This is a genomic window from Pseudescherichia sp. (assembly GCF_032052675.1).
In the GTDB taxonomy this organism is placed as follows: domain Bacteria; phylum Pseudomonadota; class Gammaproteobacteria; order Enterobacterales; family Enterobacteriaceae; genus Pseudescherichia.
Window position 1 is genome coordinate 1 of record NZ_DAMBWA010000014.1, and the last position, 53,346, is coordinate 53,346.

At 55.4% G+C, this 53,346-nt stretch carries 65 protein-coding genes, 3 pseudogenes and 1 other annotated feature (1 of these 69 only partly in view); of the genes and pseudogenes, 52 read left to right on the forward strand and 16 right to left on the reverse strand.

Annotation, left to right across the window (positions count from 1 at the left end; genetic code table 11):
* Positions 1-286: 286 nt before the first annotated feature.
* The 3 genes from clpB to rluD all read right to left on the reverse strand — a co-directional run bounded on the left by clpB (position 287) and on the right by rluD (position 4,700).
* The gene (gene clpB / locus RTX96_RS16755; protein ID WP_312269723.1) at positions 287-2,860 is read right to left on the reverse strand and encodes an ATP-dependent chaperone ClpB; all 2,574 of its coding nucleotides are present in this window, start codon (positions 2,858-2,860) and stop codon (positions 287-289) included.
* A gap of 131 nt (positions 2,861-2,991) precedes the next feature.
* Positions 2,992-3,723: a purine nucleoside phosphorylase YfiH gene (gene yfiH / locus RTX96_RS16760; RefSeq protein WP_103821815.1), complete on the reverse strand. Its 732-nt coding sequence runs from the start codon at positions 3,721-3,723 to the stop codon at positions 2,992-2,994.
* Positions 3,720-4,700, reverse strand: coding sequence for a 23S rRNA pseudouridine(1911/1915/1917) synthase RluD (rluD, locus tag RTX96_RS16765; protein WP_103821814.1), 981 nt, complete (start codon positions 4,698-4,700; stop codon positions 3,720-3,722). The genes yfiH and rluD overlap by 4 nt, the downstream gene beginning before the upstream one ends.
* A gap of 133 nt (positions 4,701-4,833) precedes the next feature.
* Here rluD and bamD point away from each other — a divergent pair, with 133 nt between their 5' ends.
* The 4 genes from bamD to pheA all read left to right on the forward strand — a co-directional run bounded on the left by bamD (position 4,834) and on the right by pheA (position 7,606).
* The gene (bamD, locus tag RTX96_RS16770) at positions 4,834-5,571 is read left to right on the forward strand and encodes an outer membrane protein assembly factor BamD (protein ID WP_103821813.1); all 738 of its coding nucleotides are present in this window, start codon (positions 4,834-4,836) and stop codon (positions 5,569-5,571) included.
* Positions 5,572-5,838: 267 nt separating this feature from the next.
* Entirely contained in the window at positions 5,839-6,174 is a 336-nt protein-coding gene (raiA, locus tag RTX96_RS16775; protein WP_312671606.1) for a ribosome-associated translation inhibitor RaiA, read from the forward strand.
* Positions 6,175-6,279: 105 nt separating this feature from the next.
* Positions 6,280-6,405, forward strand: a sequence feature (Phe leader region).
* Positions 6,281-6,328 (forward strand): pheA operon leader peptide PheL, encoded by a 48-nt coding sequence (gene pheL, locus RTX96_RS16780; RefSeq protein ID WP_181016674.1) that lies wholly within the window; start codon positions 6,281-6,283, stop codon positions 6,326-6,328. Its footprint overlaps the feature before it by 48 nt.
* 40 nt (positions 6,406-6,445) lie before the next feature.
* Entirely contained in the window at positions 6,446-7,606 is a 1,161-nt protein-coding gene (gene pheA / locus RTX96_RS16785) for a bifunctional chorismate mutase/prephenate dehydratase (RefSeq protein ID WP_103821811.1), read from the forward strand.
* Here the strand turns inward: pheA and RTX96_RS16790 are convergent.
* From RTX96_RS16790 to aroF, 3 genes are all read right to left on the reverse strand, one after another.
* On the reverse strand, positions 7,603-8,475 hold the full coding sequence (locus tag RTX96_RS16790) for an SMP-30/gluconolactonase/LRE family protein (protein WP_312671607.1): 873 nt from the start codon (positions 8,473-8,475) through the stop codon (positions 7,603-7,605). The genes pheA and RTX96_RS16790 overlap by 4 nt on opposite strands.
* 68 nt (positions 8,476-8,543) lie before the next feature.
* Complete coding sequence (gene tyrA, locus RTX96_RS16795) at positions 8,544-9,665, reverse strand: bifunctional chorismate mutase/prephenate dehydrogenase (RefSeq protein WP_042387500.1); 1,122 nt, start codon at positions 9,663-9,665, stop codon at positions 8,544-8,546.
* 9 nt (positions 9,666-9,674) lie between these two features.
* The gene (aroF, locus tag RTX96_RS16800) at positions 9,675-10,745 is read right to left on the reverse strand and encodes a 3-deoxy-7-phosphoheptulonate synthase AroF (RefSeq protein ID WP_103821809.1); all 1,071 of its coding nucleotides are present in this window, start codon (positions 10,743-10,745) and stop codon (positions 9,675-9,677) included.
* Between the two features lie 231 nt (positions 10,746-10,976).
* On the opposite strand from aroF, the gene RTX96_RS16805 reads away from it, so the two are divergent.
* Entirely contained in the window at positions 10,977-11,351 is a 375-nt protein-coding gene (locus tag RTX96_RS16805) for a DUF2799 domain-containing protein (protein ID WP_103821808.1), read from the forward strand.
* A 150-nt stretch (positions 11,352-11,501) separates the two neighbouring features.
* The gene (gene dgcN / locus RTX96_RS16810) at positions 11,502-12,710 is read left to right on the forward strand and encodes a diguanylate cyclase DgcN (RefSeq protein ID WP_312671608.1); all 1,209 of its coding nucleotides are present in this window, start codon (positions 11,502-11,504) and stop codon (positions 12,708-12,710) included.
* Here dgcN and RTX96_RS16815 read toward each other — a convergent pair.
* The 5 genes from RTX96_RS16815 to RTX96_RS16835 form a co-directional block, all read right to left on the reverse strand.
* Positions 12,696-14,090, reverse strand: a complete 1,395-nt coding sequence (locus RTX96_RS16815) for a PepSY-associated TM helix domain-containing protein (protein ID WP_312671609.1) — start codon at positions 14,088-14,090, stop codon at positions 12,696-12,698. The genes dgcN and RTX96_RS16815 overlap by 15 nt on opposite strands.
* 40 nt (positions 14,091-14,130) lie before the next feature.
* A complete protein-coding gene (locus RTX96_RS16820; RefSeq protein ID WP_312671610.1) occupies positions 14,131-14,595 on the reverse strand; it encodes a DUF2946 domain-containing protein in 465 nt (154 codons plus the stop codon).
* Between the two features lie 246 nt (positions 14,596-14,841).
* The gene (locus RTX96_RS16825) at positions 14,842-15,882 is read right to left on the reverse strand and encodes a site-specific integrase (RefSeq protein ID WP_312671611.1); all 1,041 of its coding nucleotides are present in this window, start codon (positions 15,880-15,882) and stop codon (positions 14,842-14,844) included.
* A gap of 33 nt (positions 15,883-15,915) precedes the next feature.
* The gene (locus RTX96_RS16830) at positions 15,916-16,314 is read right to left on the reverse strand and encodes a hypothetical protein (RefSeq protein ID WP_312671612.1); all 399 of its coding nucleotides are present in this window, start codon (positions 16,312-16,314) and stop codon (positions 15,916-15,918) included.
* 11 nt (positions 16,315-16,325) lie between these two features.
* A complete protein-coding gene (locus RTX96_RS16835) occupies positions 16,326-17,138 on the reverse strand; it encodes a helix-turn-helix domain-containing protein (protein ID WP_312671613.1) in 813 nt (270 codons plus the stop codon).
* A gap of 164 nt (positions 17,139-17,302) precedes the next feature.
* Between RTX96_RS16835 and RTX96_RS16840 the strand changes: the two genes are divergently transcribed.
* The 11 genes and pseudogenes from RTX96_RS16840 to RTX96_RS16890 all read left to right on the forward strand — a co-directional run bounded on the left by RTX96_RS16840 (position 17,303) and on the right by RTX96_RS16890 (position 23,787).
* Complete coding sequence (locus tag RTX96_RS16840; protein ID WP_312671614.1) at positions 17,303-17,527, forward strand: hypothetical protein; 225 nt, start codon at positions 17,303-17,305, stop codon at positions 17,525-17,527.
* Between the two features lie 36 nt (positions 17,528-17,563).
* Complete coding sequence (locus RTX96_RS16845) at positions 17,564-18,073, forward strand: phage regulatory CII family protein (protein WP_312671615.1); 510 nt, start codon at positions 17,564-17,566, stop codon at positions 18,071-18,073.
* Between the two features lie 7 nt (positions 18,074-18,080).
* Positions 18,081-18,278 (forward strand): phage filamentation protein Fil family protein, encoded by a 198-nt coding sequence (locus RTX96_RS16850; protein WP_312671616.1) that lies wholly within the window; start codon positions 18,081-18,083, stop codon positions 18,276-18,278.
* The gene (locus tag RTX96_RS16855) at positions 18,275-18,646 is read left to right on the forward strand and encodes a hypothetical protein (RefSeq protein ID WP_312671617.1); all 372 of its coding nucleotides are present in this window, start codon (positions 18,275-18,277) and stop codon (positions 18,644-18,646) included. Before RTX96_RS16850 ends, RTX96_RS16855 begins: the two co-directional genes overlap by 4 nt.
* Positions 18,647-18,716: 70 nt before the next feature.
* Positions 18,717-18,944, forward strand: coding sequence for a DUF2732 domain-containing protein (locus RTX96_RS16860; protein WP_103177047.1), 228 nt, complete (start codon positions 18,717-18,719; stop codon positions 18,942-18,944).
* Positions 18,944-19,168, forward strand: a complete 225-nt coding sequence (locus tag RTX96_RS16865) for a TraR/DksA family transcriptional regulator (RefSeq protein ID WP_312671618.1) — start codon at positions 18,944-18,946, stop codon at positions 19,166-19,168. Before RTX96_RS16860 ends, RTX96_RS16865 begins: the two co-directional genes overlap by 1 nt.
* Entirely contained in the window at positions 19,165-20,019 is an 855-nt protein-coding gene (locus RTX96_RS16870; protein WP_312671619.1) for a DNA adenine methylase, read from the forward strand. The genes RTX96_RS16865 and RTX96_RS16870 overlap by 4 nt, the downstream gene beginning before the upstream one ends.
* A pseudogene (locus RTX96_RS16875) lies at positions 20,016-20,854 on the forward strand (hypothetical protein). The gene RTX96_RS16870 and the pseudogene RTX96_RS16875 overlap by 4 nt, the downstream one beginning before the upstream one ends.
* Entirely contained in the window at positions 20,851-23,058 is a 2,208-nt protein-coding gene (locus tag RTX96_RS16880) for a replication endonuclease (protein WP_312671620.1), read from the forward strand. The pseudogene RTX96_RS16875 and the gene RTX96_RS16880 overlap by 4 nt, the downstream one beginning before the upstream one ends.
* A 150-nt stretch (positions 23,059-23,208) precedes the next feature.
* Entirely contained in the window at positions 23,209-23,388 is a 180-nt protein-coding gene (locus RTX96_RS16885) for a hypothetical protein (RefSeq protein ID WP_088475197.1), read from the forward strand.
* Positions 23,389-23,463: 75 nt separating this feature from the next.
* Positions 23,464-23,787 carry a hypothetical protein gene (locus RTX96_RS16890; RefSeq protein WP_312414061.1) on the forward strand — a complete coding sequence of 108 codons (324 nt, stop codon included), beginning with the start codon at positions 23,464-23,466 and terminating at the stop codon, positions 23,785-23,787.
* A gap of 426 nt (positions 23,788-24,213) precedes the next feature.
* Here RTX96_RS16890 and RTX96_RS16895 read toward each other — a convergent pair whose 3' ends face one another.
* Together RTX96_RS16895 and RTX96_RS16900 are read right to left on the reverse strand one after the other, a co-directional pair.
* Positions 24,214-25,281, reverse strand: coding sequence for a phage portal protein (locus RTX96_RS16895; protein WP_312671621.1), 1,068 nt, complete (start codon positions 25,279-25,281; stop codon positions 24,214-24,216).
* A complete protein-coding gene (locus tag RTX96_RS16900) occupies positions 25,281-27,047 on the reverse strand; it encodes a terminase ATPase subunit family protein (RefSeq protein WP_312671622.1) in 1,767 nt (588 codons plus the stop codon). The genes RTX96_RS16895 and RTX96_RS16900 overlap by 1 nt, the downstream gene beginning before the upstream one ends.
* A gap of 145 nt (positions 27,048-27,192) precedes the next feature.
* Between RTX96_RS16900 and RTX96_RS16905 the strand changes: the two genes are divergently transcribed.
* The 26 genes and pseudogenes from RTX96_RS16905 to RTX96_RS17030 all read left to right on the forward strand — a co-directional run bounded on the left by RTX96_RS16905 (position 27,193) and on the right by RTX96_RS17030 (position 44,990).
* Positions 27,193-28,047: a GPO family capsid scaffolding protein gene (locus RTX96_RS16905; RefSeq protein ID WP_312671623.1), complete on the forward strand. Its 855-nt coding sequence runs from the start codon at positions 27,193-27,195 to the stop codon at positions 28,045-28,047.
* 16 nt (positions 28,048-28,063) lie between these two features.
* Positions 28,064-29,245 carry a phage major capsid protein, P2 family gene (locus RTX96_RS16910; protein WP_312671624.1) on the forward strand — a complete coding sequence of 394 codons (1,182 nt, stop codon included), beginning with the start codon at positions 28,064-28,066 and terminating at the stop codon, positions 29,243-29,245.
* A gap of 2 nt (positions 29,246-29,247) precedes the next feature.
* The gene (gene gpM, locus RTX96_RS16915; protein ID WP_312671625.1) at positions 29,248-29,904 is read left to right on the forward strand and encodes a phage terminase small subunit; all 657 of its coding nucleotides are present in this window, start codon (positions 29,248-29,250) and stop codon (positions 29,902-29,904) included.
* A 100-nt stretch (positions 29,905-30,004) separates the two neighbouring features.
* Positions 30,005-30,472 (forward strand): head completion/stabilization protein, encoded by a 468-nt coding sequence (locus RTX96_RS16920; RefSeq protein ID WP_312671647.1) that lies wholly within the window; start codon positions 30,005-30,007, stop codon positions 30,470-30,472.
* Entirely contained in the window at positions 30,472-30,675 is a 204-nt protein-coding gene (locus tag RTX96_RS16925) for a tail protein X (RefSeq protein ID WP_088475203.1), read from the forward strand. The genes RTX96_RS16920 and RTX96_RS16925 overlap by 1 nt, the downstream gene beginning before the upstream one ends.
* Before the next feature lie 2 nt (positions 30,676-30,677).
* Complete coding sequence (locus tag RTX96_RS16930) at positions 30,678-30,893, forward strand: HP1 family phage holin (protein ID WP_088475204.1); 216 nt, start codon at positions 30,678-30,680, stop codon at positions 30,891-30,893.
* Positions 30,874-31,389 carry a lysozyme gene (locus RTX96_RS16935; RefSeq protein WP_312671626.1) on the forward strand — a complete coding sequence of 172 codons (516 nt, stop codon included), beginning with the start codon at positions 30,874-30,876 and terminating at the stop codon, positions 31,387-31,389. Before RTX96_RS16930 ends, RTX96_RS16935 begins: the two co-directional genes overlap by 20 nt.
* Positions 31,386-31,835 (forward strand): hypothetical protein, encoded by a 450-nt coding sequence (locus RTX96_RS16940; protein WP_312671627.1) that lies wholly within the window; start codon positions 31,386-31,388, stop codon positions 31,833-31,835. The genes RTX96_RS16935 and RTX96_RS16940 overlap by 4 nt, the downstream gene beginning before the upstream one ends.
* Positions 31,820-32,248: an Rz-like lysis system protein LysB gene (lysB, locus tag RTX96_RS16945; protein WP_312671628.1), complete on the forward strand. Its 429-nt coding sequence runs from the start codon at positions 31,820-31,822 to the stop codon at positions 32,246-32,248. Before RTX96_RS16940 ends, lysB begins: the two co-directional genes overlap by 16 nt.
* Positions 32,139-32,378 (forward strand): Rz1-like lysis system protein LysC, encoded by a 240-nt coding sequence (gene lysC / locus RTX96_RS16950; RefSeq protein ID WP_312671629.1) that lies wholly within the window; start codon positions 32,139-32,141, stop codon positions 32,376-32,378. Before lysB ends, lysC begins: the two co-directional genes overlap by 110 nt.
* Positions 32,341-32,778 carry a phage tail protein gene (locus RTX96_RS16955; protein ID WP_312671630.1) on the forward strand — a complete coding sequence of 146 codons (438 nt, stop codon included), beginning with the start codon at positions 32,341-32,343 and terminating at the stop codon, positions 32,776-32,778. The genes lysC and RTX96_RS16955 overlap by 38 nt, the downstream gene beginning before the upstream one ends.
* Positions 32,771-33,217, forward strand: coding sequence for a phage virion morphogenesis protein (locus RTX96_RS16960; RefSeq protein ID WP_312671631.1), 447 nt, complete (start codon positions 32,771-32,773; stop codon positions 33,215-33,217). Before RTX96_RS16955 ends, RTX96_RS16960 begins: the two co-directional genes overlap by 8 nt.
* 72 nt (positions 33,218-33,289) lie before the next feature.
* A complete protein-coding gene (locus RTX96_RS16965) occupies positions 33,290-33,877 on the forward strand; it encodes a phage baseplate assembly protein V (RefSeq protein WP_312671632.1) in 588 nt (195 codons plus the stop codon).
* Positions 33,874-34,224: a GPW/gp25 family protein gene (locus RTX96_RS16970; RefSeq protein ID WP_312400624.1), complete on the forward strand. Its 351-nt coding sequence runs from the start codon at positions 33,874-33,876 to the stop codon at positions 34,222-34,224. The genes RTX96_RS16965 and RTX96_RS16970 overlap by 4 nt, the downstream gene beginning before the upstream one ends.
* The gene (locus RTX96_RS16975) at positions 34,221-35,129 is read left to right on the forward strand and encodes a baseplate assembly protein (protein ID WP_312671633.1); all 909 of its coding nucleotides are present in this window, start codon (positions 34,221-34,223) and stop codon (positions 35,127-35,129) included. Before RTX96_RS16970 ends, RTX96_RS16975 begins: the two co-directional genes overlap by 4 nt.
* Positions 35,122-35,727, forward strand: coding sequence for a phage tail protein I (locus RTX96_RS16980; protein WP_312671634.1), 606 nt, complete (start codon positions 35,122-35,124; stop codon positions 35,725-35,727). Before RTX96_RS16975 ends, RTX96_RS16980 begins: the two co-directional genes overlap by 8 nt.
* Positions 35,724-37,130: a phage tail protein gene (locus RTX96_RS16985; RefSeq protein ID WP_312671635.1), complete on the forward strand. Its 1,407-nt coding sequence runs from the start codon at positions 35,724-35,726 to the stop codon at positions 37,128-37,130. The genes RTX96_RS16980 and RTX96_RS16985 overlap by 4 nt, the downstream gene beginning before the upstream one ends.
* Positions 37,117-37,302 (forward strand): hypothetical protein, encoded by a 186-nt coding sequence (locus tag RTX96_RS16990; RefSeq protein WP_312671636.1) that lies wholly within the window; start codon positions 37,117-37,119, stop codon positions 37,300-37,302. The genes RTX96_RS16985 and RTX96_RS16990 overlap by 14 nt, the downstream gene beginning before the upstream one ends.
* A 312-nt stretch (positions 37,303-37,614) precedes the next feature.
* Complete coding sequence (locus RTX96_RS16995) at positions 37,615-38,790, forward strand: phage tail sheath protein (RefSeq protein WP_312671637.1); 1,176 nt, start codon at positions 37,615-37,617, stop codon at positions 38,788-38,790.
* 9 nt (positions 38,791-38,799) lie between these two features.
* Entirely contained in the window at positions 38,800-39,315 is a 516-nt protein-coding gene (locus tag RTX96_RS17000) for a phage major tail tube protein (RefSeq protein ID WP_312671638.1), read from the forward strand.
* A gap of 55 nt (positions 39,316-39,370) precedes the next feature.
* A complete protein-coding gene (locus RTX96_RS17005) occupies positions 39,371-39,709 on the forward strand; it encodes a phage tail assembly protein (RefSeq protein WP_103821774.1) in 339 nt (112 codons plus the stop codon).
* A 14-nt stretch (positions 39,710-39,723) separates the two neighbouring features.
* Positions 39,724-39,843 (forward strand): GpE family phage tail protein, encoded by a 120-nt coding sequence (locus RTX96_RS17010; protein WP_103821773.1) that lies wholly within the window; start codon positions 39,724-39,726, stop codon positions 39,841-39,843.
* A pseudogene (locus RTX96_RS17015) lies at positions 39,836-42,847 on the forward strand (phage tail tape measure protein); the annotation flags it as partial. The gene RTX96_RS17010 and the pseudogene RTX96_RS17015, both read left to right, overlap by 8 nt.
* A 287-nt stretch (positions 42,848-43,134) precedes the next feature.
* Entirely contained in the window at positions 43,135-43,599 is a 465-nt protein-coding gene (locus tag RTX96_RS17020) for a phage tail protein (RefSeq protein WP_088475222.1), read from the forward strand.
* Positions 43,596-44,699, forward strand: a complete 1,104-nt coding sequence (locus tag RTX96_RS17025; protein ID WP_312671640.1) for a phage late control D family protein — start codon at positions 43,596-43,598, stop codon at positions 44,697-44,699. The genes RTX96_RS17020 and RTX96_RS17025 overlap by 4 nt, the downstream gene beginning before the upstream one ends.
* A 72-nt stretch (positions 44,700-44,771) precedes the next feature.
* A complete protein-coding gene (locus RTX96_RS17030; protein WP_088475224.1) occupies positions 44,772-44,990 on the forward strand; it encodes an ogr/Delta-like zinc finger family protein in 219 nt (72 codons plus the stop codon).
* Between the two features lie 268 nt (positions 44,991-45,258).
* On the opposite strand, the gene RTX96_RS17035 is transcribed toward RTX96_RS17030, so the two are convergent.
* The 3 genes from RTX96_RS17035 to RTX96_RS17045 are packed head-to-tail and all read right to left on the reverse strand — an operon-like array spanning position 45,259 to position 47,555.
* Positions 45,259-46,299 carry a site-specific integrase gene (locus tag RTX96_RS17035; protein ID WP_312671611.1) on the reverse strand — a complete coding sequence of 347 codons (1,041 nt, stop codon included), beginning with the start codon at positions 46,297-46,299 and terminating at the stop codon, positions 45,259-45,261.
* 33 nt (positions 46,300-46,332) lie between these two features.
* Entirely contained in the window at positions 46,333-46,731 is a 399-nt protein-coding gene (locus tag RTX96_RS17040) for a hypothetical protein (protein WP_312671612.1), read from the reverse strand.
* Positions 46,732-46,742: 11 nt separating this feature from the next.
* Positions 46,743-47,555: a helix-turn-helix domain-containing protein gene (locus RTX96_RS17045; protein WP_312671613.1), complete on the reverse strand. Its 813-nt coding sequence runs from the start codon at positions 47,553-47,555 to the stop codon at positions 46,743-46,745.
* Positions 47,556-47,719: 164 nt separating this feature from the next.
* On the opposite strand from RTX96_RS17045, the gene RTX96_RS17050 reads away from it, so the two are divergent.
* From RTX96_RS17050 to RTX96_RS17090, 9 genes and pseudogenes are all read left to right on the forward strand, one after another.
* On the forward strand, positions 47,720-47,944 hold the full coding sequence (locus RTX96_RS17050) for a hypothetical protein (protein WP_312671614.1): 225 nt from the start codon (positions 47,720-47,722) through the stop codon (positions 47,942-47,944).
* Between the two features lie 36 nt (positions 47,945-47,980).
* Positions 47,981-48,490, forward strand: coding sequence for a phage regulatory CII family protein (locus tag RTX96_RS17055; RefSeq protein ID WP_312671615.1), 510 nt, complete (start codon positions 47,981-47,983; stop codon positions 48,488-48,490).
* Positions 48,491-48,497: 7 nt separating this feature from the next.
* On the forward strand, positions 48,498-48,695 hold the full coding sequence (locus RTX96_RS17060; RefSeq protein ID WP_312671616.1) for a phage filamentation protein Fil family protein: 198 nt from the start codon (positions 48,498-48,500) through the stop codon (positions 48,693-48,695).
* Positions 48,692-49,063 carry a hypothetical protein gene (locus RTX96_RS17065; RefSeq protein WP_312671617.1) on the forward strand — a complete coding sequence of 124 codons (372 nt, stop codon included), beginning with the start codon at positions 48,692-48,694 and terminating at the stop codon, positions 49,061-49,063. The genes RTX96_RS17060 and RTX96_RS17065 overlap by 4 nt, the downstream gene beginning before the upstream one ends.
* A gap of 70 nt (positions 49,064-49,133) precedes the next feature.
* Positions 49,134-49,361 carry a DUF2732 domain-containing protein gene (locus RTX96_RS17070; protein WP_103177047.1) on the forward strand — a complete coding sequence of 76 codons (228 nt, stop codon included), beginning with the start codon at positions 49,134-49,136 and terminating at the stop codon, positions 49,359-49,361.
* Positions 49,361-49,585, forward strand: coding sequence for a TraR/DksA family transcriptional regulator (locus tag RTX96_RS17075; RefSeq protein WP_312671618.1), 225 nt, complete (start codon positions 49,361-49,363; stop codon positions 49,583-49,585). Before RTX96_RS17070 ends, RTX96_RS17075 begins: the two co-directional genes overlap by 1 nt.
* Complete coding sequence (locus RTX96_RS17080) at positions 49,582-50,436, forward strand: DNA adenine methylase (protein ID WP_312671619.1); 855 nt, start codon at positions 49,582-49,584, stop codon at positions 50,434-50,436. The genes RTX96_RS17075 and RTX96_RS17080 overlap by 4 nt, the downstream gene beginning before the upstream one ends.
* Positions 50,433-51,271: pseudogene (locus RTX96_RS17085) on the forward strand (hypothetical protein). The gene RTX96_RS17080 and the pseudogene RTX96_RS17085 overlap by 4 nt, the downstream one beginning before the upstream one ends.
* Positions 51,268-53,346, forward strand: the 5' portion of a protein-coding gene (locus RTX96_RS17090) for a replication endonuclease (protein WP_312671620.1). Its footprint extends 129 nt past the window's final position; the window shows 2,079 of its 2,208 coding nt (coding positions 1-2,079); it begins with the start codon at positions 51,268-51,270; its stop codon lies beyond the right edge, outside the window. The pseudogene RTX96_RS17085 and the gene RTX96_RS17090 overlap by 4 nt, the downstream one beginning before the upstream one ends.

Below are 53,346 nucleotides of genomic sequence, written 5' to 3' on the forward strand. Positions count from 1 at the left end.
GCGTATATTACGCTTTCCTCATTCAGAGTCAAGCGTTTATTTTCGCTTTTCTCTGGCAGAACTTCCGGAGAAGTTCCGCTGACCCGGCGGCTTGCTTGCCGTTGTTCCGTGTCAGTGGTGGCGCATTATAGGGAGTTATTTCAGACTGACAAGTATAAAATTAAAAAAAGTTATCGATAGCCTAAATTTTAGGCGAAACGGTGATTCAAAGCACAATTCTGCCTGGTTTATAAACAAAAACGAGCCCCGCAGGGCTCGTTTTATGCTTTTTACTCTCGACAATGCGTTACTGCACGGCGGCAATGCGGTCGTCTTTCACCACCAGCTGTACCGTTTTTCCTGGAATCAGCTCGCCGGAGAGGATCTGCTGCGCCAGCGGGTTCTCGATCTGTTGCTGGATAGCGCGTTTTAGCGGACGCGCCCCGTATACCGGATCGTAACCGTTCGCACTCAGCAGCTTCAGTGCCTCATCAGACATCTGCACCTCATACCCGCGCTCTTCCAGACGCTTATAAAGGCGCTGCAGCTGGATCTGGGCAATTGAGGCGATATGTTTCTCACCCAGCGGATGGAATACGACCACCTCATCGATACGGTTGATGAACTCCGGACGGAAGCTATGGCTTACTACACCCATCACCATCTCTTTCATATGGCCGTAGTCCAGCTCACCGAAGCGCTCCTGAATCAGATCGGAACCCAGGTTCGAGGTCATAATCACCACGGTATTACGGAAGTCCACCGTGCGCCCCTGCCCGTCCGTCAGGCGTCCGTCATCCAGCACCTGTAAAAGAATGTTGAATACGTCCGGGTGCGCTTTCTCTACCTCATCCAGCAGAATGACAGAATAGGGACGACGACGTACCGCCTCGGTCAGATAGCCACCCTCTTCATAGCCGACGTATCCCGGAGGCGCACCCACCAGCCGTGACACCGAGTGTTTCTCCATAAACTCGGACATATCGATACGCACCATCGCATCGTCGCTGTCGAACATAAAGTTAGCCAGCGTTTTGCACAGCTCGGTCTTCCCTACCCCGGTTGGCCCAAGGAACAGGAAGGAGCCAATCGGACGGTTTGGATCGGAGAGACCTGCCCGGCTGCGGCGAATGGCGTTCGATACCGCTTCGACGGCCTCGTCCTGGCCAATCACGCGGCTATGCAGCTGCTGCTCCATACGCAGCAGTTTTTCGCGCTCGCCTTCCATCATGCGGGCCACCGGAATACCGGTCCAGCGCGCCAGGACTTCAGCAATCTCGGTATCGGTAACTTTGTTACGCAGCAGGCGCATGGTTTTGCCTTCCGACTGCGTTGCCTGCTCAAGCTGTTTCTCCAGCTCGGGGATCTTCCCGTACTGCAGCTCGGACATGCGGGCCAGGTCGCCAACGCGGCGGGCCTGCTCAATGGCAATCTTCGCCTGCTCCAGCTCGGCTTTAATAGTCTGCGTTCCCGAGAGCGAGGCTTTCTCCGCCTTCCACTCCTCTTCCAGCGCAGAGTACTGGCGCTCTTTATCAGCCAGTTCGCCGTTGAGCATATCCAGACGCTTGATGCTGGCGTCATCGGACTCTTTCATCAGCGCCTGCTGCTCCAGCTTGAGCTGGATAATGCGCCGGTCCAGACGGTCCAGCTCTTCCGGCTTGGAGTCGATCTGCATACGGATGCTGGATGCGGCCTCATCGATCAGGTCGATGGCTTTATCCGGCAGCTGGCGGTCGGCAATGTAGCGGTGGGACAGCGTCGCCGCCGCCACGATGGCCGGGTCGGTGATCTGCACATGGTGATGCAGCTCATAGCGCTCTTTCAGCCCGCGCAGGATAGCGATGGTATCTTCAACCGACGGCTCGGCAACGAACACTTTCTGGAAGCGTCGCTCCAGCGCGGCATCTTTCTCAATATACTGACGATACTCGTCCAGCGTGGTTGCGCCGACGCAGTGCAGTTCGCCGCGGGCAAGCGCCGGCTTCAGCATGTTCCCGGCATCCATTGCGCCATCGGCCTTGCCTGCGCCTACCATCGTGTGCAGCTCGTCGATAAACAGGATGACGTTGCCCTCCTGCTTCGCCAGATCGTTAAGCACACCTTTTAAGCGCTCTTCGAACTCACCGCGATATTTCGCCCCGGCCACCAGCGCGCCCATATCCAGCGCCAGCACCCGGCGGCCTTTCAGCCCTTCCGGCACTTCGCCGTTAACAATCCGCTGTGCCAGTCCTTCCACAATGGCAGTTTTACCTACGCCCGGCTCCCCAATCAGCACCGGGTTATTTTTGGTACGACGTTGCAGAACCTGAATAGTACGGCGGATCTCTTCGTCGCGGCCAATGACCGGATCGAGCTTGCCCTGCTCGGCACGCTCGGTAAGATCGACGGTAAATTTCTTCAAGGCCTGACGCTGGTCTTCGGCCCCCTGATCGTTCACGCCTTCTCCTCCGCGCATCTGTTCAATTGCCTGGGTCACGTTGTTGGTATTCGCTCCCGCTGCTTTCAGCAGATCGGCGAGCGTGCCGCGCGACTCCAGCGCCGCCAGAACAAACAGCTCTGACGAAATAAAGTTATCGTTACGTTTCTGCGCCAGCTTGTCGCAGAGGTTAAGCACCCGCACCAGATCCTGGGACGGCTGAACGTCGCCGCCGGTACCCTCTACCTGCGGCAGGCGGCTGAGCGCCTGGTCAATGGCGGTGCGGAGCTGGCCCGCGTTGACACCGGCAGAGGTGAGTAACGGACGTACCGATCCCCCCTCCTGTGTCAGCAAGGCGCTCATAAGATGAAGTGGTTCGATATATTGATGGTCTTGCCCCAGCGCGAGTGACTGAGCGTCGGCAAGAGCAAGCTGGAATTTATTAGTAAGACGATCCAGACGCATAACTCCTCCCATAATACAGGTCAAATTTGCTACTGGAGATTAAATGAGGTCATCCCTCAATTATTCAAGGTTAATGATCTAAATTATGTACAAAGAATGTTACACGCACTGGATCGTCTTGATTCTTTAGGTTATATCAGCCAAATGAAACTTGCCAGACGCCCGGTGGTTTTGTCGCGGCGATAAGAGAAGAATTCACTTTGCTCGCTGAAGGTGCACCGGTCGCCACCGTAGACGGCATCTACGCCGACGCGGGCCAGCCGCTGACGGGCAAGCTGATAGATATTGGCAAAATATTTTTCGCCTGCCGCACGAAATGCCGCTGAAGCGTTCGAATCTTCAGCAATAAACGCGTCACGTACTTCCGGGCCAACTTCAAAGGCGTCAGGACCAATGGCCGGCCCAAGCCAGGCGATGATGTTTTCTGGCTTATCCGCAAAGCAGGCTACCGTCTCCTCCAGCACGCCCGCGCACAGACCGCGCCAGCCCGCATGCGCGGCGGCGACTTCGGTTCCCGCACGGTTACAGAACAGCACCGGCAGACAGTCGGCGGTCATCACGGCGCACACCGTGCCGGGGGTATTACTGTATGAGGCATCTGCCCGCTTAGAGGCATACGGTTCGCCGGAGAGCGGTAGCACCGTTTTGCCGTGCACCTGCTCGAGCCAGACGGGCTTTGAGGGCAAACCGCCTGCGGCAAACAGCCGACGACGGTTCTCTTCGACATGCTCAGGGTTGTCGCCGCAGTGTGCGCCCAGGTTCAGGGAGTCCCAGGGGGCGAGGCTCACGCCGCCGTTGCGGGTCGAACTACAGGCCGCGACGCCTTCAGGCAGCGGCCACTGCGGAACAATCAGCGATGTCATAGCCAGTCAACGTCCTCTTTATGGGTTTCGAAATCGGCGCGCATGGCGTCGATCAGATCGATCATATCCTGTGGGATTGGCGCATGCCACTCCATCTCGATACCGGTAATCGGGTGATAGAGACGCAGCATAGTGGCGTGCAGCGCCTGGCGATCGAACTGACGCAGGGCAGTAATAAATTCATCAGACGCCCCCTTCGGCGGACGCGGACGGCCACCGTAGAGCTGATCGCCCACCAGCGGATGGGTAATGTGCGCCATGTGAACACGGATCTGGTGCGTACGGCCTGTCTCAAGGCGCAGGCGCAGACGCGTGTGCACACGGAAGTGCTCCATAATGCGGTAGTGGGTCACCGCAGGCTTACCCATCGGATGCACCGACATATGGGTACGCTTGGTGGGGTGGCGGCTGATCGGCTCTTCCACCGTACCGCCCGCTGTCATATGGCCAATGGCAACGGCCTCATACTCACGGGTGATTTCGCGCAGCTGCAGGGACTCTACCAAACGGGTCTGAGCCGGAACGGTTTTGGCGACCACCATCAGGCCGGTAGTGTCTTTATCCAGACGGTGCACAATACCCGCGCGCGGCACGTCAGCGATCGGCGGATAGTAGTGCAGCAGCGCATTCAGCACGGTGCCGTCAGGGTTACCTGCGCCCGGATGCACCACGAAGTCGCGCGGCTTGTTGATCACGAGAATATCGTCATCTTCATAGACGATGTTGAGCGGGATAGCCTGCGGCTCAAAGCGCGCCTCTTCTTCGATCTCGGCATTGATGGCGACGCGCTCGCCCCCCAATACTTTCTCTTTGGGTTTGTCGCAGATTTTGCCGTTGACCTGCACGCGCTGGTCAAGGATCCACTCTTTTATGCGCGAACGTGAATAATCCGGGAACATTTCGGCCAATGCCTGATCTAAGCGTTGACCGAGTTGATTTTCGGACACCGTTGCGGTGAGTTGTACTAGTTGTGCCATAGACAGCTTCTTCGTTAACCTTGGGTTTTTACGGCTTCGCCGTTTAATATAGTGTGCTATTGTAGCTGGTCTTAATCGGGAGCAGGAACAGAGAATCCTCCCGCATAAACATTTTGAGGAAAGTCAAAACGTCATGACGCGCATGAAATATCTGGTGGCAGCCGCCACGTTGAGCCTGGCTTTGGTGGGTTGCTCCGGTTCAAAGGAAGAGGTGCCTGATAATCCGCCTAATGAGATCTACGCGACTGCCCAGCAAAAGTTGCAGGACGGTAACTGGAAACAGGCAATAACGCAACTGGAAGCGCTGGATAACCGTTATCCGTTTGGACCCTACTCCCAGCAGGTTCAGCTGGATCTGATCTACGCCTATTACAAGAATGCCGATCTGCCGCTGGCCCAGGCCGCGATCGATCGCTTTATCCGTCTGAACCCGACTCACCCGAACATCGATTATGTAATGTATATGCGCGGCCTGACCGACATGGCGCTGGACGACAGTGCATTACAGGGTTTCTTCGGCGTCGATCGTAGCGACCGCGATCCTCAGCACGCCCGCGATGCGTTTAATGACTTCTCCAAGCTGGTACGCGGCTATCCGAACAGCCAGTACGTCACCGATGCGACCAAGCGCCTGGTCTTCCTGAAAGATCGTCTGGCGAAGTATGAGTACTCCGTGGCGGAGTACTACACCGAACGCGGCGCGTGGGTGGCAGTGGTGAACCGTGTAGAAGGCATGCTGCGCGACTACCCTGATACGCAGGCGACGCGTAACGCCCTGCCGCTGATGGAAAACGCCTATCGCCAGATGCAGATGAACGCTCAGGCGGAGAAAGTCGCGAAGATCATCGCCGCCAACAGCAGCAGTACCTGATTGCTCAGAAACACCAACGGCAGCTCTCGGGCTGCCGTTTTTTTATGCGGTTTCGGCTGCCTCTAAAGAAGTAGAGCCGCTACGCAACCTATCAACTATGACTCCCCTTCCCCTATCCAGCAAGTTAAATCTCACCTCTTCCTGTCCTGCCTCACAAAATGTCGTCATTGACAAAAAGTGACAAAAATACGTGATCTTAATCACACTTTTTGACCTTAAGAACGGTATGCTGAGATCACCTGGACGGAAAGACAAGAGGTAACATCTATGACAGTGAACATTACCAGTAAACAAATGGAAATTACTCCGGCAATTCGCCAGCATGTCGCAGACCGTCTCGCCAAGCTAGAAAAATGGCAAACTCATCTGATTAACCCCCATATCATCCTCTCGAAGGAGCCACAGGGTTTCGTTGCTGATGCAACCATTAATACCCCTTACGGACAGCTGGTCGCCAGCGGCCGACACGATGATATGTACACCGCTATCAACGATTTGATTAACAAGCTGGAACGGCAGCTCAATAAAGTGCAGCACAAAGGTGAAGCCCGGCGTGCCACCACCTCGGTGAAAGACGCCAGCTTCGTTGAAGATGAAGAGTAGTCCTTTACATTGAGTGTCTCATCCACGCGCCTTCGGGCGCGTTTTTTATTGACAGGGTGAAAACAGTACGGTTACTTTAACTTGCAGACACGCACAGGAATCTCCCATGAAACAGACGCCGTTTTTCTTCGCACGCTTTTTTACCTTCCCCTGAACGGGAGGCGTTTCGTCGTATGAGAATGAGTGCGAAGACGAACAGCAAGGCCTCCCAAACCGGGGGGCCTTTTTTTATGGCTGATACACACATAACGATAATGACTAAGGCAACACTATGACACCGGAAAACCCGCTGCTGGATCTGCGTAAAAAGATAAGCGCCCTGGATGAGCAACTGCTGGCGCTGCTGGCCGAGCGACGCCAGCTTGCCGTTGAGGTGGGCCGGGCTAAGCTGACCTCCCACCGTCCAGTGCGCGATATCGATCGCGAGCGCGATCTGCTGGAGCACCTGATCCAGCTGGGCAAAACGCACCATCTTGATGCGCACTACATTACCCGCCTGTTCCAGCTGATTATTGAAGATTCCGTCCTGACCCAGCAGGCCCTGCTTCAGCAGCATCTTAATAAAACCAACCCGCACTCGGCGCGGATCGCCTTTCTCGGCCCCAAAGGCTCCTATTCGCACCTGGCCGCACGTCAGTACGCGGCGCGCCACTTCGAACAGTTTATTGAGAGCGGCTGCGCCAAGTTCCACGATATTTTTCAACAGGTAGAGACCGGTCAGGCCGACTATGCCGTCGTGCCGCTGGAGAACACCAGCTCCGGGGCGATCAACGACGTCTACGATCTCCTTCAGCACACCAGCCTGGCGATCGTCGGTGAAATGACCGTGCCCATCGATCACTGCGTGCTGGTCTCGGGCACCACCGATCTGAGCAAAATTGAAACGGTCTACAGCCACCCGCAACCCTTCCAGCAGTGCAGCCAGTTTTTGAACCGCTATCCGCAGTGGAAAATTGAGTATACCGAGAGCACCTCGGCGGCGATGGAGAAAGTGGCCCAGGCGAAGTCGCCTCATGTGGCGGCGCTGGGCAGCGAAGCGGGCGGCGCGCTGTACGGCCTGCAGGTACTGGAGCGCAACCTGGCAAACCAGACGCAAAACATCACCCGTTTTATTGTCCTGGCGCGTAAACCGATTAACGTTTCCGATCAGGTGCCGGCCAAAACGACGCTGCTGATGGCCACGGGCCAACAGGCCGGGGCGCTGGTTGAGGCGCTGCTGGTGCTGCGTAACCACAACCTGATTATGACCAAGCTGGAGTCACGGCCCATTCACGGCAACCCGTGGGAAGAGATGTTCTATCTGGATATCCAGGCTAACCTGGAATCTGCATCCATGCAGAAAGCCCTGCGTGAGCTAGGCGAGATCACCCGCTCGCTAAAAGTGCTGGGCTGCTATCCTGGCGAGAACGTTGTCCCGGTCGATCCGGCTTAACGCTCAATAAAGGGGGATCTCTTCACGCCTGCCAAGCTCACCGGCAGGGTGAAGATGGCCCCGGAGAGTGGGTACTTCGCCAGTTCGTCCTGCTTCATATTCTCCCGGGTGGTGGTGATAAACAGCGTCTTCATATCCTCACCGCCAAAGCAGACCATCGTTGGACAGCGCACCGGCAGTCGATACTCTTCCAGTTGCTCACCTTCAGGAGAGAAACGTGCGATGCGCCAGCCGTCGTACAGCGCGCTCCAGTAGCAGCCCTCAACGTCCGTCGCCGCGCCATCCGGCTGCCCCTCTGCTTTTTTAAAGGTGCGAAACACCTCGCGCTTGCCGGGCTCGCCCTGCTCATCCAGCGGCGTGCGGTAGATCACCTCCTGCGGCGTATCGGAGGTATACATCCACTTCCCATCCGGGCTAAACGCTAATCCGTTGGCCCCAAGAATATCGCACTGGATCACCTTCGGGGTCAGATCGTTATCGACCCGCACCAGCAGCGCGCCGTTGTAATCCTGCGGCGCCCAGAAAGTGCCAGCGTAAAAACGACCAGCATGATCGGTCCCACCGTCGTTGAAACGCGCCAGCTCCGGGTTAGAGGGGTTATCACACACTTTATGCGTCAGCAGGCCACGCTTGTCCGCCAGCCAGATGGCACTCCGCATCGCAACGATGAAACCGCCCTTCTCGCGCAGGGCAAAGCAGCCCACCTCTTCCGGAAACCGCAGGACGGTATGCTCAGCGGACGCCAGATGATAGCGATGGATCTCCCCCTCCAGAATATCGGCCCAGTACAGCGCCTGTTCCGATTCGCTCCAGACAGGACATTCCGGCAGTTGGCCGGTGTAATCAAACAGCAGTTGCGGCTCAGCCATAGAGACTCCCATACAGTAAAAAGGCCAGCGGGTAACCCACTGGCCTTAAAGTATATACAGCTTTTAACCTATTGACGGTTGTCGTTTGCCTGACGCAGCAGCACCCGACTTTCGCTCTGGAAGCGCTGGGCGTAGTCGCCAAACCAGTGCTCAACCTTGCGGAAGCTATCAATAAAGGCCTGCTTGTTGCCCTGCTCCAGCAGCTCAATCGCTTCGCCAAAGCGCTGGTAGTAACGTTTGATCAGCGCCAGATTGCTCTCCGACGCCATAATGATGTCGGCATAGAGCTGTGGATCCTGGGCAAACAGCCGCCCAACCATCGCCAGCTCCAGACGGTAGATGGGCGAGGAGAGCGCCAGCAGCTGCTCCAGCTGTACGTTCTCTTCCGCCAGATGCAGCCCGTAGGCAAAGGTCGCGAAGTGGCGCAGGGCCTGAATAAACGCCATGTTCTGGTCGTGCTCGACGGCGCTGATACGGTGCAGACGGGCGCCCCAGACCTGAATCTGCTCCAGCAGCCACTGGTAGGCTTCCGGCTTGCGTCCATCGCAGTAGACCACCACCTGCTTCGCCAGGCTGCCGCTGTCCGGGCCGAACATCGGATGCAGTCCTAATACGGGCCCCTTGTGCACGCTGAGCATGGCCTGCAGCGGCCCGCTTTTCACCGAGGCCAGATCGACAAGAATGCAATCCTCCGGCAGCGGCGGCAGCGAAGCAATCACCTGCTCGGTGACATGGATAGGCACGCTGACGATCACCATTCCGGCGTCAGCGACGATATTGCCCGCCTGCGCCCAGTCATCCTTCTCCAGGATACGCACCTGGTAGCCGGAGAGGGTTAGCATCTTCTCAAACAGTCGTCCCATCTGACCGCCGCCGCCTACAATCACTACCGGACGCAGGGTCGGACAGAGGGTTTTGAATCCTTTATCATTTTCGCTGGAGTAGGACTCGCGCATCACACGCCTGAGCACATCCTCAATCAGATCCGGCGGCACGCCAAGCGACTCGGCCTCCTGACGGCGGGAAGCCAGCATGGCGGCCTCACGCTCGGGCACGTAAATCGGTAGGCCATATTTACTCTTAACCTCGCCGACCTCGGCCACCAGATCCAGACGCTTCGCCAGCAGAGCCAGCAGCGCCTTATCTACTTCATCAATTTGATCGCGCAGGGCGGTCAATTCAGCAACCATAACAACCTCTTAAGCCAGACGTGCTGCCAGATGCCCACGCAGATGTTGATTAATCTCACGCAGCAGCGCGTCGGTCGTCTCCCAGCTGATGCAGGCATCGGTCACGGAGACGCCATGTTTCATATCGCCACGCGGCTGCTCCGATGACTGATTACCTTCATGAATATTACTTTCGATCATCAGGCCAATGATCGACCGGTTACCATCTTTAATTTGCGCCACGACGGATTCAGCGACCGCAGGCTGGCGGCGGTAATCTTTATTGGAGTTACCGTGGCTGCAGTCTACCATCAGAGCCGGCTTCAGGCCCGCCTGGGTCATCTCTTTCTCACACTGGGCCACGTCTGCCGGGCTGTAGTTCGGCGCTTTGCCGCCACGCAGGATCACGTGTCCGTCCGGGTTGCCCTGGGTTTGCAACAGGCACACCTGACCGGCCTGGTTGATGCCGACAAAACGGTGCGGCATCGCCGCCGCGCGCATGGCGTTGATCGCCGTCGCCAGGCTGCCGTCGGTACCGTTCTTAAAGCCAACCGGCATCGAGAGGCCGGAGGCCATTTCACGGTGAGTCTGGGACTCGGTAGTGCGTGCCCCGATAGCCGACCAACTAAAGAGATCGCCCAGGTATTGCGGGCTGTTGGGATCCAGCGCTTCGGTCGCCAACGGCAGGCCCATGCTGACCAGCTCCACCAGCAGGCTACGGGCAATTTTCAGCCCGGTTTCAACATCAAACGAACCATCCATATGCGGATCGTTAATCAACCCTTTCCAGCCGACGGTGGTGCGGGGTTTTTCAAAATAGACGCGCATGACCAGGTAGAGGCTATCGCTGACCTCCTCGGCAAGGGCTTTAAAGCGGTGAGCGTACTCAATGGCCGCCTGCGGATCGTGAATAGAGCAAGGCCCGCATACCACCAGCAGACGCGGATCGCGCCCGGCAATAATGTCGGAGATGGTCTGGCGCGATTGCGAGATCTGCGCCTCCTGCTCTGCCGTCAGTGGAAATTCCGCCTTCAGGCGTTCCGGAGTGATTAAAATCTGCTCGTCGGCGATATGGACATTATTCAGCGCGTCTTTTTGCATGATGGCGATCCTGGTCATTTGTGGCGATAGTTCGTTGCGATAGTGTTCTCAGCAGAGAGTAACCTAACACTATCATAAACGGTAAAGATTTCAATCCATATTCCGTACATTATTGTTTACAATAACCCCTAAAACGCAATTTATTTGCGCTTTAAATGTAAATAAAAATGTACATAACGCAACCTAACGGCAACCAGGCTACGCTTAAATAAAAGAAAAAGGAGCACGACGATGAAACCTGGAATGTACGCACTTTTAGCCATTCTGCTGTCTGGCTGTTCGGTTGAACCTTACACACACGCTCCCACCTGGACCGGTACCGACTGGTACAGCGCTGGTAAAGACGACGCTCTCTCTGGCGCGGTAGTCAAAGAGAACAGCGTTCTGGCTGCGTTACATAACGATGCCGACGTTAATCGAAGCCGTTATCTGGAAGGCTACAAGGCAGGTCTGAAAAGGATCTGCCACGACGATTTTCTCTATGCCTGGGGCCGCGCAGGTAAAATCTACCCTGCCGGCTGCGATACCCAGGAGAGTGCCAAACAGCTGCGTAGTGCCTGGCAAGCGGGAATGAACGAAGGAACCCGCGACGCCATCCTCAATTAATTGCTGGAATATTATTCAATCTGTGAATAAGTCGCGATCAGCCCTGGGCTACCCAGGGTAATATAACCACGATCGTACCAGGGTCTATGCAGGTAAACGCTGTTTTTTCTGCTACGTGTAATTACCAGCCGTCGTTGCGGGGAAATAATGATGAATACGGATCTTTCACGCCCAACCTTTAAGCGAACCCTACGCCGAATCAATATTATTAACGTGATTATTACGATGACGCTGGTCTGGTTTCTCATCTCCGTCACGTCGGTACTGACGTTAAAGCAGTATGCCCTACGCAACTTAGAGCTGACGGGCGCGACCATGAGCCGCAATCTGGAATTTGCCCTCGCCCGCCATGATGCCGCCGCCGCAGCCGATACGCTCTCTACGCTCGGTCAGCGGGGTCTCTACAGCGCAGCAGAGGTGTGGGATGCGAAACAGCATGTTGTGGCTGGCTGGTCCTCGATGCCGGAGAATAGCTATGACAAAGCCAGCGATCTGATCCGCCAGGCGTTGCTTCCCCAAGCGGTTACACAGCCGATCATGCACAACGGTAAGCAGATTGGCGAGCTGCATCTGACTGCCCAGGCCGGCCTGATTGGCCACTTTATCCTGCTCTCCCTCGGCGTACTGACCGGCTCTATCCTGTTTGCCTCCGCCGTGGCGCTCGCTATCAGCCGCTACCTGCATAACGGCGTGTTCAACGCCCTGCAAAATATCACCGACGTGGTGCATGACGTCCGGACCTACCGCAACTTCTCCCGCCGTGTCGCCGACGAGCGTATTGAAGAGTTCCATCGCTTTGGTCAGGACTTTAACAGCCTGCTGGATGAGATGGAGGAGTGGCAGCTGAGTTTACAGGCGCGCAATGCTCTGCTTTTACGTACCGCACTGCACGATCCACTGACCGGGCTGGCTAACCGTGCTGCGTTTCGCAATGCCATTACCACCCTGATGAAGGATGAAATCGCCCAGAGCCGCTCGGCGCTGCTGTTTCTGGACGGGGACAATTTTAAATACATCAACGATACGTGGGGACACGCCGTCGGCGATGGCGTCCTGATTGAGGTGGCGAAAAGGTTAACCGCCTTTGGCGGTAAGCAGCATATGGCCTACCGCCTCGGCGGGGATGAGTTTGCCATGATCCTGACCGGGGTGCACACCGAGCATGAGGTTAAGCGTCTCTCAAACACGCTGGCCCAGCAGTTCTATCACCCTTTCGATCTGCATAACGGCTCTACCACCATGATGACACTCAGCATTGGCTATGCGCTGGCATGGGAACACGCCAGCGCCGAGAGCCTGCTGGAGCTGGCGGATAAGAACATGTACAAGGTCAAGCAGCGCCACTCAAAGACGCCCTGACTCCTGATCTGGCTGCAGCCGTGCTGCGCTGGCCCGTCGCCAGCGCAGAATATCGATAGCGATAAACAGCAGCAGGCTCATACCCAGCACCGGCAGCGCCAGACCAATCAGCACGGCGATGACCAGGGTGAGTAGCCGGCCTCCCCTGCCCAGCGCTAGCCAGCTCTGCGCCAGAGTCTGTACGGGGCTGATCCCCCCCTGCACCGGACGGCGGATCCACCATAGCCGGTAGCCCACCACGATGCTGACGCACAGCGCGCCGCCAAACAGGATCAGCGCCAGCTGGTTGGGTAGACCAAACAGCACGCCCATATGGAAATCGACGCCCCAGCGGGTTAGCTTTGCCATCAGTGGGAAATCTGCAAAGCGCGTCTGGTCGATCGTCGTCATAGTATGGCCATCAATCGCCACGGCATCGACCTGCGTCGGCCAGGCCCGGTCTATTTCTGTTACCGTCCATGCCTGGTCCGCACTGCGCGGCGGGCGGATCTCAAGACGAGACGCATTGATGCCAGCCTGACGGGCAACCTGCACTACTTCATCATACTGGACGCTGTCGGTGTCGCCCTCCTCCATTGGCATCGTCATCCCCTCATGGTGCTCGTGATGGGCATGATGCTCCGCATGAGGATCGGCAGGCTGGGCAGGCCCGTGCAGCTGAGTATTCACCTGTGGCGTCATCCAGCCCAGCGCCGCACGCATTTTATCGACGTTACCGCCCGCCCACTGGGACCAGGTCAGGCCGGTCGCGGAGAAGAGCAGCATGCCCGCCAGCAGCACCCAGCCCAGGCTCACATGCAGGCGACGGCTGTTTTGCACCCGGTTGTTGATCCGCCGTTTCGGCCGGGTAAACCACCATAGCGCAATCCCGCCGAGGGCAGCGATCCACATCCACGATGCCGCCAGCTCGCTATAGAGCCGCCCGGCATCGCCGAGCAGCAGAGAGCGATGCAGGTAATCGATGGTCTGACGCAGAGGCAGAATGCCGCTGGTGCCGTAGACGGTCATATCGCCTTTTACCGCCAGGGTCACGGGATCGATAAAGATAGCCCGGTTCTCGGAGACGCCGAGTTGCGGATCGGCAAACATCACCCGCGTCGTCTCCCCGTCGATAAGACCAGGGCGGACAGCGTGCAGACGCAGCGTTCCGCCGGTCACCTTCTCGGCCACCGCCACCTGCTCGGCCAGCGGCTGTCGCTCGCCGGTAACGGATCCGTAGAGTGCATCGTGATAGAGCGCACTCTCCAGCTGCGGGGTTGCGACATAGAGCGTCCCGCTGAGAGCAGCGATAAAGATAAACGGGCCCACAAAGAGGCCGATGTAGAAATGAAGACGTCGCAGCAGGTTTACCCATGCCGCGCGCGAAGTGCAGGTCGTCATACTTTTCCTTTCTAAGGCAAAAAGTTATTGATTGAGTTTTTTAAAGGGAAAAAGCAGACAGGCGCGGCGGCGCGCGGGTATCGGGGCAGAGCCAGGGAGAGAAGTGCCAGTGGCGCACGGTGGGCCGTGGCGGTGTGATGCGTACACGGAACAGAAAGCCACAGAGCAGAACGATAAGCGCAAGGATCACGCCTGGCACATGGGCCAGCAGCACGCAGTAGCCGCACGCCTCGGCATGGTCGACCGGCATGCTTTGCGACGCGGGCTGATGCGCGGGCATGACATGTTCAGGCATTGCGTGATGTTCAGGCATTACTTGATGTTCAGGCATAGCATGCTGCTCTGGCATCATCGACATCTCGTGATGCATGCCAGGCATCGCGCTCATGGGATCTTTTTGCAGCGCGACGGAGATCTGCGGCGCAACCACGATCAGCAGGATCGCAAACAGCGCGGTCAATGCCGCTGCGCGTTTCCATGTTGAGTGATGCATCAGGTTAGCCACTAGCCCTCCGGTCGAGAGCGAACATTGTAATGGATTTAGCACGCCGGGGTTAACAGATCGCGCGCACAGGCATAAAAAAAGGGGCCAGCCCACAGGCCAGCCCCTTTTTATCAGGATGTCGCGAAAGCGAATCTTAGTTAAGACGCTTTTAATAGACCTTATTGATACCAAAGGAAAAATTAAATAAAACAGTAAGTTAAATGTATCCTAAGTGCAGCGAAGGGCAATCGCAAACATCCCGGATGGTCATAAGGTGGACATCATGGCCTTAGGTTCTGCAATAGGGTTGAGTACGGCCGCTTCTTCCAGATGGTCTGGAGCAAAATGCGCATATCTCATTGTTTCCCGAATGTTTGAATGTCCTAATATCTTTTGTAAAACAAGAATGTTTCCGCCGTTCATCATAAAGTGAGCGGCAAAGGTATGCCGCAAGACATGGGTCTTTTGCCCCTCGGTCAGAACTATATCCGTCAGCGCGAGCATCTTCTTGAACTCTTGATAGCAAGGCTTGAACATGGGTCCCTGCCGTGAAGATAGTTCGTCATAAAGCCATTTCGGTATGGGAACGGTTCGATTCTTCTTGCCTTTGGTTTTTGTGAAGGTCAACTTGTAAGGTGAAAGTTGCCAGCGTGAGAGCCGTTCAGCTTCACTCCATCGCGCCCCGGTCGCTAAGCATACTTTCACAATAGTAGTCAGGTTGTCCTTTCCGTACTGCTCGCAGGCCTTGAACAACTGGACAATCTGCGGAGGCGTTAGCCAGGACATTTCTTTTTCTGCTTCTGCGAAAACCCTTATCCCTTCCAACGGATTGGGAAGAGTCCATTCTCCCAGCCGTTTCAGCTCGTTAAAAACAGCCATCAAATATTGCTGCTCTCGGTTGACTGTAATGGGCTTTACTATCCAATCCGCCGGGTCCTTATGGAAACCGTTGTCAATCTCGCCCCTAAGTCGGCGATCACGATAATGCGCCCAATCTTTAGCAGTCAGCTGGGCGGCTATTGGATTGCCCAGGCCGTTACATACAATTTGCAGTTTAGCCAGTCGCGTCTTGCTTGCTACCAATGCCTGTCCATGCAGGTTATGCCAAAGCTCTATAATCTCACTTAAGCGCCTGCGATCTTCTTTTTCACCCATCCAGGGCTTATTCTGAGCTTCATCACGATAATATTGTTCATACGAAACAGCCTCGCCTTTTGTGGCGAATTTTTTTCTAATGCGGCGGCTGTCTTTTCCATCAACACGGAAATCGGCAAGCCATTCTCCAGAAGGAAGTTTCTTTGCTGTCATATCGCGGCATCTCTAAAAATAATCAAAAAAACATCAGGGGTATTTTTTCATCCGTTCCTTGAAAAATTCATTTGCATTAGTTCCTTCCGAGTACCCGTATTCATCACAAGACTTTGCATCAATATCAAATGTATACCCTTGCATTTGCCAATGATTAAGAATCCTGATACTTTTCAGCGTATCATCCGGCCATTTAGAATCCTCACTAAACCGGGAAGAGCAAACGCTTTCAGCCGCAGTTAGGGCCATAAGGTCGCCTAAATCCTCATCCTGGTAAATGACGGTTAAAATCTGATTATCCAACTTTATTGTTTCTATCCTTAGACCTGACAAAGCATCAAGAATAGGCTGTGGGATTTGCCTAGAAAAAGATGAAAATGAAGTAATTAATAAAAAACTTAAAGAGAAAGCCTTCGCTATGTTAATAAGCATAAGTATTCCTTTTAAACATTTTTTTCAATTGAAAATATAACCTGTCCAATGCAAACAACGTCATCGGCATTGCATGCGAAGCTTGCGCCTGAGTTAATTAATTTAACTTGTATTTTATTAGAGGGAATGCGGATAACATCATATACATCATGAATACCATCAATACTAAGCATCCAACGTCCATTAGAGACATCGCGCTTATTTTCATCAATGAGCCAATCGAATGTTTGGCCTTTGATGTAGGCAGGCTTACTTGTTTGCTTAGGTATGAAATCCTTGTCTACTGCCCGCACACCATTTTCTTCTAACTTCCCGGACGACAAAGTGAAGCACGGGATGGCAACAGTAGAATTGGCAGTTTCAACTACCTCAAATTTATTGCCTTTACCAGTCGCCAACCAGCTTAACGAAACGCCAGTATCTAATGCGCACGCAACCACTACGTCGCCGGGAAAATGATTGCGACGAACCCAGGTGCTCATGGTCCCTGAAGAAAGCCCCAGCAACTCACCTAGCTGCTTTTGCATTGTGAAGCCATATGCAAGCATCAGCCTTTGCAGCAGAGCCTGTCCGCCACTCTTTAAGATCTCGTTATAGATGGACTGCTCGCCTGTGAACTTTGCAATTCCAGCCCCCTCATTACTCGCATTTGCAAGCTCACCACTCAGAAGCCAGTCAACATCTTTACCTGTCGAATTGGCGCATTCGTACACATATCTAAAAGGAATGCTATCTCTGGAGAGCCAGTTACTCATTGTTGAGATTGGTATTTTCGTAAGATTTGAGAGCTCAGTGTTACTGGTTACGCCATAGGCCAGCTTCATTCGGTTAAGTATTTCCTTCGGGGTTCCCTTCTCATGTCCCATTTATTTTCACCCTTCCTGCTCTTTTGGGGTTGACCTTACCCACATGAGCAATTAATCTTGCCCATGAATCAACAAATGCACGCCAATGCATCAAAACAACAACTAACCGGAGATAATCACCCATGACTCCACAAATTGCAATCCCGTCAGGCCCCGATCTGATGACGTACGAAGAGTTTGCAGTACAGTACGGCTATTGCGTCCGCACCGTAAAACAAATGGTTGAAGACGGCGATCTTATCCTCATGCCTCGCAAAAAGCCTGGCGGTGCAGCTCGTATCAATATGGTCGCGTTTCGCGCTCGTCTATTGGCTCAGGGGTTGAACTGCAAATACGTTGCTGCATGAGCAACTTGATTATGCAAGTTGAAAAGGACTTATTGCATGTTAGATTTTCGCGTTTCGTCACATACACATTTTGATGATGCTTGCAGAAAGTTCGCTGCAACACACAACGTTAAAGAGCTAGCTGTAAAGGCGGGCATCAAGCCGCACACGCTTTATAACAAACTTAACCCTGAGCAACCGCACCAGTTAACGCCACGTGAAATATGGGCGCTGACTGATCTGACTGAGGACTCAACTCTTGTTGATGGGTTTTTGGCTCAGATTCATTGTCTGCCTTGTGTACCGGTGAACGAGCTGGCACCCGAGAAAATGCAAATTTATGTCATGCGTGCGATGGGTGAACTCGGCGAACTGGCAACCGGTGCCATATCAACGGAACGGCTGACGCCAGCCCGTAAGCACGGAATGATCGAGTGCGTTAATTCTGGCATCAGAATGCTGACGTTAACGGCCATCGCACTGCAAGCACGCGTCCAGGGCAACCCGGCCGTAGCCAGCGCTGTAGATACTGTCAGCGGTATCGGCGCAACCTTCGGGCTGATGTGAGGTGAGCATGAAACATGAACCCTCGTTCGCATCGCTGCTTGTTCGTCAAAGTCCGTCCATGAGCTACGGCCACGGCTGGATCATGGTAAGCGATCGTAAGCGCTGGAATCCCAGCCGCGACCAGTCGGCATTATTAAGTGAACTGCACACTGTGCGCCCCGCGTCGTTTAAGCGTCGGGTTAAAGCTTTTTTGAGGTTGATATGATTAACAACATGTCCGCACCAATCAACGCGGGTGCGATGCCATTTAATAATGCTGGTTGTGCTGATGAGCAGCCGGTGAAGATGTCCGGCGAGGAGTGTTTCGCCCGGTTTCATCAAAAACTAAAAGCAACGCAGAACGGCGCGCTGCGTAATTTCAACAAGCTGAATGATGATTTCAAATTCGTTGTCATGACGCTTGCGAACCGCAACGAGCCAGGCGCATTTAAAAGCGATGAGGTCGGCAGGCCGTTTGAATATTTCGACCAGTCCCGCCGGTTGTTACTGATTAAAGCGATGAATGATATAGCTCGCTGGGGCGAAATTTTACCCCGTCGTTTCTCGCCGCATGAGAGCGTACTACCTGAGTAATTAACCCCAAGCGAAATTAATGGCGTAAACCCGCCGGGCATTCTTTTGCCCAAATTCTGGAGAAATGAATATGCGAAATACCGAAACCCGCAAGTTTAAAGCTGACAACGATGCGCTGACCGTATTGCTGACAGCCGCAAAAAACGAGGAGCGTAAAGACCGCGCCCTCGCCGTTTCAATCCGTCTTGAGTCGCTGGCTATCCACATCACCCAGCAGGGGCTGAACGGCAAAGAAGCCGCCGAGCTGTTGCGCCGTGAAGCGGCCCGCTTTGAAAACGAATCTCAGGAGCTGCACTAATGGCCGACTCAATGGATCTCGCACAGCAGCGCGAACAGGAAAACCGTGAGCGCCACACCCACAAAGCACGTAGCCGTCCGGCTGCGCCTTCTGCGTTTTTCTGCCAGGCGTGCGGCGTCGATATTCCTGCTGCTCGCCGGGCGGTTATTCCGGGCGTGCAGTGCTGCGTCACCTGTCAGGAAATCGCCGAGCTGAAAGGCAAGCACTACAAGGGGGCTGTATGAGCACAATCCTGAAATGGGCGGGCAATAAAACCGCCGTTATGCCGCACTTGAAAAAGTACCTGCCTGCTGGCCCGCGACTGGTTGAACCGTTCGCGGGTTCCTGCGCTGTGATGATGGAAACTGATTATCCCAGCTATCTCGTTGCGGATATCAACCCTGACCTGATTAACATGTATCAGCAGATTAAGGATGATGTGCTCGGCTTTATTCATCTCATTGAGCGCCTGTATGCGGAGCTCAATACCGAAAGCGGCTATTACAAATGCCGTCAGTATTTTAATACTGGTGCACTTAGCCCTATGGATAAAGCGGCATATTTTCTTTATCTGAATCGCCATTGTTACCGTGGGCTGTGTCGTTATAACCGTGCCGGGCATTTCAATGTGCCATACGGTAATTACAAAGAGCCGTACCTCCCGATTTCTGAAATCCGCGCCTTTGCTGAAAAGGCCCAGCGCGCAACGTTCATTTGTGCCGGTTACGAAGACACCCTGGCGCAGTTGCTGCCCGGCGATGTGGTTTACTGCGATCCGCCGTATGACGGTACATTTGCCGGTTACCACACCGCAGGTTTTAGCGAGGATGACCAGTATCGGCTGGCCTCAATTCTGGATCGCCGGTCATCAGAAGGTCATTCGGTTGTTGCCTCCAACAGCGACACGCTTCTGATCGGCTCGCTGTACCGTAATTTCACCCTTCATAAAATTACAGCCGCCCGCAGCATGGGCGTGGCCGCCGGTAAAAGCAAATCTGCCGCTGAGGTTATCGCTGTTTCTAAGTCGTTCTTCTGGACGGGCGTCGATTATGCCGATGCTGTGGACTTCTCTGTGTTTCATGTGGGGCTTGCATGAGTCGGGGCGGTTCCGTGACTAACGTTGTCCATTATCACGGAACACCTGTGTGGGGTGGCGCTGGCGACGTTCATCGAATTGCGGTGAGCGGCGCTGGCGCTTTTGTGTCGTATGCGCGACCCGATCAGCTTGCCGCCTCTTTTCGTCATGCCGCTGCTGTTGCGATAGATAACGGTGCATTTTCCGCATGGAAGCGCGGCCTCGTTATCAACTGGTCCGAGTTTTATGAATGGCTAATCCCTCACTACCACAACCCTAAGTTGAGCTTTTTTGTTATCCCAGACGTGATCGAGGGGGGGGCGAGGCAGATAACGATGCTCTTATCGCCAGTCTGCCTGGCTGCCTTCGTGATAAAGCTGCGCCTGTGTGGCATTTGCATGAATCACTTGATCGCCTGGTTGAGCTGTGCCGGGAATGGCCTCGCGTCTGTTTTGGTTCTTCCGGCGAATATGCCGTTATCCGAACCCAGCTCTGGCACCGCCGTATGAAAGACGCGTTCGAAGCTGTCTACGGTAAACATAATTTCAAAACCATGATTCATGGCCTGCGGATGCTCGATGGCCGGGTGCTGGGTAATTACCCGCTGGCAACTGCTGACAGCACCAACCTTGCCTGTAATGTTCCGAAGTTTGAGGCCAAATATCCTGAACTGACCCGAGCCATCCGTGAAGCTGACTATGCGCAGGGGTTATCTGAGCAGGAACTGATAAATATGATAAAGCGTAACCGGTGCGCAATCCTTAAAAATACGATTGAGGCTGTTCGCCCGCCCGCTGTCTGCAACTGGCTATCCAGACCCGCGCAGCCCCTGCAACTGGCGCTGGAGTTTGCATGAACGGATATGCGCACAGCTGGAATGCTCCACGCGAGGCCATTGCAAGCCCGTACCTCACACACGCAGAACAGCACCGTCGCGATCAGCAGGTTGCAGCGTTGCTGCGTGCGCGCCATGAACTTGAGAGGCAGCCGGATTGTGTGCGTTACGACGTGCGCCGCCGCGCTGATGAGCTGGAGCGTCATCACGGTTTAGAGCGAGCCAATGCCTTCCTGGTGAATTTTACCCGGAAGGCACTGCCGCGCCTTGAGCTGGTTAAAAATAAATACAGCATCGACGAGATCGCATCAGAGGTTTCCGTTGCTACGTTCAGCGGTGATTTTGACGCTGCTGACGTACGCTTTATGGCGTCCCGCCTGGTAAACTTGACGGCCCGCTACAATCGCCTGCCGGATATGTCAAAAGCAGATATCGATCTGCTGGCCGGTGATATCGCGAATTTCATTATTTCCGAACTGGGCACCATCGAGGTGGAAGCCGGCAGCGACCTGAAAATCCTGCACGCCTCCTACCACTGCGCCGCACGCATCACCCGGCATTTCAGAAATGCGCCGCCGCTGTGGGAGCGTATCACCACTAAATTCGTGACAGCTGAGGATGTGGCCCCGGCAACCCTGCGCATGGCCTCAGAAAAATGGTGGCAGGGCCGCCTGCGCCGTGTCGCTGCTGAGTGGCGCGAGCATCTGCAAATTGCCCTTGGCAATGTCAGCAAAACGCGGAAGGCGTACGCAAGCAAAGGTTGCGTAACGGAGTGGCGCGAGCAGAAACGCCGCACGCGTGAATTTCTCAAAGGGATGGAACTGGAAGACGAGGAAGGCAACCGCATCAGTCTGATCGACAAATATGACGGCAGCGTGGCTAATCCGGCGATCCGTCGCTGTGAGCTGATGACCCGCATCCGCGGCTTTGAAAACATCTGCAACGAGCTGGGCTATGTCGGTGAGTTTTACACCCTCACCGCCCCGTCAAAATTCCACGCAACAACCCGCGCCGGTTATCGCAACACCAAATGGAACGGCTCCAGCCCGGCGGACACCCAGCGTTACCTTACCGGGCTGTGGGCCAAAATCCGCGCCAAACTTCACCGCGATGAGATTCGCGTGTTCGGGATCCGAGTGGCCGAGCCTCACCACGATGGTACGCCGCACTGGCATATGCTGATGTTCATGTTGCCGGAAGACGTGACCCGCGTACGAGCCATCATCAGTAAATACGCCTGCAAGGAAGACCGTCAGGAACTGAAAAGCGATAAAGCCCGCAAGGCCCGCTTCCATGCTGAGGCTATCGACCCCGACAAGGGGAGCGCAACTGGCTATGTTGCGAAATACATCAGCAAAAATATCGACGGCTACGCCCTGGACGATGAGCGCGATGACGAGAGCGGCGAAACGCTTAAAGAGACCGCGCCCGCTGTTTCTGCCTGGGCGGCCCGCTGGCACATCCGGCAGTTTCAGTTTGTTGGCGGCGCGCCGGTCACCGTTTACCGCGAGCTGCGTCGAATGGCTGACGCAGAAACGGCGCGCGGCCTGAGTATCGAATTTGCCCTTGTACATGACGCAGCTGACGCAGGCGACTGGGCCGGTTATGTAAACGCCCAGGGCGGCCCGTTCGTACGCCGTGACGATTTGCAGGTGCGCACCTGGTACGAAAGCAGCGATTCGGTCAATGACTACGGCGAGGAAACCGTCCGTGTTAAGGGCGTTTACGACACCGAGGTTGGCGACGGCTCGCCGATCGTGACCCGCGTTGTGCAGTGGAAAATTGTACCGAAGCGGGCCGTTGACCTGGCCGTTGACGTTAAGGGCGCTCCTGCGCCCTCTCGGAGTTCTGTCAATAACTGTACGGGGGATCCGGTGCCGGATCCCGGCATCGATCTCACCAAACCTCTAAACCGACGCGAGCGCAGACAGTTAACGGAGCGTTTGCGGAAGAAAAAAACGGCTACCGGGCAAAAATTCGACCACGTTACAGAGCAGAACGCGGCGGCCATAGCCAGGGCAATTGACGAAATGCACCTTTTAACCGGCGAAACACTCAGCCGGGGAGAGGCGCTGTCGTTAATTTCCGGCGCGGCGCTGTTTATTGGTGGCCGCTGGCGTAGAGGTTCGGCGAGTGGTGATGTGTATGCTGCTAATACGCCAGCCTCAGCTAGGGCGACCAGCATCATGAACAGGGTGCGCCAGCTCGAAAAGGCCGCAAAATAACGCTGCGAATTTACAGGTAAGCGCGGTTAACCATTGTTGCGCTTAACAATTTCCCTCAGACATATCCGATTGAAAGATAAAAAAACATTTCACTTCCCAAAGTTTTTTATATACTGTGAATATATACAGTATTGTTGTGAGGGGGGGATTATGATTCTGGAAGATTCAAGTCGTGCGCATAAGTGGGCCTGCGTGCAGTTCATTGCCGAAGTATCGTTGTTAGCCAATTGCAAACCGTCCGATCTAAAGTTGGCGCTGAGCCTTATCGCCGATTTAGCTCATCAAGAAAATGAAGAAACGGAAAGCAATATTTTTTACGAAGCAAAATGAGATAAGCCCATGAATAACAAAACTTAAGTTTTGATTTTCATGGGGTTGAACAACGAGCGAAGCGAGGCGTTAGTTATGGGATTTCCTAGCCCGGCACAGGACTATGTAGAGACTGTCCTGACTCCAAACAGCTTATGCGGCATCACAGCTAACAGTCGTATTATTGAAACATCAGCAGGTTATGCGGTGATTAACCCCGCATTAAAATGCCCGCCTGGTGCGGACGTTCTGATCCAGGCATTCGGGCGTACGCATTTCGCAAAAGTTGCCGGTCACTCTTTTATAACATCCGACGGCGAAGCGCTGGAAGGTGAAGCACTGGACGATGTGGTTGTTTTAGGCAGGGTTACGCACCTCATCAACCGCACAATCAGCGATGATAACTGCCCTGTGATCTGATGGTTTTATCATTGCCGCGCCGTTCACGCGGTTGTGCATGTCTATGGTGCATGAAAATGAAGGATCGTTAGAGGATCGTTTATGCCCCGGCCCGCCAGTTCTGACGGGCTTTTTCATATCTCATGCACCTGCATGAAAACTATTACATAAAGCGCGCAGGCGTGGCGGGGCTACGAGCGCGCGCTTTGAGGTTAAAGCGGGGTCAGAAGGCCATTTTTGACCCCGGCAGGCATGCCGGGAAGGGGGCAATTCGTGCGCGTGCGGGCCGCTGTGGGTTGCAGCGAAGCGAAGCGCTGCGGAGGAGATGCCAAAAATAGAGTCGCTCAGAGGGCCTTAGAAGCGTGCTGAGTGGGTCAGCACCTGAGGAGGCAGGTCGTTTAAGGATTGAAAGCCAAAAAAAACCGCCCTGACGGGCGGTCTGCTGGGTTAGCTGGCGCTGTCGTCTCCCAGGTCCAGGCTGTACGGTTCCCAGCGGATCACCTGCTCCCCGATCCAGTCGTTCAGCTCTTCCATGCGCTTCTGCAATGGCAGCAGCTCGTTACGAACAAAGACGCGGGCGGCCTTCTCCACATCACCAAACCCGCCGGTGTTAGTCGGAATAATACCCATCAGCTGCGGCGGCACACGATGGGCGGCCAGCATGTCATCGCGGCTTACGTTCTTGATGTTCAGAAACTCATCCTTTGCCGCAACTTCTGACAGCGGGATGATCTGAATGCCGTCTTTCTTCCCGTTCGGGCTGTACATAAACAGGTTGCGGAAGTTGCCCGGCCCTTTCGATTTTTTCAGCGCCTCGCGGATATTATCCACGTCCTGCTGGTTAGCCGCGGGATCTGACATGTACATGATAAAGCCCGCGTGGCTTCCGTTCAGGTAATATTTCCGGCGGAACATGGTCGCGGACTCGTTCAGCAGTGTGGACGGGATGGCGGACAGGTAATCCGGCAGGCCGTAAATCTCCTGGTTCAGATCAGCCTCCATCAGGTGAAAAACCCGGCCCGGCGCAAACTCATAGGGCTGCTTCTGGTAGCCGTACTGCACAAACCAGTAATGATCCGGGTCAATGCCGCGCCGGGTAAACTTGGCAAGCGAAGCCTCAAGCGTCAGCGTGTCGCCTAACCGGTTCACCCGCTTTTCAAGGTAGGCGTTACCAAAGACAAGAAAATCCTGGACGAAACGGCCAAATGCCTGCTTGGACAGCAGGCGGTGCGGCTTAAAAGTGCTGACCAGAATGTTACGTTTCACCTGTATTGCGCTGCTGTGATGGACTGCTGCGCGGTACGTTCGCGCCAGCCCGTCCAGGCTGATGGGCGGCTCGTACCACCTGTCGACCTGAACGCATTCCAGATAGTCCAGCAGTTCGCGGCGATCGAGCACTGGCACGGGGTCCCCGAATGAAAACGCCTCGGCATGAGCGCCGCCGGGCTGCTCGGTCATGGTCTGCGCGGCAGACTGGCGGTGCAGCTCCTGCGCGCGGGGCTTACGTTTACCCATCAGTAAATCTCCACAATAGTGCTGTTATTCGCCGTTGCGCCTTCCAGCGGTTCGTTAAAGAGTGCGTGCATGGTTGCCCAGGCCAGGTCTGCATGGCTGGCTTCCTCGCTGCGGCTGGCCTCATACGTTGGCCGGTTTCCGCTGGCCGTGGTGCTTTTGCGGATCGCCATGAATGACTGGGCTACGTCGGTCATGCCCGCGTCAAACTCCAGACGGCGACTCGCGATGATGTCGTAGGCTTTGAGCACCAGGGCATTCTTGACGTTGGGGTTGTAGACAAACTCACGGACACCGGGATAGAACGCCTTCACGTTCTCATAGACGCCGTGGCCCACGCCGGTCGAGTCGATGCCGATATAGGTCACGTTAAACTGCAGGGTAAGCTGCCGGATGGCTTCTGCCTGGGCGCGGAAGTCCATCCCGCGCCACTGGTAGCGCTGCAGGATGCGGAACTTGCCGCCCGGCACCAGAGGGGGCGCGATCACCACGCACCCGGCGCTGTCGCCGTTCGTTGTCCCTTTCGCCGGGTCATAGCCGATCCATACCGGGCGGTTAGCGAATGGGCGAATCATCAGCGGCTCAAAGTCGTCCCAGACTTCCCAGCTGTCCACCATGCAGCCCTGCATAAGGGCCAGATTGAATACAGACGCCAGATCGTCCATAAACACGCACATCAGCAGGTTCTGGTAATCTTCCGGGCTGTAGCGCTGGCGCAGCTGCTCCAGGTCGAAAAGGTCACAGCCACCGCGCACCGCATCTTCCACGGTGATGATCTGGCGATACTGGCCGTCAGCACAGAGTGCGCCCCGCGCCAGATGGCTGTGGGAGAGGTCGATCTCTATCCTGTCGTGCTTTGTCCGGCCCTTGTTAAACTGTGCACCGGACCAGAACGGATAGGCGCTGTGCGTCAGGCTGGACGGCGTGGAGAAGTAGGTTTCACGCCATTTTTTATGCAGCGCCATACCGGACGCCACTTTCTGCAGCTCCTGGAATTTTGGTATCCAGAAATATTCGTCCAGATAGAGGTTTCCGTGATAGCTCTGCGCGGTCCGGGCGTTGGTTCCGAGGAAATACAGCGTCGCCCCGTTCGGCAGTACCATCGGATCGCCGCGCAGCTCTACATCTACCTCTTTCGCAAACTCAACAATGTACTGCTTGAAAACGTGAGCCTGGGCTTTACTCGCTGAGAGGAAAATCTGGTTGCGGCCGGTGATGAGCGCATCAATCAGTGCCTCACGGGCAAAAAAGAACGTCGCCCCGATCTGGCGTGATTTCAGCAGGTTCCTGACGGCGTATTTATTCCCGGCTTCCCACCACTGGCGCTGGTAGTCGAACATGGTGGAGTGGAAAATTTCTTCCAGCTTCTCGATCTGGTTATCGCTGAAAACATTTTTCTCTGGCGGCCTGCGCGGGCCTTTGTTGCGGTTGGCTACCTTAGGATTGAGGTCGGCTTCGTTACCGCCGTCGTTAAATTTCCCGATCCGGGCGTGGCGTTCTGCCTGACGGGCCAGCAGGTCAATTTCCTTAAAATCTCGCCCCTCCTTTGCGGGCTTCATGATGAGCTGGCAATAGCGCGCCGCCGTGGTCAGCTGCATCTGATCCAAGGGGCCGATTTCGCTCCACTTGTCGCGCTTTTTCCAGCTGTGAACGGTTGCGGGTTTCTCTCCCAGCATTTCAGCAATGCGGGCGATGCGTATACCGCTGAAATACAGAAACATCGCCTGTTTTCGCGGGTCGAGGTCCGGGTTAATCGTCGTCATGTTCATGGCGTCAGACTACGGCCCCGCGTTCACCTGCGCCGCTTCGCCCTGTTGTGCCATTTTTCCCACAATGGCCGCGCGTTGTTTCTCCCTCCCCTGAAACGCAAACATAAAGCCTCTCGACACGTCCAGAACAACCGGAGCCGGACAGATGGCAAAAAAATCAAAGCGTTTTCGTATTGGGGTGGAAGGTGCCACCACTGACGGGCGCACCATTGATCGCGTATGGCTGACCCAGATGGCAGCGAATTACAGCCAGCAGGTCTACACCGCTGTAGTCAATATGGAGCACATCAAGGGCTATACGCCTGACAGCGCTTTCCGCCGTTTCGGCATCGTGGAAGCGCTGGAAGCGGAGGAAATTAGTGAAGGTCCGCTGAAAGGCAAGATGGCGTTATACGCCTGGATTGTCCCGACCGACGAGCTGGTTTCCATGACCGCGAAGCTGCAGAAACTCTTCACCTCAATGGAGGTAAACCCGAAATTTTCCGACACCGGGGAAGCCTATCTGGTCGGCCTGGCTGTCACTGACGATCCGGCCAGCCTGGGCACGGAAATGCTGCAGTTCAGCGCCAGCGCTGAGGCTAATCCGCTGGCGCGTCGCAAACAGGATCGCGACAACCTTTTCACCGCTGCCGAAGAAACTCTCTTCGAATTTGAAGACCTGCCGGAAGAAAAGCCGAGCTTTTTCGCCAGCATCAAGGCGCTGCTTTCCCGTAAATCCGCTGACGACGCCGCCCGTTTTGCTGATGTGCATCAGGCCGTTGAAGAGGTCGCGGGAGCGCACCAGTCGCTGTCTGAATCTGTCGCTGAGTTCGGACAAAGCCTCGGCGATCTGAAACGTGATTTTTCACAGCGCCTTGATGGCATGCAGCAAAAGCTGTCCACGGCAGAAACGGAGCTTTCTACCCTGCGCGAGAAGTTATCCGAGGAAGACAGCCGCAGCGATCGCCGTCCGTTCTCTTCCGGCGGTAACGGCAGTTCAGAACAATTAACCACCTGCTGACGGAGCACAAAACCCGATGAAAAAGAAAACCCGCTTTGCCTTTAACGCTTACCTGCAGCAGCTGGCGAAGCTTAACGGAATCGACGTAGGCGATATTGGCTCTAAGTACACCGCTGAGCCATCGATCGCGCAGACGCTGGAAACTAAAATCCAGGAGTCGTCCGCGTTCCTGACGCGTATCAATATCGTGCCGGTGGATGAGCAGTCCGGTGAGCGTCTGGGTCTGGGCATCGGCTCGACGGTGGCCGGAACCACGGACACTACCAAAAAAGAGCGCGAGCCGACCGATCCGACCTATATCGACGGCGAAGGCTACAAGTGCACCCAGACTAACTTTGATACCGCTCTGGGCTATGAAAAGCTGGACCTGTGGGCGAAGTTTGAAGACTTCCAGATCCGCATCCGTGACGCGATTATCAAGCGTCAGGCGCTTGACCGCATCATGATCGGCTTTAACGGTGAGCGCCGGGAAAAGACCTCTGATCGCCTGACCTATCCACTCTTGCAGGACGTGAATATCGGCTGGCTGGAGAAAATCCGCCGTGAAGCGCCGGTGCGCGTACTGAACCGGATTGTGGGCAGCGATGGCACCGTTATTTCTCAGACGGTGCGTATCGGCAAGGGCGGCGATTTTAAAAATCTCGACGCACTGGTTATGGGCGCGGTCAGCGAGAAAATCGAGCCGTGGTACCAGGACGATACTGAGCTGGTCGTTATCTGTGGCCGTTCGCTGATGGCCGATAAATATTTCCCTATCGTCAACCGTGACCAGCCTAACAGCGAGGCGCTGGCCGCCGATCTGATTATCAGCCAGAAGCGTATCGGCGGCCTGCCCGCTGTGCAGGCTCCTTTCTTCCCGGCTAACGCCATCCTGATCACCCGTCTGGATAACCTGTCGATTTACTGGCAGGACGGCACCCGCCGCCGCGCGGTTATCGATAATCCGAAGCGCGATCGCATTGAAAACTTCGAATCTGTCAACGAGGCGTACGTGATTGAGGATTACGACTGCGTGGCGCTGATTGAAAACATCGAGGTGCTGGAAAACGAAGACGCACCGGCGCAGCAGACTGCAGCGGCGGATATGTCAGATGAGCAACTTGCGCGCATCGTGGCAATGGCGGCGACCGTCGTGCAGAGCATGAACGCATCGACAGCACCGCAGGCGGCTGAGGATCCGGCAGGCGGCGGGGCATAACCATGAACCCATTCCGCGCACATACGCGCTTTGTCCAGGCACAGGAGGCCGCCCGTCCGGGCGGCAGTGCTGCCGGGGCCAGCGGCTATGAAAAAATGCTGATGCAGCTCGGCGAGCACATGCGCCGCCTGAAAACGGTGCAGGGAACGGAACGCAAGATTGCCCTGAAACGTGAGTTTCTGCCTGTCTATGACGCCTGGATTGCCGGGGTGCTGGCGGCGGACTCTGCACGGCAGGACGATGTGGCGATGTTCGTTCTGATCTGGCGCATCGATACCGGTAATTACACCGGTGCGATGGAGATTGCCCGCCACGCCCTGCGGCATGGCTGGGTACTGCCGCAGCGATTCAACCGCACCACGGCGACTGCCATTGCAGAAGAGTTTGCCGATGCCGCTATGCGGGCGTTTGCAGGAGGTGAAACGTTCAGCGCTGCCCTGTTGACGCAGGCGCTGGAGCTGGTTGAGCCGCACGACATGCCGGATCAGTCCCGCGCCCGGATTTACAAGGCGCTGGGGTTTGCCCTGCGTGACAACGATCAGGCCGTCGCGGCGCTGAATCACCTTAAGCGTGCCCTGCAGCTGGATATGAACTGCGGCGTGAAAACAGAAATTAAGCAGCTGGAAGCCCGGCTGAAAAAAGCCGTCAACGGCGGCTAACCGAACGTGCCCACGCGCGGGGCGGCACGGGGTGGCGACAGGCTATAGGCCGCATCAAAACCCCGTCCACCGCCCACCCATCAGGGAGTAGTGAATGAACATGAAATTTGTTTCGCCGGAGCCGGTGAAAGAAAGCGCGCAGGACATTATCCAGAACACCTTTTTTTGGCCCGATCTCGATCTGGCAGAGTGCCGTCGTGAAATGCGCCTAGACGGAACGGTAACAACGGAGCGGCTGAGGCAGCAGGCACTGACCGCCGTTTCTGAGGTAAACGCGGAGCTGTTCAGTTTTCGCCAGAAACAAATGGACCGGGGCTGTGCTGTCCTGGCTGATGTTCCGGCGGAAAAAATCGATGGTGAAAGCGAGCGCGTGCAGCTGTACCGCCGCGCTGTCTGGTGCTGGACAAAGGCGCTGACGGTTGAGAAGTACCGGGATTTTGACAGCACGGCGGAAGGGAACAAAAAGGCGGACGAAATGGAAAGCGGCCTGGGTGAGTTGTGGCGCGATGCACGCTGGGCGATCGCCCGTCTGCAGGACCTGCCACACATGACGGTGGAGCTGATCTGATGAAAGTCCGGGCGCAGCAGTATGACACGGTAGACGCGATTTGCTGGCGTCACTACGGGCGTACGCTGGGTATGACAGAAGCGGTGCTGGCCGCCAATCCGGGGCTGGCCGCTGTTGGCCCCGTTCTGCCGCACGGTTTAGAGGTGGAGCTGCCTGAGCTGGTCAGCAGCCCCACGGCGCAGACCGTGCAGCTCTGGGAGTGAATATGACTATCGAACGGGTAACAGCGGCCATGACCTACTGGATAGCGGTTTTCCTCGCCTGGCTGGGTAACTGGGATATCCAGGACGTGGGAACCGTATTCGGAATGGTGCTGGGTACGGCGGCGCTGGGGATCACATGGTATTACCGGCGCAAGGCGTTTCAGTTGCTTGAGGCCGGAAAAATCAGCCGGGAGGCTTATGAGCGCGTCAATCGTTAAGCGTTGCCTGATTGGTGTGGTGCTGGCGATCGCTGCCACGCTGCCACAGTTTGAGCTGCTGAAAACCTCCCCGCAGGGTCTGCAGCTGATTGCAGATTATGAGGGCTGTCGCCTGACGCCGTACCAGTGCGACGCCGGGGTGTGGACTAACGGGATCGGGCATACCGCCGGAGTGGTGCCAGGCAAAACCATCAACGAGCACCAGGCGGCCAGCAACCTGATCGGCGATGTGCTCAACGTTGAGCGCAGGCTGGCAGTCTGTGTGCCGGTAGCCATGCCGCAGCAGGTTTATGACAGCCTTGTGAGCCTGGCGTTTAACGTCGGTACGGGTGCGGTGTGTAAATCAACAATGGCGGCGTTCATTAGGCGCGGTCAATGGCTGCAGGCGTGCAATCAGCTTCCACGCTGGGTGTACGTCAGCGGAATAAAAAACAGCGGGCTGGAAAACCGCCGCGCGCGGGAACTGGCATGGTGCGTAAAAGGGGTGACACTGTGAAAACCAAACTGATTGCATGGGTGGTTCATGTTCTGTTTCTGGGAGCACTGGCATGGGGGCTTTTTCAACCGGAGAGCGTGGTAATGAGTGCGGCGGCCTGCTTCGTTTACTTACGGTCGCTTGCCTCCGCCGGTCTGCTGATGCTTGGCCTTTTCGGCTATGTCATTTATGCGTTCTGTGAGCGCGACGTGGTCAGGCCAGGCAGCGAATCAATGCCGCCAATCCTCTGCAAAATGTTCGGACTGGATAAGCCGTCGTCGGGCTGGGCGGAGGTAAGGTGGGTTAACAATCTTGTGTTTGTAGTCGCGGCCCTGCTCCAATCCGGCTGGTTTGCAACCGCAGTCGTTTACCTGATTAGCGTGGTCCTGGTCAGCTGTATGCGCTGGATGCTGGCTGAGCTGCTGAAAGACTGGCGTGAAGGTGCGCAACCATGCCCCGCAGCGTAACGATCACCGGTGTGTTGTTACTGGCCCTGACGCTTTGGCTGGGCTGGCAGTTACGGGAGGCCCGGCGGGATATCAGCGACAGGGATCGTGATATTGCCGGGCTAAATGTGGATCTGGGCCGCGCCCGTAGCCAGCTGGCTGCGGTTGACCTGATGGCCAGGGCAAACGACAGCTTTCAGCTGGCCTATCAGCAGGAACAGGATGCAATCACTCTCGCTGCAGTGGCGCGGGCTGAACAGATTAAGAGGCTGACCAATGAAAACCCTGACGTTAAAAAGTGGGCTGACACTCCTTTGCCTGCTGATGTTATCCGGCTGCAACAGCGCCCGGCAATTACCGGAGCGGCCGGTTATCGCGCTTTCCTGTCCGAAGGTGACGCGCTGCCAGCTGCCAGCGAGCGGGCCGACCAATAACGGCGAGCTGCTTGCCGCTAAAGAGGCGGCGGAAACGGGCTGGGCGCAGTGTGCGGCCAGGGTGGATATGATTGTTGACTGTCAGGAAAACCATGAACAAACCCTCATCCCTGCGATCGGCGCTGAATAGCATCCCTTACCTGAGTGCTAACCCGGACGCGCTGCATCTGTTCGTTGACGACGGAAAGGTTGTGAGCACAGGCGTGCCGGGGCTTGGCTGGGAGTATCAGTACACACTGAATATGGTCGTTACTGATTTCAGTGGCGATCAGAACCTGCTGACGGCGGTGGTGCTGCAGTGGCTGACGGAAAACCAGCCGGACGCCCTGCATAACCCGGAGCTGCGCGAACGGCTGTTTCGTTTTGAGGTGGAAATACTGAAAAACGATCTGGTTGATATCAGCATTTATCTGGCTCTGACGGAGCGTGTGCTGGTTACGGTCCGTGATGGTGTGGCAACGGTGGAGGCAGTGGCGGAGCCGGACGGCCCTGCCAGCCACGATGAGCACTGGTTAGCGCATCATGGCTGAGCTGAAACAGATGGATGACTGGCTGAACGCACTGATTAGCCAGCTGGGAACGGCGCAGCGGCGAAAGCTGATGCGTGATGTGGCCGTGCAGCTGCGACAGCAGCAGCAGCAAAATATAAAGCTGCAGCGCAACCCGGACGGCAGCGCCTACGAACCCCGGAAAGCGAAAGGCCGGGCGAAGTCGGGCCGCATCCGTCGGCAGATGTTCAGCAAGCTGCGGACAGCCCGCTACCTCAAAACCCGGACCACAAACGACGCTGCAGAGGTGGCCTTTGAAGGCAGGGTGCAGCGTATAGCCCGCGTCCATCACTATGGCCTGCGCGATCGTGTCAGGAAGTACGGGCCCGAAGTTACCTATGCCCGCCGTGAACTGCTCGGCATAACCGACGCATCTGAAGAGATGGTGCGCGATCTCATCATGGAACACCTGTCCCGCTGACGGCACATTGTCTGGCGCATCGCACAACGCCCGCGACTCATCACCCGGCGGCAAAAATGGAAAACTGACCCCATGAAAAATCCCGAATTTAACCTTGCTGAGCTGTACCGCCTGCTGCTGAACCTGGTCAGAACCGGGGTGGTGATCGAGGTGGACGCTGAAAACTGGCAGTGCCGCGTGCAGACCGGCGAACTGCAGACGACGTGGCTTAACTGGCTGACGATGCGCGCTGGCCGGTCCAGAACATGGTGGCGGCCGTCCGTGGGTGAGCAGGTTGTTTTGCTGTCCATCGGCGGCGATCTCACCACGGCGTTTGTGTTACCGGCGATTTACTCAAACGACAACCCGCCGCCCTCTGTATCAGAGGATGCACAGGTAACGACGTTCCCGGACGGCGGCTGGATTGAGTACGAGCCGGAAACCGGGCGCTACCTGCTAAAAGCCGGGGCAAAGATTGTTTTAGAAGCACCGGAAAGCATCCAGGTAAAAACGGGTGAGTTTGTCGTTGAAGCCGCCCGGACGAGTATCAACAGCGAGGTCGTGATCAACGGTGAGGTTACGCAGTCCGGCGGGGCGATGAGTTCAAACGGCGTTGTAGTGCACAGCCACAAACACAACGGCGTTCAGAGTGGCGGCAGTTTAACGGGAGGGCCAGCTTGATGATGTATCTGGGTATGAACGCGCAGACAGGCGGCGCGCTGACGGACGTTGAGCACATCCGTCAGTCTGTGCGCGATATTCTGGTGACGCCGGTTGGTTCGCGTCTGGCGCGCCGGGAATATGGCTCGCTGATGGCTGAACTGATAGACCAGCCGCAGAACGCCGTTACCCGGCTGCAGGTTATGGCGGCAACATACAGCGCCCTGTGCCGCTGGGAACCGCGTATCAGGCTGACGGGCGTGACTACGGAAACGAGCATGGACGGCAAAATGGTTGTTAACCTGACGGGCTACCGTGCAGATAACGCCCCTCTCAGCCTCTCGGTAGACGTGGGGGCTGTCGTATGAGTTCCGTCGATCTCTCCCAGCTTCCCGCCCCGGAAATTGTTGATGTGCCGGATTTTGAAACCCTGCTGGCCGTGCGTAAGGCGGCGTTTATCGCCCTTTATCCGGCTGACGAACAGGACGCCGTGCGGCGCACGCTGGCGCTGGAGTCCGATCCGGTGGTGAAGCTGCTGCAGGAAAATACCTACCGGGAAATTCTCTTACGCCAGCGCATCAACGAGGCCGCCCAGGCTGTCATGGTGGCCTATGCGCTTGGCAGCGATCTGGATCAGCTGGCAGCTAACTATGGCGTCGGGCGTATGGTCGTCACGCCTGCAGATGATAACGCCGTGCCGCCGGTTGCGGCGGCGATGGAAACCGACGACGAGTTACGGCTGCGTGTACCGCAGGCATTTGAGGGCCTGTCCGTGGCCGGACCTACAGCGGCTTATGAGTTTCATGCGCGCAGCGCAGACGGGCGAGTTGCTGATGTGTCGGCAACCAGCCCCACCCCTGCAACGGTGGTTATCACTGTGCTGAGCCGCGACGGGAACGGCGCTGCACCTGCCGATCTGCTGGCCGTCGTGGATGCGGCGCTGAACGATGAAAGTATTCGACCCGTGGCGGACCGCGTGACGGTGCAGAGTGCGGCGATCGTGCCCTATGAGATTAACGCCACGCTGTATTTCTATCCCGGACCAGAAGCGGAGCCAATTCTTGCGGCCGCGCGCGCGCGGCTTGAAAAGTATATCGCCAGCCAGACACGGCTGGGCCGTGATATCCGGCGCAGCGCTATCTTTGCTGCCCTGCACGTCGAGGGTGTACAGCGCGTGGAGCTGGCAAGCCCGGCGCAGGATGTGGTGCTGGATAAAACGCAGGCCGCATGGTGCGAAAGCTGGTCTGTGCTGAAAGGTGGTACGGATGAATAGCCTGTTACCGCCGGGGTCGTCCGCGCTGGAGCGCCGCCTTGCCGCCGCGTGCAGTGATATCACCGGGCTGAATGTGCCGCTGCGTGACCTGTGGAACCCTGCCACGTGCCCGGTAAAGTTTCTGCCTTATCTGGCCTGGGCGTTCTCTGTTGACCGCTGGGACGAAAGCTGGGTGGAGGACGTGAAAAGGCAGGTAGTCCGGGATGCATTTTTTATTCATCAGCATAAAGGAACTATCAGCGCTGTGCGCCGGGCTGTGCAACCGTTCGGTTTCCTGATCCGTGTTATCGAATGGTGGAAAACCGGAGAGGCGCCGGGCACGTTCCGGCTGGATATTGGCGTGCAGGACCAGGGCATAACGGAAGAAACCTATCTGGAGCTGGAGCGGCTGATTAGTGATGCCAAACCGTGCAGTCGTCATCTGGTGGGGATGTCCATAAACCTTCAGACCAGCGGTGATCTTTGGGTGGGCGCTGCCACCTATACGGGCGAAGAAATCACGGTTTATCCGTACATCAACGAAACCATTATTTCCGGCGGTACCGCCTATGAGGGCGGTGCGGTCCATGTTATTGATACTGTGAGAGTGAATTCATGAGCGCAAAATTTTATACCCTGCTGACGGAGATCGGCGCGGCGAAACTGGCAAGCGCCGCCGCGCTCGGTGTCCCGCTGAAAATTACTAAGATGGCGGTGGGAGATGGCGGCGGCGTGCTGCCGACCCCGGACGCAAAACAAACGGTCCTGGTTAATGAAAAACGCCGCGCTGACCTCAACATGTTGTATATCGACCCGCAGAACAGCAGTCAGATTATTGCTGAGCAGGTGATCCCCGAAACGGAGGGCGGGTGGTGGATTCGAGAGGTTGGGCTTTTCGATGACACCGGTGCGCTGATTGCCCTCGGTAACTGCCCGGAGAGTTACAAGCCGCAGCTGGCTGAGGGAAGCGGCCGCACACAGACGGTGCGCATGGTGCTTATCACAAGTAGCACTGAAAACGTCACCCTGAAAATTGATCCGGCAGTAGTGCTGGCAACCCGCAAATATGTGGATGACAAGGTGCTGGAGCTAAAGGTGTATGTAGATGACCTGATGGCAAAACACCTTGCTGCAGTGGACCCTCACACTCAGTATGCGCCAAAAGAAAGCCCTACGCTGACCGGCACGCCGAAAGCGCCAACTGCAGCGGCAGGAAATAACTCAACCCAGATTGCTAATACGGCCTTTGTGCAGGCGCTGGTAACGGCGTTAAACAATGCGCTGGCGCTTAAGGCCCCTCTGGCAAGTCCTGGCCTGACCGGAACGCCAACAGCACCGACAGCTGTGCAAACTGCCAATAATACCCAGATTGCTACCACGGCGTTTGTAAAATCAGCTATTGCTGCACTGGTCGCATCATCTCCGGCGGCACTGGATACCCTCAGCGAGCTGGCGGCGGCCCTGGGTAACGATCCAAATTTCTCTACCACCGTACTGAATGCGCTGGCTGGTAAACAGGCAGCAGACGCAACACTGACCGCGCTGGCTGGCTTGCTAACGGGCGCTAATAAGCTTCCGTATTTTACTGGTGTGGACACTGTAGCCCAGACCGATTTAACCCAGACAGGCAGGGATATCATCGGCAAGGGCGGCATTGCTGACGTTCTCGAATACCTTGGTTTAGGAGGAGCTAAATTTGTAACGAGTCGAGGCAGGAACGCAAACGGTGTATGGGTGATATGGTCTGATGGTGCCATTGAGATGATGGGATCTGGTGTAGCCATAGATAATGGCTTAGCCACAGTTAATTACCCCATAGAGTTACCTGATTTGACGCGTTATATCAGCATCGCTGAGCGCCTTTCTGGGGATCCTGGTGCTACGGTCAATCTTGCTCATACATCTATGGTCATTGATCCATTAACAACAAAAGCTGGCTTCAAAGCCCGTTGCACTATGTCCGCAACGGGTAGTCCATCAAATTCAGGTTTCTCCTGGAGAGTTTATTATGCGCCTGTTTAATCCGATAACGTTGACCGAAGTTATTCCAGGCTTTCATGACATCACTGATGCAACTGAACTGCCGGATGATAACTGGTTTTTCAAAACAACTGAAATACCTGCAGGAAAAATGCTCGCCGCCAATGAGAAAGGCGAGCCTGTTTTGATTGATGTTACTGTAAGGGAGAAATAGGCCTGTCGATATCTGGCGCTCTGGAAGTACTTACAGCCTCCAGGGCATTGGATAGTGGCTGGCCTGCGCAACCAGAATCATGATGATCGCCCCGCAATGCGGGGCTTTTTTCTGTCTTCTGGTAACGGCACGCACGGTTAATTCTGACCGTGCCGGCCATCAACCGTAGCACGGTCAGAAGTGACAATACCCGATACAATCTTTACGCGTTTTTCCTCCTGCTGTTGTGCGAAACACCATACAACCCCCCCCGACTGACCTGACGGCGCGATGCCTGCAACATGGTCCTGACCCATTCTCTGGAGAAACTTTATGGCTCAGGATTCATATCATCACGGCGTCCGCGTGCAGGAGATTAACGAAGGCACGCGCACGATCAGCACTGTCAGCACGGCTATTGTCGGGATGGTCTGTACAGCAGACGACGCTGACCCCGCCGCGTTTCCGCTGAATAAGCCCGTTCTGTTAACTGACGTACTGACGGCCAGCGGCAAGGCAGGCGAAAGCGGCACGCTGGCCCGCGCGCTGGACGCTATCGGCGATCAGTCAAAGCCGGTAACGGTCGTTGTCCGCGTCCCCCAGGGCGAAACAGAAGCGGAAACCACCTCTAACATTATCGGCGGCGTGACCGCAGAGGGCCGCCGTACTGGCATGAAAGCCCTGTTGGCTGCACAAAGCCAGCTTGGCGTTAAGCCCCGCATTCTCGGCGTGCCGGGCCATGACACTAAAGCGGTCGCCACGGAGCTGCTGAGCGTGGCGCAGTCCCTGCGCGGCTTTGCCTACCTCACTGCATACGGCTGCAAAACCATCGAAGAGGCGATTGCCTATCGCGCCAATTTCAGCCAGCGCGAGGGAATGCTGATCTGGCCTGATTTTGTCAGCTGGGACACCACCACGAACGCAGAGGCGACGGCATACGCCACCGCCCGCGCCCTCGGCCTGCGCGCCAAAATCGACAACGATACGGGCTGGCACAAATCCCTGTCTAACGTTGGCGTAAATGGCGTGACGGGTATTTCTGCGGACGTGTTCTGGGATCTGCAGGACCCGGCAACCGATGCGGGCCTGCTGAACCAGAACGATATCACCACGCTGATCCGCCGTGATGGTTTCCGCTTCTGGGGTTCCCGCTGTCTGAGCGACGATCCGCTTTTCGCGTTTGAGAACTACACCCGCACCGCCCAGGTGCTGATGGACACAATGGCAGAAGGCCAGATGTGGGCGGTAGATAAGCCGCTGACCCCTTCACTGGCCCGCGACATTATCGAAGGTATCCGCGCCAAAATTCGCAACCTGGTGAATCAGGGTTATCTGCTCGGCGGCGATTGCTGGCTGGATGATTCGGTGAACGATAAAGACACCCTCAAGGCCGGTCAGCTGATGCTGGACTATGACTACACGCCAGTCCCGCCGCTGGAAAACCTGATGCTGCGCCAGCGCATCACCGATCGTTATCTGATGGACTTTTCAAGCCAGGTAAAAGGCTAAGGGGAAAAAATGGCACTGCCACGCAAACTTAAATACCTGAACCTGTTTAACGACGGGGAAAACTACATGGGTCTTGTGGAGTCCCTGACCCTGCCGAAATTCACGCAGAAGTTTGAAAAATACCGTGGCGGCGGTATGCCGGGCGCGGTGGATGTCAACATGGGCCTGGACGATGGCGCGCTTGATACTGAGTTTGAGATCGGGGGCACTGAGGCCCTGCTCTTTAAACAGCTGAAAGCAACCACTGTCGACGGCGTGCAGCTGCGCTTCGCAGAGTCCATCCAGCGCGATGATACCGGTGAAGTGCAGGCGGTGGAGCTGGTTGTACGTGGCCGCCACAAGGAGCTGGATTCCGGCACGCATAAGCAGGGCGACAGCAGCACCACAAAAGTCAGCAGCACCAACAGTTACGCAAAGCTGAGTATCAATGGCGAGGTCATCTATGAAGTGGACCTGGTGAACATGGTGCACATCGTGGACGGCGTGGATCTGATGGAAGCGCACCGCGCCGCCATCGGCCTGTAATGTATGGCGCGGGTAGCCGCGCCTTCTCTTAACTCTTTTTTAACGCGGACTCATCATGAAAAACGAAAAAAACGAACTGCCAGAAAACGCACAGCCTGAAATTAAAAACGAAGCCACCGTAACGCTGGATGCGCCGGTTGTGCGCGGCAAGTCGGAAATTACAGAAATCGTTGTGCGTAAACCTAATTCCGGGGCGCTGCGTGGCGCACGTCTGCAGGCGCTGATGGATATGGATGTGGATTCGATGATGCTGGTACTCCCCCGCGTCACCACCCCGGCGCTGACCCGTGCAGAGGTAATGATGCTGGAGCCGGGCGATCTGCTGCAGCTGTCGCTGGAGCTGGTCAGTTTTTTGTTGCCGAAGTCGGCGATGTCAGCTTTCCCGCAGAGCTGACCATAGAGGACCTGGTGGCGGATATCGCCACCGTGTTTCACTGGCCGCCCTCCGCCACGGCTGATATGACGCTGACGGAACTTCTGGAGTGGCGGCACAAAGCCATTTTGAGAAGCGGGGCATCAGATGAGTGATCGTAACCTGCGCCTGCAGGTTGTTTTAAACGCGGTGGACAAGCTCACCCGTCCTTTCAAACAGGCGCGCGCCAGCACTCAGGAGCTGGCCGCCGCCGTCAAAAAATCCCGCGACGCCCTCAAACAAATTAACCAGACCAGCTCGCAGCTGGACGGATACCGCAAGCTGCAGGCAGAGAGCCAGAAGCTGGGCGATCGGCTGAGCTATGCCCGTCAGCGCGCCAGCATGCTGAGCAATGAGCTGGGCCAGATGGGGCCGCCGTCACAGCGGCAGATTGTGGCGCTTGAACGCCAGCGGCTGGCAGTACAGCGGCTTGAAGAGCGCCACGGCAGGCTGCAGCAAAAAGCCGGGCAGGTTCGCGCAGAACTGTACCGGGTCGGGATATCTGCTAACGACGGGGCCAGCGCCACGGCACGCATTACCCGCGAAACCGAAAAATATAACCGCCAGCTGGCTGATCAGGAAGCCCGGCTGCGGCGCGTTGGTGAGCAGCAGCGGAAAATGAACGCTGTCCGCGAGCAGTACGGCAAAACGCTGGAAGTGCGCGACAGGGTGGCAGGTGCAGGTGCTGCAATGACTGCTGCCGGGGTTGGCATGGGTGCGCCGGTTGTGGCGGCGGTTAAGAGCTATGCCAGCCTGGAAGACGCCATGAAAGGCGTGGCAAAACAGGTGAACGGACTGCGGGACGATAACGGAAACCGCACCGCACAATTTTACGAACTGCAGGCAGCCATTAAAACGGCCAGTGAACAGCTACCGCTGCAGAACGGTGCCGTCGATTATGCCGCCCTGGTTGAAGGCGGCGCACGTATGGGGGTGGGAGAAAACGCCAAAACGTGGGCGGAGCTGAAAAAGGAGCTGCTTGATTTTGCATCTGTGTCTGCAAAAGCGGCAACCGCTTTTGAGCTGCCCGCCGATCAGCTGGCTGAGGATTTAGGGAAAATTGCCGGGCTGTATAAGGTCCCGACCAGCGAGATAGAGCGCCTGGGCGATGTGATCAACTACCTCGACGATAACGCGAAATCGAAAGGCGCGGACATTATCAACGTGATGCAGCGTATGGGTGGCGTTGCCGATAAGCTCGACTTCCGCAAAGCGGCAGCGCTGGGTTCAACGTTCCTGACCCTGGGCGCAGCGCCGGAGGTGGCCGCGACCGCATCAAATGCGATGGTGCGTGAGCTGGCGATTGCCAGCATGCAGAGCGATCGCTTTATGGATGGCATGGATGCGCTGAAATTAAAGCCTGCGCAGCTTGAAAAGGACATGGCAAAAGACTCTATGGGAACCATTCTCAGGGTGCTGGAAATGGTAAACCGTCTGCCAAAATATAAGCAAATGAACGTCCTGACCCAGCTATTTGGCAAGGAGTACGGGGGCGCAGCAGGAAAGCTGGCTAACAATATGGGGGAGCTGTATCGCCAGTTAGGTCTGGTTAAGGGAGCTGCATCAGCCGGATCCATGCAGAAAGAATCCGATATCAATAAAGACTCGCTTTCAGCGCAATGGATGCTGACTAAGGCGGGGATGCAGAACGTGATGAGCGGGCTTGGGGAAACCCTGCGCACGCCTTTGCTTGAAATCATGGCCTCTGTGCGCCAGGTAACTGGCGTAGTGCGCCGCTGGGTGGAACAAAACCCGGAGCTGGCTGGAGCACTGATAAAGGTAGCCGCCGCAGTAGCTGCGGTGACGGTGGTAATGGGTACGCTGATGGTCGCCGTGGCGGCAATTATTGGGCCGCTTGCCGTGGTCCGTCTCAGCATGAGCATGCTGGGAATTCGTATTCTGCCGGGTGTGCTCAGCTCTGCGCAGGGGCTGGGGAACGGTCTGCTTTGGCTGGCTAAATCCCCTCTCACGCTGCTATCAGGCGGATTTGCGCGTAACGCCAGCGCATCACGTGCGCTGTCAGGTCCGCTCTCATCGCTGGGATCGTCTCTGTCCATCTTGGGGGGCGCTGCATCCCGCGTAGTTTCCGGCCCGCTGGCGCTGCTGCGTGCTGGGGTGTGGGCCATGCTCAATCCGCTGGCCGCCGGTCGGGCTGCGTTAACCGGGCTGGGCCGCTCTCTGCTATGGCTGGTCACGTCTCCGCTGGCGCTGCTTCGTACCGGATTAATGTTTATTTCCGGTGCGCTGACCGTGCTGTTAAGTCCGATCGGTCTGGTTGTTGCGGCGCTGGCCGGGGTGGCGCTGGTTGTCTGGAAATACTGGGAGCCGATAAAGGCGTTTCTGGGTGGCGTGGTTGAAGGCTTTAAGGCTGCAGCCGCACCGATTAGTGAAGCCTTTGAGCCGCTGCGGCCAATGTTCCAGTGGATAGGCGATAAGGTGCAGGCGCTGTGGGGATGGTTCACTGACCTTCTGACGCCGGTTAAATCAACATCACAGGAGCTGCAAAGCGCGGCGGGTATGGGGCGGCAGTTTGGTGAGGCGTTGGCTGGCGGTCTGAATATGGTTATGCACCCACTGGAAACGCTGAAATCCGGCGTTTCATGGTTACTGGAAAAGCTGGGGATCGTCAGCAAAGAGGCGGCAAAAGCGAAGTTGCCTGAGCAGATTACCCGGCAGCAGCCAGCCACGGTAAGCAGTGATGGCCGGGTTAATCTTCCCGCCGGAGGTTCACCGTATGCCGGTTACGGAATGCCTGGGTTTGCAGGCTTCCATGATAATGGTGGCATGATCCCTCGCGGTCAGTGGGGCGTGGTGGGTGAGAATGGCCCGGAGATCGTAAACGGTCCCGCCAGAATAACCAGCCGCCGCCGTACTGCTGCACTTGCTGCTGCAGCTGCCTTTGCATTTAGCGGCGCAGCACAACCCGCTGCGGCGGCCATGACGCCATTTATTGAAACACCTGTCAGTGAATATCGCGTTCAGCCCCCTCCGCGTGCCGTTGAGCTGGCAGGCGTAACGGCCTCTACACGGAGAGCATTGCCGCAGCCAGCAGAGCTATTAACACGTTACGCGCCTGAACTACCGGAGCAGGATGCAGCGCCCCGGCGGGCTGAATCACTGACTAATGCGGCGTCACTGGCATTCGGTAATCTTTCCCGTGTGCAGGAGCCGAAGCCGCTGCACCCGTTAAGCCTGCCAGCAGTGGAATACCGGGAGGAAATACCGCGCCGTGTGTCTGCGCCTGTGGTCACTCAGCCCGTCAGTATTCACGCGCCCATCAGCATTTACGCCCAGCCAGGGCAAAGCGCAACCGACATAGCCCGCGAGGTGGCGCGGCAACTTGATGAGCGGGAACGCCGGGCCGGTGCGCGCACGCGGAGTAATTTTTCAGACAGGGGAGACTTCGAATGATGATGGTGCTGGGGTTATTCGTTTTCACACTGAAAACAATCCCGTATCAGGAACTGCAGCTGCAGCGCCAGTGGCGGCATGCCAGTAATAGCCGGGTGAAAGCCCGGCCAGTGCTGCAGTTTGTTGGGCCCGATACGGACACTATCACGCTGAACGGCACACTAATGCCCGCCATCACTGGCGGCAATCTCTCGATGCTGACGCTGGACCAGATGGCGGAGACGGGCAAAGCCTGGCCTCTGATTGAGGGCAGCGGCACGATTTACGGCATGTTTGTTATAGAAAGTATCAGCCAGACTAAACGCGAATTTTTCAGTGATGGCGCAGCGCGACAGATTGAATTCACGATCACCCTGAAAAGGGTGGATGAGTCGCTGAATGAAATGCTGGGCGATCTTTCGGGTCAGCTAACCCAGCTTAAGGATTCTGCAATTTCGATGGCCGGGGGGTTATTGTCATGACGGGTTATTCCTGGATGGAAGGGGCCGGACTGATACCGGCTTTCCGCGTCACGCTCGAAAGTGAGGACATAACAACCACGATTGAATCGCGGCTGATATCACTGACGCACACGGACAATCGGGGGTTTGAGGCTGACCAGTTGGATCTGGAACTGGATGATGCTGACGGAAAGTTAATGATGCCACGCCGTGGTGCGGTGCTGTCACTGGCAATCGGCTGGCAGGGCGAACCGCTCTATGTAAAGGGGCAATTTACGGTAGACGAAATCGAGCACTCAGGTGCGCCGGACAGGTTAACTATCCGCGCACGTTCGGCTGACTTTCGCAACACGCTGAACATCAAGCGGGAAAAGTCATGGCATAACACCACTGTGGGGGTGGTCGTCAGCGAGATGGCCGCCAGGCACAAGCTGCAGCAGGCAATTGGCGACGATATGGCAAAGCAGCCGGTGGACCATATCGATCAGACCAATGAGTCAGACGGGTCGTTTCTGATGAGGCTGGCCCGCCAGTATGGCGCTATTGCGTCAGTAAAAAACGGCAACCTCATGTTTATTCGCCAGGGGCAGGGCGTGACGGCCAGCGGTAAGCCGCTGCCTGTTATGACTATCACCCGTTCAAGCGGTGACGGCCACCGGTTCAGCATGGCCGATCGCGGAGCCTATACGGGCGTGGTTGCCAGCTGGCTGCATACCAAAGAACCAAAGAAAAAGCAGGAGGTAAAAGTCAAACGCCGCCGCCGTCGTAAAGCTGCCGCCAGGCCTACTAAGGCCCCGGAGCCTAAACAGGGTGAATATCTGATCGGGACCGATGAGAACGTAAAGGTTCTGAGCCGTACCTATGCCAACAAAGCCAATGCCGAACGGGCCACCAAAATGACATGGGAGCGAATACAGCGCGGGGCGGCAACGTTTTCTATCAACCTGGCTAAGGGGCGCGGCGATCTGTTCCCGGAACTGCCGGTAAGGGTCAGCGGATTTAAGAGGCCGATAGACGAGGCAGAATGGACGATCACAACCGTTACCAACACTATCGGGGAGAGCGGCTTCACAACATCGCTGGAGCTGGAAGTAAAAATCGCAGATCTGGATATGGAATAGCGAGGCGGCAGTTTAAAAATGAAACAAAAAAGGTTAACATATCTTGCAAATTTAAGATGAGGCCTAAAGAAAATGATGAATTGTCCGCTATGCGGTAATGCTGCCCATACACGAAGCTCGTTCCAGGTCTCAAAAACAACGAAGGAGCGTTACAACCAGTGCCAGAATATTGAGTGCAGTCATACGTTCGTGACGCATGAAACTTTTGTCAGATCGATAACGTGTCCCGGTAAGGTTATCGCCGCCCCGCCCCATCCTGCGAAAGGCGGACAAAGCCACATGAATTTTTGAATCAGCCCACCTTATGGTGGGCTTTTTTGTGGGCAAATATGGGCACTGTCCATTATTTGGTGGGCATTTGGTGGACACAAGGCCAAAAAAAAGGGGCTGGAAAATTCCAACCCCTTGTTTCTACAAGACTAATTCGGATGTCGCGACAGCGAACCTTAGTTAAGACGCTTTTAATAGACCTTATTGATACCAAAGGAAAAATTAAATAAAACAGTAAGTTAAATGTATCCTAAGTGCAGCGAAGGGCAATCGCAAACATCCCGGATGGTCATAAGGTGGACATCATGGCCTTAGGTTCTGCAATAGGGTTGAGTACGGCCGCTTCTTCCAGATGGTCTGGAGCAAAATGCGCATATCTCATTGTTTCCCGAATGTTTGAATGTCCTAATATCTTTTGTAAAACAAGAATGTTTCCGCCGTTCATCATAAAGTGAGCGGCAAAGGTATGCCGCAAGACATGGGTCTTTTGCCCCTCGGTCAGAACTATATCCGTCAGCGCGAGCATCTTCTTGAACTCTTGATAGCAAGGCTTGAACATGGGTCCCTGCCGTGAAGATAGTTCGTCATAAAGCCATTTCGGTATGGGAACGGTTCGATTCTTCTTGCCTTTGGTTTTTGTGAAGGTCAACTTGTAAGGTGAAAGTTGCCAGCGTGAGAGCCGTTCAGCTTCACTCCATCGCGCCCCGGTCGCTAAGCATACTTTCACAATAGTAGTCAGGTTGTCCTTTCCGTACTGCTCGCAGGCCTTGAACAACTGGACAATCTGCGGAGGCGTTAGCCAGGACATTTCTTTTTCTGCTTCTGCGAAAACCCTTATCCCTTCCAACGGATTGGGAAGAGTCCATTCTCCCAGCCGTTTCAGCTCGTTAAAAACAGCCATCAAATATTGCTGCTCTCGGTTGACTGTAATGGGCTTTACTATCCAATCCGCCGGGTCCTTATGGAAACCGTTGTCAATCTCGCCCCTAAGTCGGCGATCACGATAATGCGCCCAATCTTTAGCAGTCAGCTGGGCGGCTATTGGATTGCCCAGGCCGTTACATACAATTTGCAGTTTAGCCAGTCGCGTCTTGCTTGCTACCAATGCCTGTCCATGCAGGTTATGCCAAAGCTCTATAATCTCACTTAAGCGCCTGCGATCTTCTTTTTCACCCATCCAGGGCTTATTCTGAGCTTCATCACGATAATATTGTTCATACGAAACAGCCTCGCCTTTTGTGGCGAATTTTTTTCTAATGCGGCGGCTGTCTTTTCCATCAACACGGAAATCGGCAAGCCATTCTCCAGAAGGAAGTTTCTTTGCTGTCATATCGCGGCATCTCTAAAAATAATCAAAAAAACATCAGGGGTATTTTTTCATCCGTTCCTTGAAAAATTCATTTGCATTAGTTCCTTCCGAGTACCCGTATTCATCACAAGACTTTGCATCAATATCAAATGTATACCCTTGCATTTGCCAATGATTAAGAATCCTGATACTTTTCAGCGTATCATCCGGCCATTTAGAATCCTCACTAAACCGGGAAGAGCAAACGCTTTCAGCCGCAGTTAGGGCCATAAGGTCGCCTAAATCCTCATCCTGGTAAATGACGGTTAAAATCTGATTATCCAACTTTATTGTTTCTATCCTTAGACCTGACAAAGCATCAAGAATAGGCTGTGGGATTTGCCTAGAAAAAGATGAAAATGAAGTAATTAATAAAAAACTTAAAGAGAAAGCCTTCGCTATGTTAATAAGCATAAGTATTCCTTTTAAACATTTTTTTCAATTGAAAATATAACCTGTCCAATGCAAACAACGTCATCGGCATTGCATGCGAAGCTTGCGCCTGAGTTAATTAATTTAACTTGTATTTTATTAGAGGGAATGCGGATAACATCATATACATCATGAATACCATCAATACTAAGCATCCAACGTCCATTAGAGACATCGCGCTTATTTTCATCAATGAGCCAATCGAATGTTTGGCCTTTGATGTAGGCAGGCTTACTTGTTTGCTTAGGTATGAAATCCTTGTCTACTGCCCGCACACCATTTTCTTCTAACTTCCCGGACGACAAAGTGAAGCACGGGATGGCAACAGTAGAATTGGCAGTTTCAACTACCTCAAATTTATTGCCTTTACCAGTCGCCAACCAGCTTAACGAAACGCCAGTATCTAATGCGCACGCAACCACTACGTCGCCGGGAAAATGATTGCGACGAACCCAGGTGCTCATGGTCCCTGAAGAAAGCCCCAGCAACTCACCTAGCTGCTTTTGCATTGTGAAGCCATATGCAAGCATCAGCCTTTGCAGCAGAGCCTGTCCGCCACTCTTTAAGATCTCGTTATAGATGGACTGCTCGCCTGTGAACTTTGCAATTCCAGCCCCCTCATTACTCGCATTTGCAAGCTCACCACTCAGAAGCCAGTCAACATCTTTACCTGTCGAATTGGCGCATTCGTACACATATCTAAAAGGAATGCTATCTCTGGAGAGCCAGTTACTCATTGTTGAGATTGGTATTTTCGTAAGATTTGAGAGCTCAGTGTTACTGGTTACGCCATAGGCCAGCTTCATTCGGTTAAGTATTTCCTTCGGGGTTCCCTTCTCATGTCCCATTTATTTTCACCCTTCCTGCTCTTTTGGGGTTGACCTTACCCACATGAGCAATTAATCTTGCCCATGAATCAACAAATGCACGCCAATGCATCAAAACAACAACTAACCGGAGATAATCACCCATGACTCCACAAATTGCAATCCCGTCAGGCCCCGATCTGATGACGTACGAAGAGTTTGCAGTACAGTACGGCTATTGCGTCCGCACCGTAAAACAAATGGTTGAAGACGGCGATCTTATCCTCATGCCTCGCAAAAAGCCTGGCGGTGCAGCTCGTATCAATATGGTCGCGTTTCGCGCTCGTCTATTGGCTCAGGGGTTGAACTGCAAATACGTTGCTGCATGAGCAACTTGATTATGCAAGTTGAAAAGGACTTATTGCATGTTAGATTTTCGCGTTTCGTCACATACACATTTTGATGATGCTTGCAGAAAGTTCGCTGCAACACACAACGTTAAAGAGCTAGCTGTAAAGGCGGGCATCAAGCCGCACACGCTTTATAACAAACTTAACCCTGAGCAACCGCACCAGTTAACGCCACGTGAAATATGGGCGCTGACTGATCTGACTGAGGACTCAACTCTTGTTGATGGGTTTTTGGCTCAGATTCATTGTCTGCCTTGTGTACCGGTGAACGAGCTGGCACCCGAGAAAATGCAAATTTATGTCATGCGTGCGATGGGTGAACTCGGCGAACTGGCAACCGGTGCCATATCAACGGAACGGCTGACGCCAGCCCGTAAGCACGGAATGATCGAGTGCGTTAATTCTGGCATCAGAATGCTGACGTTAACGGCCATCGCACTGCAAGCACGCGTCCAGGGCAACCCGGCCGTAGCCAGCGCTGTAGATACTGTCAGCGGTATCGGCGCAACCTTCGGGCTGATGTGAGGTGAGCATGAAACATGAACCCTCGTTCGCATCGCTGCTTGTTCGTCAAAGTCCGTCCATGAGCTACGGCCACGGCTGGATCATGGTAAGCGATCGTAAGCGCTGGAATCCCAGCCGCGACCAGTCGGCATTATTAAGTGAACTGCACACTGTGCGCCCCGCGTCGTTTAAGCGTCGGGTTAAAGCTTTTTTGAGGTTGATATGATTAACAACATGTCCGCACCAATCAACGCGGGTGCGATGCCATTTAATAATGCTGGTTGTGCTGATGAGCAGCCGGTGAAGATGTCCGGCGAGGAGTGTTTCGCCCGGTTTCATCAAAAACTAAAAGCAACGCAGAACGGCGCGCTGCGTAATTTCAACAAGCTGAATGATGATTTCAAATTCGTTGTCATGACGCTTGCGAACCGCAACGAGCCAGGCGCATTTAAAAGCGATGAGGTCGGCAGGCCGTTTGAATATTTCGACCAGTCCCGCCGGTTGTTACTGATTAAAGCGATGAATGATATAGCTCGCTGGGGCGAAATTTTACCCCGTCGTTTCTCGCCGCATGAGAGCGTACTACCTGAGTAATTAACCCCAAGCGAAATTAATGGCGTAAACCCGCCGGGCATTCTTTTGCCCAAATTCTGGAGAAATGAATATGCGAAATACCGAAACCCGCAAGTTTAAAGCTGACAACGATGCGCTGACCGTATTGCTGACAGCCGCAAAAAACGAGGAGCGTAAAGACCGCGCCCTCGCCGTTTCAATCCGTCTTGAGTCGCTGGCTATCCACATCACCCAGCAGGGGCTGAACGGCAAAGAAGCCGCCGAGCTGTTGCGCCGTGAAGCGGCCCGCTTTGAAAACGAATCTCAGGAGCTGCACTAATGGCCGACTCAATGGATCTCGCACAGCAGCGCGAACAGGAAAACCGTGAGCGCCACACCCACAAAGCACGTAGCCGTCCGGCTGCGCCTTCTGCGTTTTTCTGCCAGGCGTGCGGCGTCGATATTCCTGCTGCTCGCCGGGCGGTTATTCCGGGCGTGCAGTGCTGCGTCACCTGTCAGGAAATCGCCGAGCTGAAAGGCAAGCACTACAAGGGGGCTGTATGAGCACAATCCTGAAATGGGCGGGCAATAAAACCGCCGTTATGCCGCACTTGAAAAAGTACCTGCCTGCTGGCCCGCGACTGGTTGAACCGTTCGCGGGTTCCTGCGCTGTGATGATGGAAACTGATTATCCCAGCTATCTCGTTGCGGATATCAACCCTGACCTGATTAACATGTATCAGCAGATTAAGGATGATGTGCTCGGCTTTATTCATCTCATTGAGCGCCTGTATGCGGAGCTCAATACCGAAAGCGGCTATTACAAATGCCGTCAGTATTTTAATACTGGTGCACTTAGCCCTATGGATAAAGCGGCATATTTTCTTTATCTGAATCGCCATTGTTACCGTGGGCTGTGTCGTTATAACCGTGCCGGGCATTTCAATGTGCCATACGGTAATTACAAAGAGCCGTACCTCCCGATTTCTGAAATCCGCGCCTTTGCTGAAAAGGCCCAGCGCGCAACGTTCATTTGTGCCGGTTACGAAGACACCCTGGCGCAGTTGCTGCCCGGCGATGTGGTTTACTGCGATCCGCCGTATGACGGTACATTTGCCGGTTACCACACCGCAGGTTTTAGCGAGGATGACCAGTATCGGCTGGCCTCAATTCTGGATCGCCGGTCATCAGAAGGTCATTCGGTTGTTGCCTCCAACAGCGACACGCTTCTGATCGGCTCGCTGTACCGTAATTTCACCCTTCATAAAATTACAGCCGCCCGCAGCATGGGCGTGGCCGCCGGTAAAAGCAAATCTGCCGCTGAGGTTATCGCTGTTTCTAAGTCGTTCTTCTGGACGGGCGTCGATTATGCCGATGCTGTGGACTTCTCTGTGTTTCATGTGGGGCTTGCATGAGTCGGGGCGGTTCCGTGACTAACGTTGTCCATTATCACGGAACACCTGTGTGGGGTGGCGCTGGCGACGTTCATCGAATTGCGGTGAGCGGCGCTGGCGCTTTTGTGTCGTATGCGCGACCCGATCAGCTTGCCGCCTCTTTTCGTCATGCCGCTGCTGTTGCGATAGATAACGGTGCATTTTCCGCATGGAAGCGCGGCCTCGTTATCAACTGGTCCGAGTTTTATGAATGGCTAATCCCTCACTACCACAACCCTAAGTTGAGCTTTTTTGTTATCCCAGACGTGATCGAGGGGGGGGCGAGGCAGATAACGATGCTCTTATCGCCAGTCTGCCTGGCTGCCTTCGTGATAAAGCTGCGCCTGTGTGGCATTTGCATGAATCACTTGATCGCCTGGTTGAGCTGTGCCGGGAATGGCCTCGCGTCTGTTTTGGTTCTTCCGGCGAATATGCCGTTATCCGAACCCAGCTCTGGCACCGCCGTATGAAAGACGCGTTCGAAGCTGTCTACGGTAAACATAATTTCAAAACCATGATTCATGGCCTGCGGATGCTCGATGGCCGGGTGCTGGGTAATTACCCGCTGGCAACTGCTGACAGCACCAACCTTGCCTGTAATGTTCCGAAGTTTGAGGCCAAATATCCTGAACTGACCCGAGCCATCCGTGAAGCTGACTATGCGCAGGGGTTATCTGAGCAGGAACTGATAAATATGATAAAGCGTAACCGGTGCGCAATCCTTAAAAATACGATTGAGGCTGTTCGCCCGCCCGCTGTCTGCAACTGGCTATCCAGACCCGCGCAGCCCCTGCAACTGGCGCTGGAGTTTGCATGAACGGATATGCGCACAGCTGGAATGCTCCACGCGAGGCCATTGCAAGCCCGTACCTCACACACGCAGAACAGCACCGTCGCGATCAGCAGGTTGCAGCGTTGCTGCGTGCGCGCCATGAACTTGAGAGGCAGCCGGATTGTGTGCGTTACGACGTGCGCCGCCGCGCTGATGAGCTGGAGCGTCATCACGGTTTAGAGCGAGCCAATGCCTTCCTGGTGAATTTTACCCGGAAGGCACTGCCGCGCCTTGAGCTGGTTAAAAATAAATACAGCATCGACGAGATCGCATCAGAGGTTTCCGTTGCTACGTTCAGCGGTGATTTTGACGCTGCTGACGTACGCTTTATGGCGTCCCGCCTGGTAAACTTGACGGCCCGCTACAATCGCCTGCCGGATATGTCAAAAGCAGATATCGATCTGCTGGCCGGTGATATCGCGAATTTCATTATTTCCGAACTGGGCACCATCGAGGTGGAAGCCGGCAGCGACCTGAAAATCCTGCACGCCTCCTACCACTGCGCCGCACGCATCACCCGGCATTTCAGAAATGCGCCGCCGCTGTGGGAGCGTATCACCACTAAATTCGTGACAGCTGAGGATGTGGCCCCGGCAACCCTGCGCATGGCCTCAGAAAAATGGTGGCAGGGCCGCCTGCGCCGTGTCGCTGCTGAGTGGCGCGAGCATCTGCAAATTGCCCTTGGCAATGTCAGCAAAACGCGGAAGGCGTACGCAAGCAAAGGTTGCGTAACGGAGTGGCGCGAGCAGAAACGCCGCACGCGTGAATTTCTCAAAGGGATGGAACTGGAAGACGAGGAAGGCAACCGCATCAGTCTGATCGACAAATATGACGGCAGCGTGGCTAATCCGGCGATCCGTCGCTGTGAGCTGATGACCCGCATCCGCGGCTTTGAAAACATCTGCAACGAGCTGGGCTATGTCGGTGAGTTTTACACCCTCACCGCCCCGTCAAAATTCCACGCAACAACCCGCGCCGGTTATCGCAACACCAAATGGAACGGCTCCAGCCCGGCGGACACCCAGCGTTACCTTACCGGGCTGTGGGCCAAAATCCGCGCCAAACTTCACCGCGATGAGATTCGCGTGTTCGGGATCCGAGTGGCCGAGCCTCACCACGATGGTACGCCGCACTGGCATATGCTGATGTTCATGTTGCCGGAAGACGTGACCCGCGTACGAGCCATCATCAGTAAATACGCCTGCAAGGAAGACCGTCAGGAACTGAAAAGCGATAAAGCCCGCAAGGCCCGCTTCCATGCTGAGGCTATCGACCCCGACAAGGGGAGCGCAACTGGCTATGTTGCGAAATACATCAGCAAAAATATCGACGGCTACGCCCTGGACGATGAGCGCGATGACGAGAGCGGCGAAACGCTTAAAGAGACCGCGCCCGCTGTTTCTGCCTGGGCGGCCCGCTGGCACATCCGGCAGTTTCAGTTTGTTGGCGGCGCGCCGGTCACCGTTTACCGCGAGCTGCGTCGAATGGCTGACGCAGAAACGGCGCGCGGCCTGAGTATCGAATTTGCCCTTGTACATGACGCAGCTGACGCAGGCGACTGGGCCGGTTATGTAAACGCCCAGGGCGGCCCGTTCGTACGCCGTGACGATTTGCAGGTGCGCACCTGGTACGAAAGCAGCGATTCGGTCAATGACTACGGCGAGGAAACCGTCCGTGTTAAGGGCGTTTACGACACCGAGGTTGGCGACGGCTCGCCGATCGTGACCCGCGTTGTGCAGTGGAAAATTGTACCGAAGCGGGCCGTTGACCTGGCCGTTGACGTTAAGGGCGCTCCTGCGCCCTCTCGGAGTTCTGTCAATAACTGTACGGGGGATCCGGTGCCGGATCCCGGCATCGATCTCACCAAACCTCTAAACCGACGCGAGCGCAGACAGTTAACGGAGCGTTTGCGGAAGAAAAAAACGGCTACCGGGCAAAAATTCGACCACGTTACAGAGCAGAACGCGGCGGCCATAGCCAGGGCAATTGACGAAATGCACCTTTTAACCGGCGAAACACTCAGCCGGGGAGAGGCGCTGTCGTTAATTTCCGGCGCGGCG

What these genes read in the sequence shown, in the direction of transcription:
- raiA (WP_312671606.1), top strand. Translation starts at nt 5,839, where the DNA reads ATGACAGTGAACATTACCAGTAAACAAATGGAAATTACTCCGGCAATT.
- RTX96_RS17080 (WP_312671619.1), top strand. Translation starts at nt 49,582, where the DNA reads ATGAGCACAATCCTGAAATGGGCGGGCAATAAAACCGCCGTTATGCCG.
- RTX96_RS16925 (WP_088475203.1), top strand. Translation starts at nt 30,472, where the DNA reads ATGAAAGTCCGGGCGCAGCAGTATGACACGGTAGACGCGATTTGCTGG.
- aroF (WP_103821809.1), bottom strand. Translation starts at nt 10,745, where the DNA reads ATGCAAAAAGACGCGCTGAATAATGTCCATATCGCCGACGAGCAGATT.
- RTX96_RS16840 (WP_312671614.1), top strand. Translation starts at nt 17,303, where the DNA reads ATGACTCCACAAATTGCAATCCCGTCAGGCCCCGATCTGATGACGTAC.
- RTX96_RS16870 (WP_312671619.1), top strand. Translation starts at nt 19,165, where the DNA reads ATGAGCACAATCCTGAAATGGGCGGGCAATAAAACCGCCGTTATGCCG.
- bamD (WP_103821813.1), top strand. Translation starts at nt 4,834, where the DNA reads ATGACGCGCATGAAATATCTGGTGGCAGCCGCCACGTTGAGCCTGGCT.
- RTX96_RS17025 (WP_312671640.1), top strand. Translation starts at nt 43,596, where the DNA reads ATGACGGGTTATTCCTGGATGGAAGGGGCCGGACTGATACCGGCTTTC.
- RTX96_RS17030 (WP_088475224.1), top strand. Translation starts at nt 44,772, where the DNA reads ATGATGAATTGTCCGCTATGCGGTAATGCTGCCCATACACGAAGCTCG.
- gpM (WP_312671625.1), top strand. Translation starts at nt 29,248, where the DNA reads ATGAACCCATTCCGCGCACATACGCGCTTTGTCCAGGCACAGGAGGCC.
- RTX96_RS16830 (WP_312671612.1), bottom strand. Translation starts at nt 16,314, where the DNA reads ATGCTTATTAACATAGCGAAGGCTTTCTCTTTAAGTTTTTTATTAATT.
- RTX96_RS17060 (WP_312671616.1), top strand. Translation starts at nt 48,498, where the DNA reads ATGAAACATGAACCCTCGTTCGCATCGCTGCTTGTTCGTCAAAGTCCG.
- RTX96_RS16890 (WP_312414061.1), top strand. Translation starts at nt 23,464, where the DNA reads ATGGGATTTCCTAGCCCGGCACAGGACTATGTAGAGACTGTCCTGACT.
- lysB (WP_312671628.1), top strand. Translation starts at nt 31,820, where the DNA reads ATGCCCCGCAGCGTAACGATCACCGGTGTGTTGTTACTGGCCCTGACG.
- RTX96_RS16985 (WP_312671635.1), top strand. Translation starts at nt 35,724, where the DNA reads ATGAGCGCAAAATTTTATACCCTGCTGACGGAGATCGGCGCGGCGAAA.
- RTX96_RS16860 (WP_103177047.1), top strand. Translation starts at nt 18,717, where the DNA reads ATGCGAAATACCGAAACCCGCAAGTTTAAAGCTGACAACGATGCGCTG.
- RTX96_RS16885 (WP_088475197.1), top strand. Translation starts at nt 23,209, where the DNA reads ATGATTCTGGAAGATTCAAGTCGTGCGCATAAGTGGGCCTGCGTGCAG.
- yfiH (WP_103821815.1), bottom strand. Translation starts at nt 3,723, where the DNA reads ATGACATCGCTGATTGTTCCGCAGTGGCCGCTGCCTGAAGGCGTCGCG.
- RTX96_RS16975 (WP_312671633.1), top strand. Translation starts at nt 34,221, where the DNA reads ATGAGTTCCGTCGATCTCTCCCAGCTTCCCGCCCCGGAAATTGTTGAT.
- RTX96_RS16920 (WP_312671647.1), top strand. Translation starts at nt 30,005, where the DNA reads ATGAAATTTGTTTCGCCGGAGCCGGTGAAAGAAAGCGCGCAGGACATT.
- RTX96_RS16905 (WP_312671623.1), top strand. Translation starts at nt 27,193, where the DNA reads ATGGCAAAAAAATCAAAGCGTTTTCGTATTGGGGTGGAAGGTGCCACC.
- lysC (WP_312671629.1), top strand. Translation starts at nt 32,139, where the DNA reads ATGTTATCCGGCTGCAACAGCGCCCGGCAATTACCGGAGCGGCCGGTT.
- RTX96_RS17000 (WP_312671638.1), top strand. Translation starts at nt 38,800, where the DNA reads ATGGCACTGCCACGCAAACTTAAATACCTGAACCTGTTTAACGACGGG.
- RTX96_RS17040 (WP_312671612.1), bottom strand. Translation starts at nt 46,731, where the DNA reads ATGCTTATTAACATAGCGAAGGCTTTCTCTTTAAGTTTTTTATTAATT.
- RTX96_RS17020 (WP_088475222.1), top strand. Translation starts at nt 43,135, where the DNA reads ATGATGATGGTGCTGGGGTTATTCGTTTTCACACTGAAAACAATCCCG.
- RTX96_RS16965 (WP_312671632.1), top strand. Translation starts at nt 33,290, where the DNA reads ATGAAAAATCCCGAATTTAACCTTGCTGAGCTGTACCGCCTGCTGCTG.
- RTX96_RS17075 (WP_312671618.1), top strand. Translation starts at nt 49,361, where the DNA reads ATGGCCGACTCAATGGATCTCGCACAGCAGCGCGAACAGGAAAACCGT.
- RTX96_RS17055 (WP_312671615.1), top strand. Translation starts at nt 47,981, where the DNA reads ATGTTAGATTTTCGCGTTTCGTCACATACACATTTTGATGATGCTTGC.
- RTX96_RS16910 (WP_312671624.1), top strand. Translation starts at nt 28,064, where the DNA reads ATGAAAAAGAAAACCCGCTTTGCCTTTAACGCTTACCTGCAGCAGCTG.
- RTX96_RS16980 (WP_312671634.1), top strand. Translation starts at nt 35,122, where the DNA reads ATGAATAGCCTGTTACCGCCGGGGTCGTCCGCGCTGGAGCGCCGCCTT.
- RTX96_RS16805 (WP_103821808.1), top strand. Translation starts at nt 10,977, where the DNA reads ATGAAACCTGGAATGTACGCACTTTTAGCCATTCTGCTGTCTGGCTGT.
- RTX96_RS16835 (WP_312671613.1), bottom strand. Translation starts at nt 17,138, where the DNA reads ATGAAGCTGGCCTATGGCGTAACCAGTAACACTGAGCTCTCAAATCTT.
- RTX96_RS17065 (WP_312671617.1), top strand. Translation starts at nt 48,692, where the DNA reads ATGATTAACAACATGTCCGCACCAATCAACGCGGGTGCGATGCCATTT.
- RTX96_RS16955 (WP_312671630.1), top strand. Translation starts at nt 32,341, where the DNA reads ATGAACAAACCCTCATCCCTGCGATCGGCGCTGAATAGCATCCCTTAC.
- pheA (WP_103821811.1), top strand. Translation starts at nt 6,446, where the DNA reads ATGACACCGGAAAACCCGCTGCTGGATCTGCGTAAAAAGATAAGCGCC.
- RTX96_RS17005 (WP_103821774.1), top strand. Translation starts at nt 39,371, where the DNA reads ATGAAAAACGAAAAAAACGAACTGCCAGAAAACGCACAGCCTGAAATT.
- RTX96_RS16825 (WP_312671611.1), bottom strand. Translation starts at nt 15,882, where the DNA reads ATGACAGCAAAGAAACTTCCTTCTGGAGAATGGCTTGCCGATTTCCGT.
- RTX96_RS16990 (WP_312671636.1), top strand. Translation starts at nt 37,117, where the DNA reads ATGCGCCTGTTTAATCCGATAACGTTGACCGAAGTTATTCCAGGCTTT.
- RTX96_RS17045 (WP_312671613.1), bottom strand. Translation starts at nt 47,555, where the DNA reads ATGAAGCTGGCCTATGGCGTAACCAGTAACACTGAGCTCTCAAATCTT.
- clpB (WP_312269723.1), bottom strand. Translation starts at nt 2,860, where the DNA reads ATGCGTCTGGATCGTCTTACTAATAAATTCCAGCTTGCTCTTGCCGAC.
- RTX96_RS16815 (WP_312671609.1), bottom strand. Translation starts at nt 14,090, where the DNA reads ATGACGACCTGCACTTCGCGCGCGGCATGGGTAAACCTGCTGCGACGT.
- RTX96_RS17050 (WP_312671614.1), top strand. Translation starts at nt 47,720, where the DNA reads ATGACTCCACAAATTGCAATCCCGTCAGGCCCCGATCTGATGACGTAC.
- RTX96_RS16995 (WP_312671637.1), top strand. Translation starts at nt 37,615, where the DNA reads ATGGCTCAGGATTCATATCATCACGGCGTCCGCGTGCAGGAGATTAAC.
- RTX96_RS16930 (WP_088475204.1), top strand. Translation starts at nt 30,678, where the DNA reads ATGACTATCGAACGGGTAACAGCGGCCATGACCTACTGGATAGCGGTT.
- RTX96_RS16845 (WP_312671615.1), top strand. Translation starts at nt 17,564, where the DNA reads ATGTTAGATTTTCGCGTTTCGTCACATACACATTTTGATGATGCTTGC.
- RTX96_RS16880 (WP_312671620.1), top strand. Translation starts at nt 20,851, where the DNA reads ATGAACGGATATGCGCACAGCTGGAATGCTCCACGCGAGGCCATTGCA.
- RTX96_RS16895 (WP_312671621.1), bottom strand. Translation starts at nt 25,281, where the DNA reads ATGGGTAAACGTAAGCCCCGCGCGCAGGAGCTGCACCGCCAGTCTGCC.
- tyrA (WP_042387500.1), bottom strand. Translation starts at nt 9,665, where the DNA reads ATGGTTGCTGAATTGACCGCCCTGCGCGATCAAATTGATGAAGTAGAT.
- RTX96_RS16865 (WP_312671618.1), top strand. Translation starts at nt 18,944, where the DNA reads ATGGCCGACTCAATGGATCTCGCACAGCAGCGCGAACAGGAAAACCGT.
- RTX96_RS16790 (WP_312671607.1), bottom strand. Translation starts at nt 8,475, where the DNA reads ATGGCTGAGCCGCAACTGCTGTTTGATTACACCGGCCAACTGCCGGAA.
- RTX96_RS16850 (WP_312671616.1), top strand. Translation starts at nt 18,081, where the DNA reads ATGAAACATGAACCCTCGTTCGCATCGCTGCTTGTTCGTCAAAGTCCG.
- RTX96_RS17035 (WP_312671611.1), bottom strand. Translation starts at nt 46,299, where the DNA reads ATGACAGCAAAGAAACTTCCTTCTGGAGAATGGCTTGCCGATTTCCGT.
- dgcN (WP_312671608.1), top strand. Translation starts at nt 11,502, where the DNA reads ATGAATACGGATCTTTCACGCCCAACCTTTAAGCGAACCCTACGCCGA.
- rluD (WP_103821814.1), bottom strand. Translation starts at nt 4,700, where the DNA reads ATGGCACAACTAGTACAACTCACCGCAACGGTGTCCGAAAATCAACTC.
- RTX96_RS16960 (WP_312671631.1), top strand. Translation starts at nt 32,771, where the DNA reads ATGGCTGAGCTGAAACAGATGGATGACTGGCTGAACGCACTGATTAGC.
- RTX96_RS16900 (WP_312671622.1), bottom strand. Translation starts at nt 27,047, where the DNA reads ATGAACATGACGACGATTAACCCGGACCTCGACCCGCGAAAACAGGCG.
- RTX96_RS16935 (WP_312671626.1), top strand. Translation starts at nt 30,874, where the DNA reads ATGAGCGCGTCAATCGTTAAGCGTTGCCTGATTGGTGTGGTGCTGGCG.
- RTX96_RS16855 (WP_312671617.1), top strand. Translation starts at nt 18,275, where the DNA reads ATGATTAACAACATGTCCGCACCAATCAACGCGGGTGCGATGCCATTT.
- RTX96_RS17070 (WP_103177047.1), top strand. Translation starts at nt 49,134, where the DNA reads ATGCGAAATACCGAAACCCGCAAGTTTAAAGCTGACAACGATGCGCTG.